The sequence below is a fragment of the Streptomyces sp. NPDC047014 genome, from assembly GCF_040644195.1.
Taxonomy (GTDB): Bacteria; Actinomycetota; Actinomycetes; order Streptomycetales; family Streptomycetaceae; genus Streptomyces.
The window spans coordinates 1-57130 of sequence record NZ_JBEYVX010000028.1; the positions used below are offsets into that span (position 1 = coordinate 1).

The following is a 57130-nucleotide window of genomic DNA, read 5'->3' on the forward strand; positions in this document are numbered from 1 at the left end:
ACGAGACGGGGAAGTTCTACGGGGTCACCTGAGCCGGTGCCCGGGCCCCTTCTCCGGGGCCGTGCCTACGCGAGGCCCAGGGCGGGCATCGCGTACCGGAGCCGCACCGGGGGGTCCGCCGGTCCGCGCCGGCCCGTCTTCCCGGCCGCGGACCCGGTAGCCGGGGGAACGCCCCGGCCACCGAACGGTCTTCGCGGTGCCCGCCCCACCGGCTGGGTCCGGACCGCCCGCTTCCCTCGAACGGGGGAATCCGCCGTCCCGCGGCCGACCGGGTACCGTCCCATCCGCACGCGCGTCCGCTACGAAGAACGCTCAGAGGCAACAGCCCGCGCCCCAAGGATCTGCGGCCGGACCGTCCCGGGAGACGGCCCGGCCCCGCTCTACCGACAAGGACCACCATGCGATGGACACCCAGCCCCCCGACGGCCGCGCCAGGCCGCCCCTTCGCCTGGTCGGCACGGCCGGAGCCCGGCCGGTGAACCAACCCATCCCCTTCGGCACCGGTCATACCGGCCGCCCACGCCCCGGTGACCTCGCCGAGGTCATGCAGCAGGTCGCCCACGGCGACAAGCAGGCGTTCACCGTCCTCTACGACGCCCTCGCGCCCATGGTCTTCGGCATCGTCGTCAAGGTCGTCCGCGACCGGGCGCAGTCCGAGGAGGTCGCCCAGGAGGTCATGATCGACCTGTGGCGGCAGGCCGCCCGCTACCGCGCCGACGCCGGCAGCGTCAGCACCTGGGCCGCCACCATCGCCCACCGCCGGGCCGTGGACCGGGTCCGCTCCGCCCAGGCGGCCGCCGACCGCGAGCAGGCCCAGGCCGCCCGCGAGCACCGCACCGCCTTCGACGAGGTCGCCGAACAGGTCGAGACCCGCCTGGAGAGCGAGCAGGTACGCCGCTGCATGCGCGGCCTGACCGAGCTCCAGAGGCAGGCCGTGACCCTGGCCTACTACCGGGGGCTGACCTACCGTGAAGTCGCGGAGGCCCTGCGCACACCGCTTCCGACCATCAAGACACGCATGCGCGACGGACTCATCCGGCTCCGCGACTGCATGGGGGTGACCACATGAAGCAGCACCACACCGATGTCCACTCCCTCGCCGCCGCGTACGCCCTGGGCGCCCTGGACCCCGCCGAACAGGAGGCGTTCACGGCCCATCTGCCGTACTGCGAGGAGTGCCTGCGCGAGGCCGCCGAGTTCGAGGCGACCACCGCACGGCTCGCGGCCGCCGCGTCCCAGCCCCCGCCGCCCGAGATGCGGGAGCGGACCCTGGCCGCGATCGACGGGGTGCGGCAGCTGCCCCCGAGGCTCCCCGCGACCGCCTCCACCACCACCCTCGGCGGCATCCTGCGGCGCCGGGCCCTGCCCCTCGCGCTGGCCGCCAGCCTGGTCGCCGCCGCCTCCTTCGCGGGGCTCGCCGCCTGGCAGCACCAGCAGGCCGGCGACGAGCAGCAGCGGGCCCGCCGGGCCGAGCAGCGCCTCGACACCGTCAGCACGGTCCTGGCCGCGCCCGACGCCCGTACCGTCCACGGGCGGGCCGGGAACGGGGCCCTGACCACCGTCGTGTCCTCCGACCGGCAGAACAAGGCCGTGTTCTCGGCGAGCGGACTGCCCGCGCCCGCCGCGGGGATGACGTACCAGCTCTGGCTGGACCACGACGGCACCATGGTGCCCGCCGGGCTCATCGACCGGGACGGCACCGTCCTCATGGACGGGAACCCGGCCGACGCCGGAGCCGTCGGGCTCACCCTGGAACCGGCCGGCGGATCGCCCAGTCCCACCAGCGCCCCGCTGCTGCTGATGCGGCTGCCCGCCTGACCGGCGGCGGTCCCGGATCCGCTGCCACCGCCCGGCCCGGGGCGGCGGCAGCGGATCCCTCACGCCCCATCCGTAATTTCCTGCCCCGTTCACCCATCCGGACGTCGCTCCGCGGCGAAGTACGGGTGAACAGCGCCGCAGCCGCGGCGTGCCGGAGGGTGGGAGCTCGTGGTGGAACAGCGCAAGGCGGCCGTCGTGGGGGCCGGGGTGGCGGGTCTGACGGCCGCGTACATCCTGGCGTCCTCGTACGAGGTGACCCTGTACGAGGCGGACGACCGGCTCGGCGGGCACGCCCACACCCATGAGACGGCGGGGCCGGGCGGCCGCCCCCTCTCCGTGGACTCGGGGTTCATCGTCCACAACGAGCGCACCTACCCCACCCTCCTGAGGCTGTTCCGGGAGCTGGGCATCGGCACCCAGGACGCCGAGATGAGCATGTCCGTACGGTGCGACGGCTGCGGCCTGGAGTACGCGGGCGCCCGTGGCCCCGCCGCCCTGTTCGCCTCACCGGCCGCCCGGCGGGGCCGCCACCTGCGGCTCCTGGCCGAGGTGCCGCGCTTCCACCGCAGCGCCCGGCGCCTCCTCGCCCGCGAACCGTCCCCGCACCTCACCCTGGGGGACTTCCTGCGCGCGGGCCGCTTCTCGCCCTACTTCGTCAGCCACTTCGCGCTGCCGCTGGTCTCGGCCGTCTGGTCCTGCCCCGCGCGCACCGCGCTGTCCTACCCGGCGGCCTACCTCTTCGCCTTCCTCGACCACCACGGCCTGCTGTCCGTCACCGGCTCCCCGCAGTGGAAGACCGTCACCGGAGGCTCCGCCGCCTACGTGGCCGCCGCGGCCAAGCACGTGCAGCGCGTCCACACCTCCAGCCCCGTCGAAGCCGTCCGGCGCACCGCCGACGGAGTCCTGGTCACCACCGCGGAGGGCCGCACCGACACCCACGACGCCGTGGTGATCGCCACCCACCCCGACCAGGCACTGCGCCTGCTCGCCGACCCCACCGAGGACGAGAAGCGGCTCCTGGGCGCCTTCACCTACTCCCGGAACCCCACCGTGCTCCACACCGACACCCGCGTCCTGCCGCGCTCACCGCACGCCCGCGCCTCCTGGAACTACCGGATGACCGGCTGCGACCCCACCACCGAACCGGTGCGCGTCAGCTACGACATGCAGCGCCTCCAGCGGCTGCCCGAAGGCGCCGACCACGTGGTCACCCTCGGCGGGGAGGACGGCATCGACCCCGGCAGCGTCGTGGCGCGCATGGTCTACGAACACCCTGTCTACACCCCCGACTCGGTCGCCGCGCAGCGCCAACTGCCCCGCCTGCACACGGGCGTGACCGCCTACGCAGGTGCCTGGCACGGCTGGGGATTCCACGAGGACGGCTGCCGCTCCGGCGCGGACGCCGCCCGGTCCCTGGGGGTCCGCTGGTGACCGGCGCCGAAGGAACGGCCGCCCTCTACGAGTGCGTGGTCGCGCACGCCCGCACCACCCCGCTGCGGCACTCCTTCCGGCACCGCACCTACCTGTGGTGCGTGGACCTGGACCGGCTGCCCGTACTGCCCCGGCCGATGCGCCCGCTCGCCCGGTTCGACGCCCGCGACCACTTCACCGGCACCTCCGGCACCATCCGCGCCGGACTCGACGCCTACCTCGCCACCCACGGCATCGACCTGGACGGCGGGAGCGTCACGATGCTCGCGCACGCCCGGGTGTTCGGCTTCGTCTTCAACCCGCTCAGCGTGTACTGGTGCCACGACCGCTCCGGCGCCCTCGTCTGCGTCGTGGCCGAGGTCCACAACACCTACGGGCAGCGCCACTGCTACCTGCTGCGCACCGACGAGGCCGACGAGGCGGAGACCGACAAGGAGTTCTACGTCTCGCCCTTCTTCGCGGTCGAGGGCCGCTACCGGATGCGGCTGCCGCTGCCCGGGGACCGGCTGCGCCTCGCCGTCCACCTCGACCACGCGGAGGGCCGGGCGTTCACCGCCGTCGTCCGGGGCCGCCGGCGTCCCGCCACCGTCCCCGCCCTGCTGTCCGCCGCCGTCCGCAGACCGTGGTCCACCGCCGCCGTCTGGGCCGGTATCCGCCGCCACGGCATCGCCCTGCTGCTGCGCGGTCTGCCCGTACACCCCCGTCCCCGGTCCACCCCGCAGGAAGGCACGCCGTCGTGACCCAGCCCGCCACCACGTCCCCCGGCCGTATCCGGCCGTCCGGCCGCGCCGTCGGGATCCCCCCGCAGACCGAGCCCCGCCGGGGGGCGGCCCGCGCCGCCGGGACCGCCGCGCCCGCGGGGCGCCGTACCGAGGTGGACGCGGAGCGCTGGCCCGACGTGGCCCGGCCGCCGTCCGCCGGAGCCGCCCGGACCGCCGTCGCCCGCCGGCTCGTGGGCCGCGCCCTGGACCGGCTGGAGCTGACCACGCCCGGCGCGGAGGGCCCGCTGCTCACGCTCCACGACCCCGACGCCTTCCACCGGCGCATCGGACGCGACGGCCTCATCGGCTTCGGCGAGTCCTACATGGCCGGGGAATGGGACAGCGAGGACCTGGCCGGCGTACTGACCGTGCTCGCACGGCATGTCGACGAGCTGGTGCCCGCCCCGCTGCGGCGGCTGCGCGGGCTGTGGGTGTCCGCCCGGCCCGCCGCCGACCGCAACACCCGCGCCGGGGCCCGCGAGAACATCCAGCGCCACTACGACCTGTCGAACGACCTGTTCTCCGCCTTCCTCGACCCGACCCTCTCCTACTCCTCCGCCGTCTTCACCGGCTTCCCCGCCCGCTCCGCCGACCTCCCCGAGGCCCAGCACCGCAAGATCGACCGCCTCCTGGACCTCGCCCGGGTCGGCGACGGCACCCGGCTGCTGGAGATCGGCACCGGCTGGGGCGAACTCGCCCTGCGGGCCGCCGCCCGGGGCGCCCGGGTCACCACCCTGACCCTCTCCGCCGAACAGGCCGACCTGGCCCGCGCCCGCATCGCCGCCGCCGGACTCTCCGACCGGGTGGACGTGCAACTGCGCGACTACCGCGACGCCGAGGGCCGCTACGACGCCGTGGTCAGCGTCGAGATGATCGAGGCCGTCGGCGCCGAGTTCTGGCAGTCCTACTTCACCGCACTGCGCCGCGCCCTCGCCCCCGGCGGCCGGATCGCCCTGCAGTCCATCACCATGGGCCACCAGCAGATGCTGCACACCGCCGCCACCCACACCTGGATCAGCAAGTACGTCTTCCCCGGCGGCCTGATCCCCTCCCGCCGGGCCATCACCGAGCACTCCGCCGCCGCCGGTCTGACCGTCGCCGCCGACCACGGCTACGGAGAGCACTACGCGGAGACCCTGCGCCTGTGGCGGGAGCGGTTCACCGCCGCCCGGCCCACCGTCACCGCCCTCGGCTTCGACACCGTCTTCCAGCGCATGTGGGAGTTCTACCTGGCCTACTCGGAAGCCGGATTCCGCTCCGGCTACCTCGACGTGCGCCAGCTGCTCCTCACCGAAGGGACCCACCGATGAGGCCCGCCGCCGACACACTCGCCCAGCTCCTCGGCCACCTCCTCCCGGGGCCCCTCCCCGTACGCGTCCGCGCCTGGGACGGCAGCCAGTCCGGCCCCGCGGACGCCCCCCTGGTCACACTCCGCTCACCGGCCGCCCTGCGGCGCGTGCTCTGGCAGCCGGGCGAACTCGGCCTCGCCGAGGCGTACGTCACCGGCGACCTCGACGTGGACGGAGACCTCGCCGAGGCCCTGTCCCGGGCCGGCCGGACCGTCCGCGACCGGCCCGCCTCCCGCCCCCGGCCCGCCGGCATGGCGGCGGCCGCGGCACTCGCCGTACGCCTCGGCGCCGCCGGTCCGCCCCCGCCGCGCCCCGACGGGCGGGCCCGGCTGAGCGGCCCCCTGCACAGCGCCTCCCGGGACCGGGCCGCGATCAGCCACCACTACGACCTCTCGAACGAGTTCTACGCCCTCCTCCTCGACCCCTCCATGGCGTACTCCTGCGCCTACTGGACCCGGCCCGACGACCCCGCGTACACCCTCGCCGACGCCCAGCGCGACAAGCTCGAACTGATCTGCCGCAAACTCGGGCTGCGCGCCGGGGACCGGCTGCTCGACGTGGGCTGCGGCTGGGGCTCCCTCACCGTGCACGCCGCCCGCGAGCACAAGGCGCGCGTCACCGCCGTCACCCTCTCCCGCGCCCAGCGCGACTTCGTCGCCGAGCGGGCCGCACGCGAGGGCGTGGCCGACCTGGTCGACGTCACCCTCCGGCACTGGCGGCACATCGACGGCGGAGGCTACGACGCGGCCGCCGCCGTGGAGATGGGCGAACACGTCGGAGACGCCGAATACCCCGCCTTCAGCAAAAAACTGCACGACGCGCTGCGCCCCGAGGGCCGGCTGCTGATCCAGCAGATGTCGCGCGGCGCCCACGCCCCCGGCGGCGGGGCCTTCATCGAGACGTACATCGCCCCCGACATGCACATGCGCCCCGTCGGCCGGACCGTGGACCTGCTGGAGGACGCGGGCCTGGAGGTGCGCTCCACCGAAGCCCTCCGCGAGCACTACACCACCACTATCGACGCCTGGCGCACCACCCTGGAAGAGCGCTGGGAGGAGGTCCGCGCCCTGGTCGGGGAGACCACAGGCCGGGTGTGGCGCCTCTACCTGGCCGGCGCCTCGCTCGCCTTCGCCGAACGCCGTATGGGCGTGGACCAGATCCTCGCCGTACGCCCCACCCGTGAAGGGAGCTCCGCCATGCCGGCCACCCCCGCCACCTGGTACACGGAGAGCCCGGCATGACCGGCACCGACTGGGGGGCCCTCGGCCTCAACCTCGCCGTCACCGCCGGCGCGGCGGGGGCGGTACTCCTCGCCACCTTCGCCGTGGCCGTGCGGCGCGGGCTGCACCGCATCGTCGACATCGCGTGGGGTCTCGCCTTCGCCGCCGTCGCCCTCGCCACCTGGCTGCTCTCCGCCGGGCACGGCGACGACTGGCGGCGGCTGCTCGTCGCCGCGGCCACCGCCGTCTGGGGGCTGCGGCTCTCCGCGCACATCGCCTGGCGCTCGCGCGGCCACGGCGAGGACCCGCGCTACACCGCCCTCCTGGACAAGGCCCGCGGCAACCGGACCCTGTACGCCCTGCGCACCGTCTACCTCGCGCAGGCGGCCCTGGTCTGGCTGATCTCCCTGCCCGTGCAGGCCGCCTCCTACAGCTCCGTACCCCTGGGCCTCCTGGCCTTCTGCGGGATCGCGGTCTGGGCCCTCGGGATCGGCTTCGAGGCCGTCGGCGACCATCAGCTGGCACGCTTCAAGCAGGACCCCGCCCACCGCGGACGCATCATGGACCAGGGCCTGTGGGCCTGGACCCGGCACCCCAACTACTTCGGGGACAGCCTCGTCTGGTGGGGGCTGTACCTGCTGGCCTGCACCGCCTGGCAGCCGGCCCTCGCCGTCCTGGTCTCCCCGGTGCTGATGACCCTGCTGCTGACCGTCGGCAGCGGCAAACGCCTCCTGGAGAAGCACATGGCGGACCGCCCCGGCTACGCCGAGTACGCCGCCCGCACCAGCGGCTTCTTCCCGCTGCCACCGGGCCGGGGCGGCGCGGCACACGGAGGCCGTGCATGAGCGGCGCTCCGGAAACCGGGGGAGCGGCGGCCGTCCCGGCCCTGCTGCCCGTGTCCGGCGGGCCGCCGCCGGGCACGGCGAAGGCCGCCGTCCTGCTGCTGCACGGCGGCCGCGCGGACGCCCTGGAGCCCCCCACCTGGCTGAACCTGCCGGCCCGGCGCATGCGGCCCTTCGAGGCGGCCGTCGTCCGGGCCACCGCGGAGGAGGCGGTGCTCGTCGCCCGGGTCCGCTACCGCTACCGGGGCTGGAACGGCCCCCACGCCCACCCCGTCGCCGATGTGCACCGCGCCCTGGACGAGCTGCGCGCCCTGGCCGGGCCCGTGCCCGTCGTCCTCGTCGGGCATTCCCTCGGCGGCCGGGCCGCGCTCCGCGCCGCGGCGGAGCCCCAGGTCACCGGCGTGGTCGCGCTCGCGCCCTGGTGCCCGCCCGGGGAGCCCACCGCCCACCTGCGCGGCCGTACCGTCGTCGCCCTCCACGACGAGGCCGACCGCGTCACGAGCGCGGCCGACACCTGGGCCTGCCTGGGCCGCGCCCACCACGACGGCGCCCGCGTCCTGGGCATCCGGATGCCGGCGGGCGGCCACGCCATGGTCCGCCGGGCGGGGCTCTGGCACCGGATCACCGCCGAGGCCACGGCGGACCTGCTCGGCCTCGCCCCCGGCCCGTCCCTCCTCGACGGGGACCCCGGCTGGAGCGGGCGCCCGAGGCCCGCCGGATCCCTGTCGCGGGAGGGCTCAGTCCGACGGTGACCAGAGCGCTGCCAGGCGCCCCGCGCCCGGGGTGAGGGCGTCCCAGCCGCCCGGCAGGTCCACCACCACGACGCCCGAGGTGGGGAACCGCGCCCGCAGCCGCTCCAGCTCCTCCGCCTCGCCGCTCCCGCACAGGGCCGAAGCCAGCTCGTGGATGCCGGTGTTGTGCCCGACCAGCGCCACGCAGCCGAGGCCCGCGCCGCGCTCCGCCAGTACCGTGACCAGGGTGTTCGGGGCCGCGTCGTACAGCCTGTCGTCGTACACGGCCGGCGGCGGCGAGGGCAGCGCCGGGACGGCCAGCTGCCAGGTCTGCCGGGTCCGGCGGGCCGGGGAGCACAGCGCCAGATCGGGCAGGTGACCGGAGCGGGCCAGCCACTCACCGGTGCGCGGGGCGTCGGCCCGGCCGCGATCGCTCAGGGCGCGCTCGAAATCGTCGGCGGGATCCCCTTTGGGCACCGCCTTGGCGTGCCGCACCAGCAGCAGCCGGCTCCCGGCCGCCGCACCGTCGGAGTGCGAGGACATGCCCTCTCCGTTTCTACGGGTCTACGGGTCCACGGGTCTACGGTCATGGTGCGGCCCCGGCGACGGGCCCGCACCCTCATGGCAGGTAGGACTCCAGCGTGCCCCGGCGCCGCACGTCCAGCGTGGCGCAGTGGAAGGAGCCCCCGAACGGGGCGTAGTGCTGGAGGTCGCAGGGGACCGGCTCGAAGCCCCACGCCTCCAGGGCCCGCAGCATGCCGGTCTGCTTGCGCTCCGCGATGACGCGTCCGTCACCGATCGAGAGCACGTTCATGCTGAGCCACTTCCCGCACATCGAGGTGATGCCCAGCAGGCGCTCGTCCACCGGCTCGGGCTCCGGGGCCACCAGCACCTCCCAGGAGTCCAGCACTGCCGGCAGCCGGCCGATGTCGATGTACTCGGGATTGACCAGCACCCGGCCGGGCGCCAGCGGCAGGAAGGTCGTGTCGATGTGCATGGGGGCCGGGCAGCGGCTCTCGATCTCGTGGATGCGGTAGCCGGGCCCCAGATGCCGGCGCAGCCACTCGATGCCCATGCGGTTGGTGACATTGCTCCGGGTCACGAAGAGGTCCCGCCCCGCCCGGACGAAATCGGCGGCGTCGAAGACCGGCTCGAACTCGGTGAGGATGTAGCGCGCGGGCGGGCCCGTCCGCGGAGCGCGGTAGTCCGGCTCGTACAGCGCCTCCGTGAGCTGCGGTCGCGGCGCCGCCGTCCAGCGCGCGCCGCGCCGGAAGTAGTCCTTGAGCAGGGTGCGGTAGGCGTGGCTCTCGAAGTACCGGCAGGGCCACGCCATCGGCGTCTCGATGATCTCCTCGCCGACCACCAGCAGGCAGTCGCGGGGGCAGCTCGTGCAGAATCCGCGCGAGGACCAGTCGGGTGTGGCGAACCGCCGCGTGTGGTCGACCGGGTCCGGGCGCGTCACCGTGATCCCCAGGGACCGCAGCAGGGCGATGAACCGGTCCAGCTCGTGCTGCGCCGTCTCCACCAGGATCCGCGGATAGCGCCGGCCCGCCGCCATCCCTTGCAGATGCGCCGCCCAGGGCGGGATGTTGCAGGCCACGACCGGATGCCGGGAGGGGAACGTCGCATGGTCGAGCCGCCCCACGACGACCTCCTCCAGCGGATCCCACTCGTTGTGCGAGCTCACCGCCGGCCCGTCCGGTCGCTGTACTGCCGCCATCTGGACCGCCTTCCCTGTACGGGGTCGGGACCTCCCACTCTCCGGCGCCGCCGGAGGCCGCGCGACACGGCGTACGACAGCCGGGTGCGCCCGTCCGGGTGGTCCCTCCCGATCCGGCGGGGGCCGCACTAGGCTCCGCAGGATGGAACGCGCAGAAGTGCTCAAGCGAGTGATCGCCATCCTCACCGACGCCCAGGACATCCGCCGCGCCGCCGAGGCGGGCGAGTACACCGACACCCCGGACGGCACGGAGGAGCAGGGCGACACCGCGGGGGTGGCCACCCTGCTCCTCAACGAGATGCTGCCCTCGATCAGGGTCCCGGCCGACGCGACCCCGCAGCAGGTGGCGTCCCTGGTCGCGGAGGCGCTCGGCCCGGCCCTGCACACGATGGTCTCCGGATTCAGCCTGGCCTTCACCAGCCTCGCGATGGTGCACGACAGCGGGCGCACCGACATGACCTCCGTCGAGGTCCTCCAGGAACTCGCCCTGGAGATCGAGGCGGGCACCTACGACGAAGGCGCGTAGGGCCCGCCTCCGCACCGGCTCACTCCGCGTCGTCACCGTCCTCGTGGGCCATCTTCCGTTCCTGCCGCATCCTCAGCTCCTCCGGGGTCTTCCCGGCGACCGGCTTGCTGGCCTCCGGGTGGACCGGGTCCGGACCGGGGTGCTCCTGGGCCTGCTCCTCACGGCCCTTCCCCGGCGTCTGACGCTTCTGCTCCGCACCCTCCATGGCTACCGCTCCCTCGCAGATGTGGTCTACAGGTATCCGGACACCCCGCCTACCCGCGGATCGCCCGGCCACCCTCCTCGTAGGTCCATCCTGGTGCGATCCGACCCGCGCGGCCACGCCACGCGTCATTCGGCCCACCTGCGGGAAGGCGCCCCGACATGCCCGAAACGATCACTACGCTCGCCACCCGTTTCGCCCGGCGGCGCCGGGAGCCCGTCGCCGTACAGGCCCTGCGCTCCACCGCCGCGGCCGTCATCAGTTATGTCGTCGCCCTGCGCCTCAGCAGCGAACCGCTTCCCCTGACCGCCCCCCTCACCGCCCTGCTCGTCGTCCAGGTCACCCTTTACTCCACCCTCACCACCAGCGTCCGCCGGGTGAACTCGGTGGTCGTCGGCGTGCTCATCGCCATCGGGTTCAGTGCCCTCGTCGGCCTGACCTGGTGGAGCCTCGGCCTGCTGATCCTGGCCTCCCTCGTCGTCGGCCACCTGGTCCGCGTGGACGAGTTCGTGCCCGAGGTCGCCATCAGCGCCATGCTCGTCCTCGGCGTCACCCAGGTCACCGACACCGCCTGGGACCGCGTACTGGAAACGATCATCGGCGCGGTGGTGGGCCTCCTCGTCAACCTGCTGCTCGCCCCGCCCCTGTGGGTCGGCCCGGCGGGCGCCGCGATCACCGACCTGGCCGGACGCATGAGCCGGCTGCTCGACCACCTCGGCGAGGAACCCCTCGGCCCCGCCAAGGTCGAACAGGCCGCCGCCCGGCTCCACGAGGCACGCCGGCTCGACAACGACATCGCCCTGGTCGACGCCGCCCTCCGGCAGGCCGAGGACAGCCTCCGGCTCAACCCCAGGGTCAAGGAGGGCCTGCTCTTCCGGCTGGTGCTGCGCACCGGGCTCGACACCCTGGAGATCTGCGCCGTCGTCCTCCGCGTCGCCTGCCGGACCCTCACCGACCTGGCCAAGGCCCACCCCGACGGCCCGCTCTTCGAGCCCCGCACCGCCGACGCACTGCGGGAGGTACTGCGGCACACCGCCGTCGCCGTGGACAGCTTCGCCCTGCTGATCACCGCGCAGGTCAGCGCCAACGCCGAGGAGGCCGAGGCCGTGCTCACCGCCGAGCTCGCCGTGGCCCGTACACACCGCGACCGGCTCGCCGGGCTGCTGCTCACCGCCGCCCGCGAGGACCCGGCGCACTGGCAGCTGCGCGGGGCGCTGCTCAGCGAGATCGACCGGGTCCTCGACGAACTGGGCGTGGACAAGCGCTCCCAGCGCCTGCTGGAGGAACTGGACCGGCACACCCGCACCCGGCACACCGGCCGCTTCGGCCGCCTGCTCACCAAGCGCCCTCGGCTGCGCCTGCCCCGCCGCGCACGCGGTGCGGCCCGCGAGGAGGGGTAGGCGCCCCCGGAGGAGTCCGCATCCGAGCCGGGGAGGCCCCCATGAACGCCACGAGGACGACAACGGCCCGCCGGATACTCGACGAGTACGGCGAGACCTACGCCCACGAGGCCGGCATCCGGCTCCGCGACACCCCTGCGCCGCTCTACCAGGTCCTCGTCCTGAGCGTCCTGCTCTCGGCGCCGATCCGGGCCGGCACCGCCGTCGCGGCGGCCCGCGAGCTGTTCGCGGACGGCCTGCGCACCCCGCGCCGCATGGCCGACGCCACCTGGCAGCGGCGCGTCGACGCCCTCGGCCGCGCGCACTACCGCCGGTACGACGAGTCCACCTCCACCGCCCTCGGCGACGGGGCCCGGCTCCTGCTCGACCGCCACCACGGCGACCTGCGGGAACTGCGCGAGGAAGCCGGCGGGGACCCGGACCGCCTCCGCGCACTGCTCCAGGAGATCCCGCGCATCGGCCCCACGGGCGCCGACATCTTCTGCCGCGAGGTCCAGACCCTCTGGCCGGAGCTGCGCCCGTACGCCGACCGGCGGGTCCGCGAGGCCGCCTCGGGCGCGGGCCTGCCCCGCACCCCGAAGGCCCTGGCCCGGCTCGTCGCACCCGGCGAGTTCACCCGCCTCGCGGACGGCCTGGTCCGGATGAGCCTCACCCCGGGCGCCGCCGGGAAGCCGCGCGGCGCGTGACACGGCCGCACCGGGATCCCCGAAGCGGCCCCGGCCGGGCCCCGGGTGCGCGACAGTAGGGGCATGGTGCACGTACTCGGCAGCAGGATCCTGCTGCGCCCCACGGACCCCGACCGCTCGCGCGCCTTCTACGGGGACACCCTCGGGCTCGCCGTCCACCGCGAGTTCGGCACCGGCCCCGAACGCGGCACCGTCTACTTCCTCGGCGGCGGCTTCCTGGAGGTCTCCGGGCGCGCCGACGAGCCGCCCGCCCCGGGCATGCGGCTGTGGCTCCAGGTCGCGGACGCGGCAGCGGCGTACGAGGAACTGCGCGCGCGGGGCGCCGAGATCCTGCGGCCCCCCGTACGCGAGCCCTGGGGGCTGATCGAGATGTGGATCGCGGACCCCGACGGGGTGCGGATCGCGGTGGTGGAGGTCCCCGAGGACCATCCGCTGCGCTACCGCCCCTGACCCGGCCGCGGGTGCTCAGACGGGGCGCAGATGGCCCCGGCGCCGCCACTCCCGCGCCAGCAGGCCGTAGGAGCGCACCCGGGCCGCGTGGTCGTGCGTGATCGTCGTGATCAGCAGCTCGTCCGCCCCCGTGGCCTCCCGCAGCACCTCCAGCCGGTCGGCCACCGCGGCCGCCGATCCCACGAACCGGGTCTCCGTACGGTCGGCCACCAGCGCCTCGTCGGCCGCGGACCAGGGCAGGGCGCGCGCCTCGGCCGGAGCGGGGTAGGGGATGGCGCCCTCCCCGCTGCGGATGCTCCTTACCCAGGCGGCGTACCCGGTGGCCAGCTCGGCGGCCGCCGTGGCGTCCTCGGCCACGACCACATCGGCGGACACCGTCAGATACGGCCGGTCCAGCTCCGCCGACGGCTTGAAGGCCGCCCGGTACCCTTCGGCGGCCTCCAGGACCGTCGCCGGGCTGACGTGGTAGTTCGCCGCGAAGCGCAGGCCGTTGCGGCCCGCCGTCTCCGCGCTGATCCCACCGCTGCTGCCCAGGATCCACACCTGTACGTCGGCCCCCTCGCCCGGCACCGCGTGCGCCTCCACCCCGTCCGGGCCGCGGTAGTCGCCGCGCAGCAGCGCGAGCACGTCGTCGATCTGCTCGGCGTACTCCTGGGGCCGCGCCCCGGGCAGGTGGAGCAGCCTCTGCCGGAGGGCCACGCGGGGATGGGCCAGCAGTGGGGCGAAGGAGAAGCGCTCCGGGATGCGCAGCCCGTTCGGCGTGTACCCGGGCCGGGTGCGCGCGGGCTCCTCGCCCGGCGGCTGCGGCTGCGGGTGCGGCTGTGGCCTTCCGGCGGAACGGCCCAGTCCGAGGTCCAGGCGGCCCGGATGCAGCGCGTCGACCAGGCCGAACTCCTCCACGGTGGACAGCGCGGTGCGGTGGCCGAGCTGCACGGCGCCGGAGCCGAGCCGGATGGTGTGCGTCGCGGAGGCGGTCAGGGCCAGCACCACGGCCGGGGAGGTCCCGGCGACGCCCGGGTTGAGGTGGTGCTCGGCGAACCAGTGGCGGGCGTACCCGAACGCCTCGGCGCGGCGGGCCAGATCGATGCTGTTGCGCAGGGCGCGGGCGGCGGTGGCGCCGGAGGGGATCGGGACGAGGTCGAGGACCCCGAGGGGGATACCGGACACGGCCTGGCTCCTTGGCGGTCGGGGGCGGGCTTCGGGCACGGATCAGGAGGCGTTGGGCACGGCCAGGCCGAGGTGGTCGCGGAGGGTGGTGCCCTCGTACGCGGTACGGAAGACGCCGCGCTCCTGGAGCAGCGGCACCACGGTGTCGGCGAACACGTCCAGGCCACCCGGGGTGAGGTGGGGGACGAGGATGAAACCGTCGGCCGCGTCCGCCTGCACCAGCGCGTTCAGGGACTCCGCGACGGTGGCGGGGGAGCCGACGAAGGTCTGGTCGGAGGTGGTGGCGATGACCAGCTCGCGGATCGACAGGTTCTTGGCCTCGGCCAGCGCCCGCCACTGCCGGGCGGTCTCCAGCGGGTCGCGGAACTGCCGTACGCTCGCCCGCCCGAGGGCGATGGTGTTCTCGCCGGTCAGCGGATCGATCTCGGGCAGCGGGCCGTCCGGGTCGTAGCCGGAGAGGTCACGGTTCCAGACGTGCTCCAGGAACTTGATCGCGGTCTGCCCGCTGACCTGGAGGCGCCGCACCTCGTGGGCGGCCTCGTGCGCCTCTGCATCGGTGTCCCCGAGTACGAAGGTGGCCGCGGGCAGGATCTTCAACTCGTCCCGGCCACGGCCGTAGGCGGCCAGCCGGCGCTTGACGTCGGCGTAGAAGGCGCGGCCCTCGTCCAGGGTGCCGTAGCGGCCGAAGACGGCATCGGCGGATGCGGCCGCGAACTCCCGGCCCTCCTCGGAATCGCCCGCCTGGAAGATCACCGGCCGGCCCTGCGGGCTGCGCGGCACATTGAACCGGCCCTCGATGTCGAAGTGCCGGCCGCGATGCGCGAAGGCACCGGCCCGGGGGTCCCGCAGGAAGGTCCCCGACCCGGCGTCGGCGGTCACCGCGCCGGCACTCCAGGAGTCGAACAGCTCCGTCGCCGTCGACAGGAACTCCTGGGCGCGGCTGTAGCGGTCCTCGCGCGGCAGGAAGCCGCCGCGCCGGAAGTTCTCCCCGGTGAAGGCGTCCCAGGAGGTGACCACGTTCCAGGCGGCCCGGCCCTCGGAGAGATGGTCCAGGGAGGCGAACTGCCGGGCCACCTCGTAGGGCTCGTTGAAGGTGGAGTTGATGGTGCCGGTCAGCCCGAGACGGTCGGTCACGGCGGCCAGCGCGGCCAGCACGGTGAAGGTGTCCGGGCGCCCGACCACGTCCAAGTCGTAGATCTGCCCGCCCTGTTCACGCAGCCGCAGACCTTCGGCGAGGAAGAGGAAGTCGAACTTGGCGCGCTCGGCGGTGCGGGCGAAGTGGACGAAGGAGTCGAAGTCGATATGGCTGCCCGCCGCCGGATCGCTCCACACGGTGGTGTTGTTCACGCCGGGGAAGTGGGCCGCGAGGTGGATGCGCTTGAGCGGCTTGCTGCTCATCTCGGTCCTTTCCGGAGCTCAGGCGGCGGGGTGCGCGGCCGGGGCGTAGCGGTTGGCGGGGCGTTCCAGCCCCAGCAGCCCGCGCAGGGTGTCCGCCTCGTACTCCCGGCGGAACAGGCCGCGCCGCTGGAGCTCGGGCACCAGCCCGCGGGTGACGGCGGGCAGGTCGTGCGCGAGGACGCCGGGCCGGAGCCGGAAGCCGGACAGTCCCGCCTCGCGGTGCAGGGCGTGCAGCAGGTCCGCGAGCTGCACGGGTGTCCCCGCGAAGACCGGGGCGTCCGCGTCGTACGGTTCCCCCGCCTGCTCGTCGAGCCGGGCGCGGCGGGCCGCCGCGGCCCCGGGCGCCTCGTCCAGGAACACGGTCAGCTCCCCGAAGAGGTGCAGGGGCCGCGCCGCGAGCCCGGCGGCCGCGCGGACCTGCCGTACGGCGGCGACGGCTTCCCGCGCCGCGGTGGTGTCGCGTGCCGCGAGGTAGCCGATGTCCGCGGAGCGGGCGATCAGGCCGTAGCCGGCGCTGTCCGCCGCGCGGGCGGTGACCAGGGGCTGGCCCTGGGGCGGGCGCGGGGTGATGGAGGGCCCGCGGACGTCGAAGAAGCGGCCGCGGAAGTCGACGTAGTGCAGCTTCTCCCGGTCGACGAACCGGCCCGTGGCCACATCGCGGATCTCGGCGTCGTCCTCCCAGCTGTCCCACAGCCGCCGGACGACCTCCACATGGTCGACGGCCTCCTCGTGCAGCGCGTCCTCCGCGAGCGGGGCGGCCCGGCGGCCGAAGTGCCTTTCCTCGTACGGCAGTCCGGACACCTGGATGTGCAGTCCGGCGCGGCCGCGGCTGACGTGGTCGAGGGTGGCGACGGCCTTGGAGATGTGGAAGGGCTCGGTGTGGGTGGCGGTGACCGCCGGTACCAGGCCGATCCGGCGGGTGAGCGGCGCGACGCGGGCCGCCGTGAGCACCGCGTCCAGGCGGCCGCGGATCCGGTCGGTCCGCTCGTCGGCGCCGTTCGGTGAGGAGGACTGGAGGGCGAGGGCGTCCTCGAAGGTGACGAAGTCCAGGAGCCCGGCTTCCGCCTCCGCGACCAGGGCGGCCCAGTAGCGGGCGGTGAACAGCTCGCCGGGCCGGGCACCCGGCTCCCGCCAGGCGGCGGGGTGGGCGCCGGCGCCGTCGAGGGAGACGGCGAGGTGCAGCGGGGCGGGGGCGGGGGCGTCGGGGGAGGCGGTATCGGAAACGGGCACGTCGGTGACGCCTTCCTGGTCGGCGTGCGGGAAGGAAACCGAAGCGGGCCGGGGAAAGCCTCCCCGACCCGCCTCGGACTCCTTCGAAAACGCTACGTCCGGCCGCATCCGCCTTCAATGCCGGGCGTATGAAGAGAACTTGGCGGATATGTTGCAGGACCGCCGGGGCCTTCGGGGCGGGCAGGATCCGCCGTCGTCACAGCCAGGGCAGCTCCTCGGCCGCATGCCGCGAGGCGCGGAAGACCGAGTTCTGGGCGCCGGCCGAGGACTCCAGACCCACCCCGCCCCCGAAGGAACGGAACTCCGGGACCACGAACTCCCACACCACCCGCCGGTCCGGGGTCACCTCGAAGAGGCGCCCGAAGGACCCCTCCGCGATGAAGGTGTTGCCGTTGGGCAGCCGCTGCGCGCTCGACATGTACGGGCTGTAGAAGTTCTGCGGCGGATTGTCCTCGTAGGACCACAACTCCTCGCCCGTACGGGGGTCCAGTTCCAGCACCCGCGAGTACGGCACCGAAGTGCTGTCCCGGTAGGTGCCGTTGTCGAAGACGAGGATGCTGCCGCCGGCCAGCTCGTGCGGATGGTGCTGCTGGGCCAGGACGTCGGGGCCGATGCTCCACTGTACGGAGCCGTCGGCGCGGTCGATCGACACGGTGGTGGAGGCGCTGCGGAAGCCCACCACCACCGAGCCGTCGGCGCGCTCGTTCACGGTGTTGGCCATCGGCCAGTGGTTGCGGGCGAAGTGCCGGTTCATCACCACCTCTTCGGGGTCAAGGTGGTCGATGGCGGCCCAGCGCCACACCTCCTCGCCCTCCCAGGTCAGTTCGAGCACCACGTCCGCGTGGATCAGCCCGCCGGGGGCCTCGGAGCCGGGGATCCCGCCCCGGATCCGGGCCGCGTCCGCCGGGGTCAGGGGCTCGACGGTGGTGATGAGGAGGTTGCCGTTGCGCAGGACGGTCGCATCGTGGTGGTGGAAGGGGTGCCTGAGCTCGCGGAGCACCGTGGAATCGGGAGCCAGCTCCTGGAAGATGCCGCCGTGGTAGACGTCCCAGATGGGGAAGAGGGTCGGGCCGGAGGTGTCCTTGGCCGCGTAGAAGAGGTTGCCGTTCGGCAGCAGCTGCGCCTGACGGCCGGGCGGATGGGGGGAGTTCCAGGTGTGCGCGGGGCGGCCGTCGATGTCGACGAGGTGGATCGTGCCGGCGCTGGTGATCGGGGTGTAGAGGGTGTAGCCGCCCCAGCTGAGCGCGGGGTCGTGGGCGATCAGGCCGACGCCGCGGCGGCGCAGGGTGTTCTGGTCGACGGTCATGGGGATCTCCGGTGGGGTGAGGGCGGTCGGCGGTCGGCGGTCAGTGGTCGGTGGTCGGTGGTCAGCGGATGGTGACGGCGGCCGGGTCGACGGCCGCCAGGGGCGCGGTGTGCAGATGCTTCGACAGGGAGTCCCGGTCGGCGGAACCCGGCAGTTTCTGGGCCGACTTGGCCCAGGCGGCCTCCTCCACCAGCTGCGCGAGCAGTTCGGGGGAGAGGGTCGCGCCGTAGGTGTAGCGGGGCTGGAACGCCTCGACGTAGCCGGCCTGGAGGGCGCCCTTCGCCTGCGCGAGCACGGACCGGCGCGCGGCGGGCGGGTCGGCGGCGATGGCGCGCTGCGCGGCGAGCAGCGCGCGGAGCACGGCGGCGGTGTCCGCCTCGGAGGCGGCGGGGCCCGCGACGAGCAGGGTGCGTGCGGTGTATCCGGCGAAGGGGAGCTCCGCGTACCGCTCGCCGAGGGTGGTGCGGGCGGAGTCGTAGAAGCTGGGGAAGGTGAGGCCGGCGTCGATGTCGCCGCGGGCGAGGGCGGCGGTCACCTGGTTCGGGGCGAGGTTGACGAGGTTGACGTCGGCGGCGGACAGCCCGGCGGAGGCCAGCATCCGCGACAGCGCGTACTCGGTGTTGGTCCCCTGGGGCACACCCACCTTCCGCCCCTTCAACGCGGCGAAGCCGGTGATCTGCCGGTCGGTACGGGTGAGCAGGCGCCAGTCGGTGAACCGGGACAGGTCCGCGACGATCCGCACCTCCCGCCCGCCGAGCGCGGCGGTGACGGCGGGCAGATCACCCACCACCCCGAACTGCGCCTGCCCCCCGAGCACGGCATTGAGCGCATCCCGCCCGGTGGGCTGGGTGGCCACGTCGACCTCAATCCCCTCACCGCCCCAAAGCCCCAGCTCCTCGGCCAGGTACACGGGCGCCCCGCCGAGGTGATCACTGGCCGCAATGCTGACGGCGGCCGGCCCGGCGCCGGGCCGACCGCCGGAGCAGCCGGCAACAACCGCCGAAACCAGGGCCGCCAGAAGCACGGCGACCAGCATCCGGCCTCCGCGCCCCGCGCGGGGTCTGAGGGCAAGACGGTCTTTGAACATGGCAAACGTTTCCCTTCGGGAGAGCATGATCGGGCGCGGCCCCGCCGGAGCCGACAGGTCCGCGGGCGGCGGCGGGGGCGACTGGTCTGTCCGCCGGCTGCCGCCTGCCGGGCCCGACGGGGACAGCCGGTGCGCCGGGGCGGCGGGCGCCGGGGACGGAGGTGGGGGCCACAGGTCAGGCGGAGGCGCCGGGTCAGGGGGTGGCGAGGTGTTGGGATATGGAGGTGCGCAGGGCCGGGTCCGGGGGGCCCGGGGGGATGGGGTGGTCGGCCAGGATGCGGGCGGGGGTGCCGCCCAGGATGACGACGCGTTGCGCCAGGGTCAGGGCCTCGTCGATGTCGTGCGTCACGAAGAGCACCGTCGTGCCGCGGCGCTGCCACAGTTCGCGCAGCAGGGCCTGCATGCGGGTCCGGGTCAGGACGTCCAGTGCGCCGAACGGCTCGTCCATGAGGAGGACTTCCGGTTCGGCGGCGAGCGCACGGGCCAGCGCCACCCGCTGCTGCATCCCGCCCGAGAGCTGCGCCGGGTACTTCTCCGCGCCCTCCGCGAGGCCGACCTCCGCCAGGGCCGCGAGGGCGCGCCGCCGCCTCTCGGCGCGGGGGAGCCCGAGCCGTTTCAGGGCGAACTCGACGTTCCCGCGGGCCGTCCGCCAGGGGAACAGGGCGTAGTGCTGGAAGACCACCCCGCGGTCCGGCCCCGGCCCCCGCACCGGGGCCGCGCCCACGCTGACCCCGCCCGAGAGGGGGCGTACAAAACCGGCGACCGTCCCCAGCACGGTGGACTTGCCGCACCCGCTCGGCCCCAGCAGCGCGGTGAAGGACCCCGCCGGGAAGTCCAGGTCGGTGCGCTCCAGCACGGGGGCGCCCCCGTAGCCCACCGACAGCCCCTCCAGTCGCACGCTTCGGCTCATGACGCCCCCCAGTGCACGAACCGGCGGCCGATCCCGGCCAGGACAAGGTCCACGGCCACGCCGAGCAGCCCGAGGACGAGCAGCCCCGCGAACATCCGGTCCACGCGCAGGAACTGCCCGTCCACCTGGAGGCGGTACGCCAATCCGCTGTCGGCACCGCCCAGTTCGGCCGCGACCAGGGCGAGCAGCGCCACCGAGGCGCCGTAGCGCAGCGCGGCGAGCACGGCCGGGGCGGCGGCGGGCAGCAGGACCTCGGTGAAGCGGCGGTGCAGGGGCGCGCCGAGGGAGCGGGCGGCCCGCAGGTGCGAGGCGGGCACGCGGGAGACGCCGTCGTGGACGTACAGCCAGACCGCGAGGAGGACGGCGTAGGCGATCAGCAGCCGCTTGGCGCCCTCGCCGATGCCGAACCAGGCGGTGGCGAGCGGCACCAGCGCGATCGCCGGGATCGGCCGCAGGAAGGAGACGACCGGGGTCACGGCCGCCGAGAGCCGCGGCAGATAACCGGTGGCGAAGCCGAGCGCCCCGCCCACGAGGGCGCCGAGCGCGAAGCCCTGCCCGGCGCGGGAGAGGCTGGCGGCGAGGTCGGAGGCGAGCAGTCCGCTGCGGGCGCCGTCGACCAGCGCGGCGGCGGTCTCGGCGGGGGTGGGCAGCAGCCCGGGAGCCACCGCGCCGGACCAGGCGAGCAGCGACCACGCCGCGAGCACGGCGAGGGCCGCGCCCACGGCCGGGACCAGCGTGGGGCCGATGGACGGGCCGGGGGACGGGCCGGGCCGGCCGGGGGTCCGGCCCGGGGGTGGGGAGGGTGTGGAGAGCACGGGGTGGCTCCTCGTTCGGAGGTCCTTCATAAGTGAGGTCAATAATTGACCACGCTTATGAAGGCAGTGTTGCGGCAGTGCAAAACCTCCCCGGGCCGCCCGGGCCCCCGTCCGCCATGCGGTACGTTCGCAAGCGTGTCTCGCCCCGAACCCACGCCCGAAGCGATCGAGGTCGGACGGGTGATCCGCGGCTGTCGCAAGCAGCGCGGCGTCTCCATGGCCGCGCTCGCCACCCGCTCGGGCCTCTCGCAGCCCTTCCTCAGCCAGCTGGAACGTGGCCTCGCCACCCCCAGCCTCAGCTCGATCTACAAGATCGCCGAGGCGCTGGACGTCACCCCGGGCACCTTCCTCAGGCCGCCGGGCCGCCCCGGAGCGGTCAGTCACGAGAGCGACCCGCAGGTGATCCGCGTGAACGAGGCCGCCGGGCAGGTCGCCCGCGTATTGATCCCCGGCGGCAGCAGCGGCCTGATGGAGGCGTACGAGCACCACTTCGAGCCCGGCCAGGGGGAGCGCGGCTGGTTCGAGCACCCCGGTGAGGACTTCCTCCATGTCCTGGCGGGGGAGGTCCTGTTGGAGGTGGAGGGCGAGGAACCGCTCGTCCTGCGTGCCGGGCAGAGCGCCCACCACCGCGGCGAACTCCCGCACCGCTGCCGCCTGTCGGGCCCGGAGCCGGCCCGCACCCTCCTGGTCGTCGCCCACGCCCCCTGACGCCCCTTGACGCCGAAGCTGCCCCGTAACACCCCCACTCCCGGCCGGAATTGCTTAGGTAAGCCTTGCCTAAAATGGTCTAGGGTGTGCGCATGAACAAGATCATCCGCATGCTGGCGGCCGTGACCGCCGGCTTAGTGCTGGCCGCCCCCGGCGCCCTCGCCACCCCCGCGGCCGCCCAGGCCGCACCGGGCGCGGGCGCCGCCACCCGGCTGGAACTCCCGCGCCCCACCGGCGACTTCGCCGTCGGCCGGGACACCCTCCACCTGGTTGACCGGGACCGCAAGGACCCCTGGGTGCCCGACCGGGATCGCGAGCTGCTGCTCTCGCTGTACTACCCGGCCCTCGCCCACACCGGGACCCCCGCTCCCTATATGACCGTCCCCGAGGCCAAGGCGTTCCTCACCGACCGCGGCACGCTCGGCGAGCACGTCACGCCGGAGCGGCTGGCGGCCACCCGTACGCACTCCCGGACCGCGGCCCTTCCCCGGCCGTCCGCGCAGCGGTACCCGCTGGTCGTGCTCTCGCCGGGCTTCACCATGCCGCGCAGCTCGCTGACCACGCTGGCCGAGGACCTGGCCAGCCGCGGCTATGTGGTGGCCGCGGTGGACCATGCGTACGAGTCCGACGGCACGACCTTCCCCGGCGGCCGGCTGCTGACCTGCACCGCCTGCGAGCAGGTCTTCCCCGACCAGTCGCTGCACCGCGTCTCGGACGGCCGGGCGCGCGATGTCCCGTTCGTCCTGGACCGCCTCACGGGCCCGCACCCCGCCTGGCGGTACTCGCGGATCATCGACGAGCGGCGCATCGGCATGGCCGGGCACTCCATCGGCGGCGCGGCGGCCTCGGCCACCATGGCCGCGGACCCGCGCGTCGACGCCGGGGTGAACATGGACGGGACCTTCTTCACCCCCGTCCCGCAGCAGGGCCTGGGCGGCCGCCCGTTCCTGATGCTCGCCGGGGACCCGGCGCTGCTGCCGCCCGACTTCCCGGACACCTCCTGGGAGGACACCTGGCCGCGGCTGGACGGCTGGAAGCGCTGGCTGACGATCACCGGAGCCGGTCACCCCGCCTTCACGGACTGGCCCGTACTCGGTGACCAGGTGGGCTACGACCACCCGGAGACCCCGCTCTCCGGCACCCGGTCGCAGCAGATCACCCGCGGCTACGTCGGCGCCTTCTTCGACCTCCAGCTGCGCGGCATACCCGCACCCCGCCTGGAGGGGCCGACGGCGGCCGACCCGGAGGTGGTCTTCCACCGACGCTGACCCGCGCCGGAGGCGCGGGGCCTGAGACGCGGGGCCTGAGGACTGGGGGCGGGCTGTCAGGACCCGCCGCCTCAGGACCCGCCGCCCCCGAACGCCCAGGACTCGATGTCGCGGTAGTGGATCGGCCCCGGGCCGCGGCCCTGGTTGCTGCCGACCAGGTGCAGGCGCTCGGAGTGCCAGCGGCGCCCGGAGAACCCCTCCAGCCCGGCGGCCGCTTCCACCACGCAGGCCGGATCGCTGCGCCGGGTCCGGGCCAGGGTGAGATGGGGGCGCAGCACCCGTTCCTCGAAGGCGATCCCGCACTCCTTGACCAGGGCGCGCACGTCCGAGGCCAGCAGGTGCAGGGCTTCCAGGTCCCCCTCGATCCCGCTCCACAGCACCCGCTCGTCGAAGTGCCCGCCCCCGCGCAGCGCCAGCTCCACGGGCTCCCGGGCGGCCGCGAGGGCCGCGAGCGGCGGCCGCAGCAGCGGGACGGCGGAGACCGGCAGCTCGCCGAGGAAGGCCAGGGTGATGTGCCAGTCCTCGATACGGTTCCACCGCATGCGGGGGTAGGCCCCGTAGGCGGGCCCCAGGGCGTGTTCGAGCTCGGCCTTGGCCTCGTCGGGCGGGGCGAGGGCTATGAACACCCGGACGGTCGCGGGCGGGGTCTTTTCCTTCACAGGGGTCTTCGTACCTCACCGGTGGCCGTCGGGTCATCTCCGGGGGCGGGGCGGGGGCCGGCGCGGGGGATGGCCCGAGGCCGCCGCCCCGCCCGCGCCCGCCCCTCGTACCGCTCAGTCCACGAGCACCCCCGGGTTCAGGATGCCCCGCGGGTCCAGTGCCCCCTTCGCCGCCCGCAGCGCCAGGGCGAAGGGCTCGGGGCGCTGGAGGTCGTAGCCCGGGCGGTGGTCGCGGCCGACCGCGTGGTGGTGGGTGATCGTCGCCCGGTGGCGGTGCAGGACCTCGCCCGCCACGGCCTTGAGCTCGTCCCAGAAGGCGACCTCGTCCCCCGGGCGGCCCCCGGCCAGCACGGTGAAGTACGGCGCCGCTCCGTCCGGATAGACGTGCGTGAGGCGGCAGTTGACGGTCGCCGGATGGCCGGACGCCTTGAGGGCCGCCGCGCCGACCTCCTCGCGTACGGCCTGGACGAGCGCCGGGATCCGGTCCCAGGTCGCCGCCGTCTCGAAGGTCTCCGCGACGGCCCCCATGCGGGCCAGCCCGTCGCGCAGGTACGGCATCCGCAGGAAGGCCGAGCGCCAGGCGCCGACCGCCGCGTCGGCGGGCGCGCCCTCCTCCGCATGCGCGGCGCCGTCGCGCCGCCCACCGTGGGAGCGGGCCAGTTCGACGGCCCGCGCGAGCCGGTCCGTGACCGGGCCGTCCGCGGACTCGAACCCCAGCACGAGCACGGCCGAGCCGTCCTGCGAGGCCCCCGACAGGGCCGCCTCGCCCGCGTCCAGCAGCCGGCAGTTCGCGGGCGCCAGGTCCGACTGCGCGAGGGCCCGCACCGCTTCCAGCGCGGCGCCGAAGCGGGCGAAGGAGAGCGCGGCCGACGCCTTGTGCGCCGGGCGCGGCTGGAGCCGTACCCACGCCTCGGTGATCACCCCGAGGGCGCCCTCCGAGCCGAGGAACAGCCGGTCGGGGGAGGGGCCCGCGCCGGACGCGGGAAGCCGCCACGACTCACTCGTACCGGCCGGGGTGACCACGCGCAGGGACTGGACGAAGTCGTCGATGTGCGTGCGGCCGGTGGCGTAGTGGCCTCCGGCGCGGGTGGCGAGCCAGCCGCCGAGCGTGGAGAACTCGAAGCTCTGCGGGAAGTGCCGCAGCGTCAGCCCGTGGGGCCGCAGCTGGTCCTCCAGGCTCGGGCCGAGGGTGCCCGCCTGGATGCGGGCGGCCCGGCCGGGGACGTCGACCTCCAGGACCCGGCCCATGGCGGTCAGGTCGAGGGAGAGCACGGCGCGGTGCGCGTCGCCGCGGTACTCCACGCCCCCCGACACCGAGGAGCCGCCGCCGTAGGGGACCACCGCGACCCGCCGCTCCCCGGCCCAGTCCAGCAGGTCGGCCACCTCCCGCTCGTCCGTGGGCCGGGCCACGAGATCGGGTATCCGGCCGGGGCGCCCGCGCAGGGCCCGCGCGATATCGCGGTACGCCTTCCCCATCGCATGCGCGGCGCGCTGCTCGGGGCCGGTGTCCACCAGGTGCGCGAGGCTCGCCGGGGGCTCGACGGCGGGCGGCGCGATGCGGAGGTCGCGGACGCGGGGCACGGGGAGCGGGCGGGCGAGGGTGCCGGGGATCAGGCTGCCCATGGCCGCGCACTCGGCGTCGTCGGGGTGGGCGTCGGCCCAGCCCCAGCCCCACCAGGAACGGGTGCGGGTGGGCGGGGTGGACTGCGTGGGGCCGGACATGGGTGCGCTCCAGAGCTCGCGGGAACGGAACTTACCTTGCGGTAAATTACTTACTGTTAATATCGCCGCATGGCAACCCCACGCTCGAAAGCCGGCACCAAGGGCGTCCCGCGGCAGCACCGCCGGGAGCAGATCCTGACCGAGGCCACCCAGGAGTTCGGCACGCGCGGCTACGCCGGTGCCTCGCTCGCGGCGATCGCGGAGCGGGTGGGGGTAACGAAGACCCTCCTGCACCAGTACTTCGGCACGAAGGAGCAGCTGTACCTGGCCTGCCTGGTGCCGGTGGGGGACCGGCTGCTGGACACCATCCGCACGGCGATGGGTCCGGACGGGACCGCCCCGCACACCCCGCTGCGCGTCCTGCGCAGCATCTTCACCGCCCTGGAGGGGCGGCGGGAGGCGTGGTTCGTCCTGTACGACACCTCGCTGCCGGCCGGTGGCGAGGCCGCGCGGCGGGCGGCGGAGTACTGGGCGGCCATCGACCGGCTGGCGGCGGGCGGCACGGCCGATCTGCTGCGGGCGGCGGGGTCGGACGACCCGCTGGACGCGGACGTACTGACGTACGTCTGGCGGGACCTGGTCGCGACGGTGGTCCGCTGGTGGGTCAAGCACCCGGAGGAGTCGCCGGAGGCGATGACGTCCCGCTGCGCCCGCCTGTTCGCGGCGGCGGCTTTCCTCGGGCCGGACGATGACGGCGACGGCGACGGCGACGGCGACGACGATGACGGCGACGGCGGCCTTGCCTGACCTATCGATTCTCGATAGATTTCCATCGCAACTCGATGGAAGGATGTGTCATGGGGAAATGGACCGTGCGGGCGCTGCGCGCCGTGCTCGCGGTGGTGCTCACGGGCACCGTGCTGGTGCAGGTGGGGATGGTCTGGGCGTTGGCCGGGGGAGACCCGGAGGACGGGTCGATGCCGCTGACCCCGATGCGCCTGCTCACGATCCTGGGGATGGTGTCGGCGCAGGTCGCGCTGGTGTCGGTGTGGCGGCTGGTGACGATGGTGCGGCGCGGAACCGTCTTCTCCGACGCCGCCTTCCGCTCCGTGGACACGGTGATCGGCGCGATCGTGGGCGCGGCCCTGGTGTGGTTCGCGGTCACGGCCTTCAACGCCCCGGGGCAGCGCGAGGATCCGGGCGTCACCGTCATCATGGCCGGGGTGGGCGTGGCCATCCTGGGGGTGGCCCTCATCGTCCTGGTCCTGCGGATGCTGCTGGTGCAGGCCGTCGCGCGGGACGGCGAGGCGACGCGGATGCGGGCCGAGCTGGACGAGGTGATCTGATGCCGATCGAGGTCGACATCGACGTGATGCTGGCCCGGCGGAAGATGTCCGTGGGCGAACTCGCGGAACGCGTGGGAATCACCCCCGCGAACCTGGCGGTCCTCAAGAACGGCCGCGCGAAGGCAGTCCGTTTCGCCACCCTGGCGGCCCTCTGCGAAGCCCTGGACTGCCAACCGGGCGACCTCCTCCGCTGGCACCCGGCCCCGACGGACCCGACGGAGGCCCTGGAACCGGCCGCACAGGACTGACGGGCCGCCCGCCGGGGCGGGCGGGGCGGCCGACGCCTCGGCCAAGGGGACCGACGCCCCCCCCGGCGGCCGGGTCAGAGTTCCGGATCCGGGGTGAGGGTCCGCTCATCCTGCGCGAGGTCTTCCGGTTCCCGCATTTCCTCCGGCTCCTTGCCGAACGAGCTGGCAGAGGAGACATGCTGTGTCCGCCACTGGGCGTTGTTGTAGCGGGTCCTGGAGGTTTGGGCCACCTCCTTCTCGCCGCCATAGTCGGGACCCTCCTGCAGGTACCTGTTCTTGTGGCTTACGAAGCGGAGCGTGTCGCCCGCCCGGAGCACCCGATTTCCTCCGGCGTTGATATTGCCGTTGGCGGTGAGATTGTCGGTGATGGTGACACTGTTGCCGGGCAGGACGTTGACGTGACTGTTGATCTTGAGGGGTTCGCCGTACGGCCCGCGGAGGTCGGCGATCCGGACGACCTTCCCGGTCCCGACAGCGGTGACCGAGCCGTTGGCAGTCACGTCGCCGTTGAAGGTGCTCGTCCCGGTGACGTTCAGGGCCGCGTCGACCTTCAGGCCCGCGTTCTGGCTGACCCTCAAGGGGTTGCCGCCCGCGCCGCGCACCGATCCGGCGACCGTCAGGTCCTTGGCGGTGTTGCTGAGGCTGACGCTGTCGGCGAATGTGGCCGGGCCCTGGACGGTGAGGTTCCTGACGACGAGGTCAGGAATGCGTACGGTGACGGCCGTGGTCAGGGTGTGGGTGAGGGTGACGCCGCCGGCTGTGACTTCGGCGCGGAGCATGAAGCCGGTGACGGTGGTCAGGCCGCGCGGGGTGGACCAGACGCGTTCCTTGTCGACAGAGACGCCGGCGGGGGTGTCGCCCCAGTGCATCGTGTACTTCGCGTCCGAGCCCTCCCAGCGGAGCACGGCGACCTCACCGTTCTCCACCATGATCTTCTCGGGCGCGAAATTCCGGAACACGAACCCGGCCGGGAACTTGTCCACCTCGACCGCGGCGTTCTTGTTGGTGAAGCTCCCGTTCGTCGTCGACGAACTTTCGATGATCTCGATGGAGACCTGACCCGCCGTGCGGTTGACCGCGATGTTGGACAGGGTGAGGGTGACGATCTGTCCGGTGAACTGCACCGCGCGGGCCGGGGTGAAGGTGATGACCGCGAAGCCGCCGGAGATGGTGGGGGGAGACGGTGTCCAGCCGGTGCTGGCACCGGTCCTGATGCCGGCGCCTTCGGTGGTGAGGTGCTCGGCTCCCGCGCCGACCGGTACCCGGATGGTGATCTTGTTGCACCAGGCCGAGGTGGTGATCCCGCTGCCGACATTGATGTTGACGGAGCCGTGTTCGGTTTCCTCGGCGGAGCTCACCCGCAGCGGCTTCGGGTCGGTCGACGGTTCGTACGGCAGCAGGTTGGTGGTGTTCACCATGACAACGCTCATGCAACAGCCCTTCTGAAAAGGAGGTTCAGGACGTCTCGGTCGCGTCGAGCAGCAGGTATCCGCACCGGGCCGCTGCCTGCGGATCCCCGAAGTGCGCCGTGGAATCGGCCGGAACGATCGGTAGCTCCACCCACTCGGTCTCCGACCCGCGCGGCTCGGCCCAACTCCACGCTCCGTGCCACGACGCGGGCTGCGGCAGCACCACACCTGCCTCCGTCGGCTCCTCTCCCGCCCGCGTCCGCCGGGCTTCCCCGGCCTTGTCGACCCGCTCGGCCGCGAGCAGTGGACCGAGCCGGAAGGACGCCCGGATCCGCCGCATCGCCTCGGACACCAGGTCGTCGGGCAGCTGGACCTTGGTCACCGGGAGGATGTCCGTGGTGGCGTGCACCGCCGCGTTCGGATCCATCAGCAGCGTCAGGTGGTGCGTCACCGGCTGGTCCGGGGTGCGCGCGGGCACGGCCAGGCCGTGGCCTTTGTCGATCGGGGTGAGATAGCCCCCGCCGCCCTGCGGCATGACCGCGTGGAAGATTTCGTACGAGGTCTCCTGGTCGGGCCCGGTCGCCCCGGCGAAGTATCCGATGAGGCCGTCGCCGAGCCGCTTCTCGTTGCCGAGGCGGACCGGCCAGCGGTAGCCGTCGTACTCCTCCTGCGACTCTCCGAGGACCTGGTCCCAGCTCGGGTTGCTCAGCAGCGGCCCTTCGAGCTCGACGCCCAGATCGGCGCGCACCAGTGCGAGCGGGCGGCCGATGAGCCGCAGCGCGGAGCCGTCCTCCTGGGCCGCCTCGTCGAGGATGGTGTCGAGGGTCCGGTCGATGGTGTCGAGCAGACCGCTGAGTGCGGCGGCGGGTTTGTCCTTGAGGGTGCGGACGAACCGGGCCAGGTGCGGCATGGCGTCCTCGAACTCCCGGGCGTCGACATCGGGGTGGGGCGACCCGGGGAGCGGTAGCCACACGCTGTCGTCCGCGCCGTCGATGTCCTTGACGACGCGGAGTTCGCCGAGACAGACGCCGTCGGGTCCGTGGACGACGAGCGTCTGGTCGAGGTGGTTGAGCAGCAGCCAGCCGGCCAGGGGGTTCTCAGCCGTGGCGGCGCGGGCCATCGGCGAGAGCCGCTGCCCGTCCACGGCGCGTACGGTCTCCAGCCGCACGCGGGCGCCCTGGAGGAGACGCGGGCCGAGCTGGACGAAGCGGGCCGTGCCGATGAGGTCCTCGTGCAGGACGCTGTCGGGGGCAACGCTCTCCGCGAGGGTGAGGGAGACCTGTTCGTGGTTGCCGCTGTTGACGATGTCGTAGGTGCGGCCGAAGCGGTCGACGATGCGCAGGTCGTGAAAGGTGAACTGGCCGGCGCGGACGGGCTGGAACGGTGTTCCGGGGTCGTCGGCGGGCGGTTCGAGCGGGCCGCCTTCCGGGACGCTCTGGATGTCGCCGACGAGGCCGGCGACGGCCTCGGGGACGTGCGCGGTGGTCCTGGCGGCGCCGTCCTGCTGGACGAGCCAGTCGTGGAAGCCGTCGAGGCGCTGGGAGAGCGTTCCCGGGTCGCCGAGTTCCTCGCGCAGGGCGAGCAGGCCATCGGTGGGAGCGCCGGAGTAGGTGTCGAGGTAGTGGTCGATCTGCTTCTGCAGGACGAACGGCGTGCTCGGGGTGAGGAACGCCCGGTTCTTGAAGGTGAGCCACCGCAGGTCGGCTTCGCCACCGCCGGGCTGGGCTCCCCGGCCGGACCATTCGTAGCGGCTGCCGTTGAAGGTCCAGTAGGTGGTGCCGTCGGCCTGGAAGGGCGTGGGGCAGTACTTCAGTTCGTATTCGAGGTGCATGGGCAGCCAGGGCTGCCGCCAGGGCGCGGTGTGCTCGGGGACGGGCCCGGTGACGGCGCCGGGGTCCTGGAGAGCCGCGTCGAGAGCGCCGGGGACCCGGGCCACCTGGTCCAGGAGGGCGAACTCGGCGAGCAGCGGGGTGCAGGCGTCGGGGAGACCGGCCAGTCCGGGGCTGGGCGGAGCGGTGGGCCGGTCGTAGGTCGTGCCGCCGACGGTGATCCGGGTGATCAGGGCCTCGGGAAGGCGGCAGGGCAGCGGGGTGTCCCGGGTCAGGGGTTCCTTGGCACCGGTGTCCTTGATGAGCACGACCGGGTCGGCGGGGCGGTAGTAGGACTCGCGGGCCGTGCGCTCCAGCTGGTAGCGCGGGTCGAGTCCGCGTTCGGTCGCGTACCTCGCGATGTCGGCCGCGAGTTCCTCCGGGGTGGCTCCGGTGGGCAGTTGCCTTGACAGCGCGAACTGTTCGTCGAGCAAAGCCTTGGTCCGTCCGGCCAGACTCGTGGCATCGCTCTCGCTGAGCTGGACATCGGCTGCGGCGTCGAAACCTGCGGGGTGCTCAGGGGTGAACGGGGGAACCGGCTTGTTGCGCAGCCACCAGATGTTCCACAGGCGCTGCTGGGAGCGGCGGAGCCTGGGCGCGAGGTCGTCGTACTGCCCTTGGACATCGTTGAGTTCGGTCAGCCATCCGGGTTCCGGCGGCGCGGGCGGCAGCTCGTCGTCGCCTTCGACGGGGCGCGCGGTCACCTTCCAGACATGGCCGCCGTCGGAGCCGGAGAACCAGGAGTGATGGGTGAGGGTATCGAGGTCCTCTTCGCCGTCGGCGGTGTCGAGTGTTTCGAGGGTGCCGTGGAAGAGGGAGCGTACGAGGTCCCCGGTGCGCGCGGACCGGGTCTGGCGGGCGGCCAGCCGGCCGAGGGCTTCGGCACTGCTGCTGCCCAGCGTGAGGATCTCGCTGAGTTCGATGTTGCTCGGTTTGTCGGACTCGCAGGTGGCGCCTTCACGCTGCCAGTCGACTCCCAGCGCCGAGCCGCTGTAGAGGGTGCGGTCCAGGGCGTCGGCGGCGGTGCCGTCGGGGATGTTCCAGCCGAGGGCTTCGAGGAGGTCAGCCGTTCCGCTCGCGTCCGGCGGGAGCAGACCGGGCACGGACGCGGCGCGGTTGAGGTAGTCGAGTGCGTCGTCGCTGTACCAGCCGACGACGAAGTAGCTCAGCGTCGCGTCGGGCGGGTAATTGTCCAGGTCGCCTTTCAGGTCCTCAAGGGTGTCGTGGATCGAGAACACGTCCTTGTTGTACGGCTGGTAGGCCGCGAAGCCGGGCAGTCCGGGCCCGGCCGCGGTCAGGTGCGGCTTCTGGGCAGGTGGTTCGGTCCACGGCGCCCGCGTGAGGTCGTGGCGGCGGCCGAGGAAGGTCAGCTCCAGCGGAGCGCCCTCCGGCGAATCGGGGTTCGGGTGCTTGTTGGTGCCGTAGACGTCGTTGCCGTCGGCGTCCTGGACCGGGCGGCTCTCCAGGTAGTCGCTCTGCACGATCCACCCGACGGCCTTGCGGTCCGCCTCCGCCGCTGTGGTGCTGTAGCGCACGACCAGCCAGCGGTTGGGCACGAACGGAAAGGTCGTCTCCCCCGTCGCCTGGTCGTAGTGTCCGTTGGCCAGCGCCTCGGGCAGCTGCCACTGGACATAGACGCCTTCGCTGTCCGGGCCCATGGTCTCGGTGCCGACGCCGGGGGGAGGCTCCGCGCCCGCGCCCTCCTCGATCATGGCGTCGAAGTTCGGCGTCCACCGGTTGAACGTCTCGGCGGTGCGGGTCAGCCGGTTGACGACAAGGGCGTGCACCTTGACGGGGACGATCAGGTCCGTGGCGCTCATCAGGCGGTCTCCGTCCGGGCAGCGGTGCCGGTGGGGCTGAGGATTTCCTGTTCCAGCGGGGCGTTGACGAGTTCCAGGGCCAGTTGTCCGGGATCCAGGTCGGGGAGTCCGAACTCCCGGGCCAGGGCGGGCACCAGGCCGTCGGTGCCGAACATCCGGAGCACAGCGGGTCCGGTGTCCGGGTCGGAGCGCAGGTGGAGGTCGAAGAGGCTGCCGGTGGCCGGGTAGTAGGTCTCCAGCGGGGTGCCGATCGGCGGGTCCGCGGCCAGGCTGCGCAGGCCGAGGCGGTTCCCGGCGTCGATGCCGTAGTGGATGCCCTGTCCCGGTTCGCGGATGACGACCTTGTCGGGAACGCCGTCCCAGAGGACGAGCAGGATCCTCTTGTCCGGTGTGGCGCGGCGCAGTTCGGTGAGGACGGTTCCGTCCTCACGGTAGGCGTTGACCTTGATGTCCGGCCAGGCGGGGACGAGTGCGGAGTGGATGAGCAGCCCGCCGGCGGCCCGCTTCGCGCTGCCCGACCGTGCGGTGGCCCGGTTGAGTTCGGGGGCGAGGCGGCTGTCGACGGAGGTGTGCACACCGACGTCGGCGGCTCCGGCGACGAGCGCGTCCAGCCAGCCCTGGTCGAGGCGGAACATCCGGAGGGATTCCAGGGGCAGCATGCGCGGGTCGGGCACGAGGTGGTGGAACGGCACGCCCTGGAGCAGGCCGAGGCGGGCCTGCCAGGCGGCGATGGCCCCGGCGCTGCGTTCCGCGGTGGTCCGCAGCAGGGAGACGGCGCGTTCTTCCGCGAGCACGGACCTCGACCGTGTACGTGTCACTCTCGGCTGCGGCGTCCTGCGTCCGGCGTCGTCCGGGAGCTGGGGGCCCCTGAGCCCGGTGCCGAGCCGCTCGCGGAAGCCTGCGGAGGCGAGTTCGCGCAGCGCGCCGAGGGCGGGCGGGGCATCCGGGTCGACCGAGGCGCGCGCCGGATCTCCGGCCAGCGCCATCAGCGTCGTCGCCCGGTTGGCGAGTTCCCGGCGGGCCCGTTGGACGGCGGTGGTGTATTCGGGGTCGGCCAGGCCGATGGTGCGACCGAGAGTCCAGGCGACGGCGTAGCTGACGTCGAAGACGCCGTGCTCGGGCTCGTAGACGAGCGCGTGGTCGGAGGTGGTGTGCGGGCCGGGGCTGTGCTCGGTGGGCACGTCGAAAGCGGTGACCGGGGTGGCCGGGCCGCGGTACCAGGCGAAGGTGCGTTCGCCGGAGAGGGTCAGGTGAGGGACGGCGGTGTAGCCGAGTGCGAGGCGCTCGCGGACGTAGTCGTCCTCGGGGTCGTCGGTGATCGGTGCGGTAACCGGCAGGCGCAGGGCGAGCTCTTCGGGCTCCTCGGCGCCGGGGGCGACAAGGTTCTCCAGCAGAGTTCCGGGGTCTGCGGCGGGCCCTTTGCTGCTGGTGAAGCTCCAGCTGTGCAGCGAGCACAGGCGGACGGCCGTGGTGCCGCCGGGCAGGGTGCCGGACAGCCGCCCCTCGAAGCCTTCGAGGGAGACGAGGTGGACGGCGTAGTTACCGGGGGTGTGGGGGAAGCGGTTGGCGTTGACGACCGCGTACTCCCCTTCTTCGAGGACTTCGCCGTCGGCCCGGGTCCTGTTCGCGTCGACGACCTTGCGGACGTGGGCGAGGTAGTACATCTCGTCGTCGCGCGGGGCGACCGCGTTGAAGAGGTCCGCCGGGACGTCGATGGTCCGGCACTTGCTCCGGGCCTCGGCCTCGTCGACGCCGCCGGGCGGCAGCTTCGGGCCCTCGACCCCCTCCTCGGCAGGGTTGCGGAGCTTCTCGACGGTGCGCAGCACGGTGTCCCCGGACGCGGCGGGGTCGTCGGGCAGTTCGTTCTCGCCGAAGACGAGCAGGGCGAGCCAGGGCGGGCGGGCCGGGGGCTGCTCGGCGAGGGTTCCGGCGAGGTTGCGTTCCCAGGGCAGGACCGACCGGCTGAGGGTGATGTGCGGCAGGGTCCTGGTGTAGGCGCCGGTGCTCTCGCGCGGCGGGTAGTAGGCGTGGACGGACGCTTCGCCGAGTACGAAGCGGACGGCCTTGATCTCGAAGGTCTCCTCGGACGGGAGCAGCTTGTCCTGGGCGTCCAGTGCGCCGTCGGAGTCGCTGAGGGTGTTCTTGACCACGACCCGGTAGTCGCCGGGGGTGGCCCGCGGGATCAGGTGGTCGAGGAAGTGGATGCGCAGATCCGGTTCAGCGGTCACGGCCGGTCACCTCGTCGCGGTGGTGGTCAGGGGCGGGGTGGTCAGGCTGCGGCCGGCGAGTGCGGCGTAGCCGGTGAGCGGACTGTCGAGGCCGGCGCCGGGGCCGGCGCCGAGCCGGGCGAGGGCGCTGAGCGCGGCGGTGCGGCGGTCCTTGACGGTGGGAGCGGCGACGGTGTCGACGATGGTCCGGATGCTCTGGCCGTCGGCCCGCGGCTCGGGCCCGGCGGGGTCGGACACGCGCAGGGGCATGCGGCCGTCCGGGAGTCCTTCGTACGAGAGCGCCTGTGAGGTGACGGGCCCGGTGTCGGTGCCGTAGTCCGGCCTGGGGAGGGTGATCCTCAGTCCGGTGAGGCGGTTTTCGAGCAGTTGGTCGCCCTGAAGCGCATCACCGGGTTTGGCCAGGGGCTTGCCCCACAGGCCGGGGGCGACCGTGCCGGTGACCGGCTTGACCACCCAGTGATGGTCGGTGGGGTGGAAGGTCGTGCCGTCCTTGGTGATGGTGACCCGGTGGGCTGAGGTGACACCCGTCTTCCGCATGGGGCGGATGTCGACCGTCCCCTCGTCGGACTGCTTGATCAGCCGTTCGTTGACGTACAGGTGTGAGGCGGGGATGCCGGCTTCGGTGGTGAAGGTGAATCCGGCCGAGGAGACGAGGGTCGGCTCCTTGGCGGCCGCACGCCGGGTGATCTCGCCCTGGTCGGTGTCGGCGAGCAGGCCCTCGTTGGGGATGACCCGGGCCGGTGCGGGGATCTGGGTGCGGAACTCGGGCCAGTCCACGGCGGGGGTGCTGTCGCGGGAGGAGCCGAAGCCGAAGCTGAAGGAGATGAACCAGAGTTTGACGGTGGCCCGGCCCCCGAAGGGCGGCAGCCACAAGTGGAGGTCGATGCCGACCTCGACGGAGATGCGGACCCGGACGAACCAGACTTTGATGGTGGCCGCGACGCCGATGCTGATGCCGAGCCGGACGTCGACGTAGAAGGGCTTCCACTGGGCCAGCACGTCGAGGTGTGCGGTGAACCACGCGGAGAAGACGCCCTTGTCGTAGACGGCGGCCAGGCGTCCGCCGAACATGCACGCGGCGGGGGTGATCGCGGCGTAGGCATCGGCCCGCACGGTGACGTCGGCGGCCGGGGACCACACGAACCCGAGTCGTTTGGGCCGGGGGTAGTGTGCGGGGACGTTGTAGTCGGGGTGGTATCCGCCGAGGCTGATGGCGAAGTCACCGGCGCGGCCTCCGCCGGTCCAGACGTAGACGGCGATGCCACCGGTGAGTTCGATGGACGGGTCGAGCACGTAGCTGCCGGGGAGCAGAGCCACGTCCATGGACAGGCAGTGCTCGGCGGAGCTGAAACCGAGGCTCAGGCCGATGTTCACCCTGGCGATGGCCCGGGCGTTCGGCTTGAGGGTGCGCGGCAGGCTGACGGAGGTGCGGCCGAGCAGCATGGCCTTGACGGAGTCGCCGAGTTCGATGACGGCGAGGGCTTTGGTCTCGATGAAGCCGAAGCTGGTGAATTTCACTCCGGCGGCGATCCAGTACTGGCCCTCGGCGGGGCGGATCCAGCCGGTGGGTCCGGTGAGGGCCTTGAGCGCGTCCTCGGGGGTGTACGGCGTCGGGGCCGGCATGCCGGGCAGGGCCTGGGACGCGTCCAGTCGTGCCACCAGGGGGAATTCGGCGATCTCGGCGCCGGTGGGGACCTTCTTGAAGGAGCTGTTGATCCCGAATCCGGCGGAGAAGCCGGTGACCGTGAAGGGTGGCGGGCCGAAGACCGAGGCGCCGCCGAGGAGGGAGAGCTCGCCGTAGATGAAGACCGAGTGCCATCCTTCGACGCTGCGTGCCCACACGGCCTGGGCGCCGAGTTCGACCGCCATCGCCTGGACGAGGATCAGCCCGGCGAGTTCGAAGTCGAGGGTGGGGTCGTCGGGTGTCTTGTTGAGCAGTCCGCCCTTGAGGCCGATGAGTCCGTCGGCGGCGGTGGCTTCGATGTTCATGCCGTGCAGGAAGGGCAGCAGCGGGAAGCCGCCGCTCAGCCCGACGTAGAAGCCGAGTCCGGCCACCTGCCAGGTGAGAGAACCGATCGTGACCTGGCCCTGGAGCTCGATGAGCAGGCCCTTTTTGACGTCGTGGCGGAATACGATCGACGAGAGGTAGACCGGCCCGAACTGCTTGCCGATCACGAACTCGTATTCGAGCTTCGGCTTCTCCGGACTCTCCGGAGCCGGTCCGAACTTCGGCGGGACGGTGATCACCAGTGCCGGGGTCGGATGGCCCATGACCGCGAGGTGGACCGCCGCACTCACGTTCTTGCCCAGCGGGACCCCAGCCGCCGCGTTCACCACCGGCAACTGCTGGAGCGGGCCGAGGCCGTACTCCGTGACGACTCGGTTGATCTTGATGACGTCCTCGGAGCTGAGGTTCTCGGAGACGTACATGATCTGGAGCGCGGGCAGGGACAGCAGCCCGTTGCCGATCATGGGTCCGACCACCGGCAGCCCGGAACCGTCCCAGTCCGTGCGGGCCCGGACCATGGCGACGGTGGTGGCCTTGGGTTTGCCGTTCTGGCCGGTGCGGCCGAGCACCGTGGTCCGCAGCACCAGCACTTCCACCGGGTTCGCGCCGGTGCCGTGGTCCACCGGCGCTTCGGCGGTGACCATCAGGTTGTCCATCTTGCCCGCCGGGTGCTGGTGCAGCTGGACCCGCTCCAGCCAGTCGACCAGCGGTCCGGGCAGGTCGACGCCGTGCTCGCCGAGGGCTTCGAGCAGCGGGGTGATCAACAGCGGCGGTCCGTCGAGGGGCTGAGCCGCGCCGATGGACTCCTTGTGCAGTTCGGCGCGGAACTCCAGCGGGTCGGCGACCGCCCCGCCGAGTTCGAAGCCCACCCAGGGCCCGGTGCCGGGGCACCGTCCGGCCGCGGCCGCGGCCTGTCCGGCGGCCAGCAGGACCCGCAGTGACCGGCCACCAGACAGCCCGGACAGGTCGACGTGGGCGACGGCGGTCTGGAGCAGCCAGGTCGCCGGGCTCGCCTCGAAGAGAAGCGCGTCGACCGCCGTGCCAGTGGCGAAGAACCGGGCGCTGGCCGGCATCGCCTCACCGGCCAGAGTGACGGTGCCGGTCACGGTCAGAGCGGCACGGTCGGCAGTCGCCTCACTGAGGGTCAGAATGCCGTCGGGCAAGTGCTCCAAGGACCCGGCCTCGCCGGTCAGCCCGAGCCGCCCGGTGTCGAGCTCGAACGTACCGGCACCTCCCGCCGGGAACAGTCCAACCAGTTCGTCGACCGTCAGCGCCATGGGTGACCCCTGCCTGTGGACACGGTTGAGTGAGGCGCCCGCGGAAATGCGGGGCCTCTGTGCCGGTATGTTCCGTTACGGAAAAGAAAATAGGGGAGGGGCACGGAAACATCAATGCGGAGCATGCGGGCGGCGCAACTGTCCGGCCCGATACGTCTGAAAAACATCGGCCAGGAACCTGGAAATGGCCACCTCTTTTCCGCCAGATGTCTTTTGCGTGAGGGGATCTATTGCGTATGACCGTTCGGAGAATCGATTCAGTCGGCGCATTTGAAGACGAGCCGGTCCGCTCATCGCTCTACTTCGCTATCCGCCGTCCCGAATGAATTGCCGAATCGCGGAATTCGGCCATGTTCCCCTGGGGTGGCGTCAAAGTCAGTTGATCAGGCAGCAAGGCGGTCCGGACCGACAAGCGGAGGATGCTCCGCGCGGGGAGCCGGGGGCTCGGGGGCCGGCGCGGCGGCGGCATCGCTCGGCGTGGCGGAAATCAGTGGGGGCTGGTGTCTGGATACCGGCCGGTCGGGTTCTTAAACGCCTCCTCGGGCAAGATCACCGGTTCGAGGTAACCGCCCGGCATCTGGTGGGAGGGGCGGCGTTTAGGCCGTTAGTGTCTCTTCCGGATCCAGAGGGATTGCCCGGGTATTCACCCTATTTTTCTTCTTTCACCGGTGAGGCGCACACCCGTGCGCCCTTCACTGCCCGCACGAAGGAGAGCCTGCCGCGATGACCGTGGACACCAGCCCAGAGGCGCAGCTGGAACAGCCCCAGCAGACCAGCCTGGGCACGGCGGCCGCCCGTAACCTCGCCACCACGACCAAGTCCGCCCCGCAGATGCAGGAGATCACCTCCCGCTGGCTGCTGAGGATGCTCCCCTGGGTGGAGACGAAGGGCGGCACCTACCGGGTGAACCGCCGGCTGACCTACACCGTCGGCGACGGCCGCATCGAGTTCGTCCAGGACGGCTCCCGCGTCAGGGTGATCCCCCGCGAGCTCGGTGAACTCGCCATGCTGCGCGGCTTCGACGACGAAGAGGTGCTGTCCACCCTCGCCGAGCGCTGCGTACAGCGCGACTTCCGCGCCGGCGAGGTACTGGTCGAGCGCGGCACCCCCGCCGAGGCCATCCACCTGATCGCCCACGGCCGCGTCAGCCAGACCACGGTCGGCAAGTACGGTGACGAGGTCGGCGTCGCCGTCCTCGCCGACGGCGACCGCTTCGGCGAGAACGCCCTCCTCGACGCCGACGCGGTGTCGGACTACACCGCCACCGCCGACACCTCCGGCGTCCTGCTCACCCTGTCCCGCGCCGACTTCGCCGCCGTCATGGCCGCCGCCCCGCAACTCCAGGCCCACATCCGGGAGTTCGGGTCCATCCCGCACCAGCGGCAGAACAAGCACGGCGAGGCCGAGATCGCCATGTCGGCGGGCCACACCGGCGAGCACGAACTCCCCACCGCCTTCGTCGACTACGAGCTCAAGCCGCGCGAGTACGAACTCTCCATCGCGCAGACCGTCCTGCGGGTCCACACCCGCGTGGCGGACCTCTACAACGAGCCGATGAACCAGACCGAGGAGCAGCTGCGGCTCACGATCGAGGCGCTGCGCGAGCGCCAGGAACACGAGCTGATCAACAATCGTGAGTTCGGCCTGCTCCACAACGCCGCCTTCAACCAGCGGATCCAGACCCACTCCGGCCCGCCCACCCCGGACGACCTGGACGAACTGCTCTGCCGCCGCCGCGGCTCCAAGTTCTTCCTCGCGCACCCGAAGACCATCGCGGCGATCGGCCGCGAGTTCAACGCCCGCGGCCTGTACCCGGACCACGTCGACCTCGGCGGACAGCAGGTCCCGGCCTGGCGCGGGGTGCCGATCCTGCCGTGCAGCAAGATCCCGATCAGCAAGGAGAACACCAGCTCCATCCTGGTGATGCGTACCGGGGCGGACAACCAGGGCGTCATCGGCCTGCACCAGACTGGGCTGCCGGAGGAGTACGAACCGGGCCTGTCGGTCCGCTTCATGGGCATCGACGAGCGGTCGATCATCTCCTACCTGGTCACCACCTACTACTCCGCCGCCATCCTGGTGCCCGACGCGCTCGGTGTGCTGGAGAACGTGCAGATCGCCCGCCGGAACGCCTGAGCGGCACCGGCCGGCAGTCCGCGCAGGCCCTCCGGGCGCACCACGTACCCCCGGAGGGCCTGTTCCGCGGGCCACGACAGCCCCACCACCCCCTCAAGGAGCCACGGATGCCCGACCCCGGGCCTTCCCCTCTGCGGTCGAGCCTGCCCGGCCCGCCGGCCCGCATCGGAGCCCCCGGCCACGCCCGCGGCGGCGACGCCGCCGCCGTCGAAGCCCGGCCCGCACCACCGTCCGTACCCGCGCTGCCGTCCGTACCCGCACCACCGTCCGTACCCGCACCACCGTCCGTACCCGCGCTGCCCTCCGTACCGGTCCTCCACCGGACACCGGCGCCCACACCGACTGCCCCCACACCGACCGCCCCCGCACCCCGCCCCGCCCTGGAGCGGATCCTCGGCGGCCCCAGCGGGCTGGGGACGGCCGGGCTGCACCCGGCCCGCCGCCCCGCGCGGCCGGCGCTGCCCGAGCCGGAGGGGGCGGCGGCGGTGCCCGCCGCGGCGGGGGGCCGCCCCGTACCGGGCCTCTACCACCACCCCGTGCCCGAGCCCGACCCCGTCCGGGTGGCGGAGGTCAGCCGCCGGATCAAGCGCTGGGCGGTGGACGAGGTCCAGGCGTACCCGCCGGAGTGGGAGGACCAGTTCGACGGGTTCTCCGTCGGCCGGTACATGGTGGCCTGCCACCCGGACGCGCCGAGCGTCGAGCACCTGATGATCGCCACCCGGCTGATGGTCGCCGAGAACGTCGTCGACGACTGCTACTGCGAGGACCACGGCGGCTCACCCGTCGGCCTCGGCGGCCGGCTGCTGCTCGCCCACACCGCCCTGGACCCCCTGCACACCACGCGGGAGTACCAGCCGGCCTGGGCGGAGTCCCTGCTCGCGGACCCGGCCCGGCGCTCCTACGGCTCCGCCATGGGGTACTTCCTCCAGGCCGCCACCCCCGCCCAGGCCGACCGCTACCGGCACGACATGGCCCGGCTGCACCTGGGCTATCTCGCGGAGGCCGCCTGGACGCAGACGGAGTACACCCCCGAGGTGTGGGAGTACCTGTCGATGCGTCAGTTCAACAACTTCCGTCCCTGTCCTACGATCACGGACACGGTCGGCGGCTATGAACTGCCGGCGGACCTGCACGCGCTGCCCGCCATGCAGCGGGTCATCGCGCTCGCGGGCAACGCCACCACCCTTGCCAACGACCTGTACTCCTACACCAAGGAGCTCAAGGCCCCCGGCAAGCACATGAACCTGCCCGTGGTGATCGCCGAGAAGGAGGGCATCTCCGACAAGGAGGGCTACCTCAAGGCGGTCGAGGTCCACAACGAGCTCATGCACGCCTTCGAGGCCGAATCCGCCGCCCTCGCAACAGCCGTACCCGATCCGCGAGTTCTGCGGTTCCTCAAGGGTGTGGCCGCATGGGTCGACGGAAACCACTACTGGCACATGAGCAACACTTACCGCTACAGCCTTCCCGACTTCTGGTAAGAGGAATGGATTCATCTGTGACCACTGAGATCACCCCCACCGTCGGCACCTCCCCCTTCATCCCGGCTCCCGCGACCCCCTACCAGGGGGACATCGCGCGCTACTGGAACGAAGAGGCGCGGCCGGTGAACCTGCGTCTCGGCGATGTCGACGGGCTCTACCACCACCACTACGGCATCGGTGACATCGACGCGGAGGCCCTGGGGGACCCGGCCGACAGCGCGTACGAGAAGCGGCTGGTGGCCGAGCTGCACCGGCTGGAGTCGGCCCAGACCGATGTGCTCCTGGACCACCTGGGTGTGATCGGCCGCGACGACCTCCTCGTGGACGCCGGCTGCGGCCGCGGCGGCTCCATGGTCATGGCCCACCAGCGCTTCGGCTGCAAGGTCGAGGGAGTCACCCTCTCCAGCAAGCAGGCCGACTTCGGCAACCAGCGCGTGACCGAGCTGGGCATCCAGGACTCCGTCCGCTCCCGGGTCTGCAACATGCTCGGCATGCCCTTCGAGACGGGCTCCGTCTCCGGCTCGTGGAACAACGAGTCCAGCATGTACGTCGACCTCGAAGACCTGATGGCGGAGCACTCCCGCATGCTCAAGGTCGGCGGCCGCTACGTGACCATCACCGGCTGCTGGAACCCCCGTTACGGCCAGCCCTCGAAGTGGGTCTCCCAGATCAACGCGCACTTCGAGTGCAACATCCACTCCCGCCGCGAATACCTGCGGGCCATGGCCGACAACCGCCTCGTCCCGCAGGCCGTCATCGACCTGACCCCGGAGACCCTGCCGTACTGGGAGCTGCGGGCCACCTCCTCCCTGGTCACCGGTATCGAGGAAGCGTTCATCAACTCCTACAAGGACGGCTCCTTCCAGTACGTCCTGATCGCCGCCGACCGCGTCTGATCCGCGCTCAGCACCAGGCAGCCGGGTCCGTCACCGACGGGCCCGGCTCGTCCGCATACAAGCGGAAGGTGCCCTCCCGTTCGGTTGTCCGGATCCGGATCACCGGACAAGAGGTCAATCCACTGCCGCGCTAGGGTGCGCGCGTGAGTTCACAAGTCGTCATCGGATTCGGCCCCGCGGGGGCCGCCACCGCCCGCCTCCTGGCCCAGCAGGGCCATTCCGTCACCGTCGTCACCAGATCGGGCGGAAGTCCCGAACCGGGCATCGAACACCGCACGTTCGACGCGAAGGACAGCTCCGCGCTGGCCGAGGCCGCCCGTGGTGCCGAGGCCATCCACCACTGCGCCGCCCCGCCCTACCACCGCTGGACGGAGGAATGGCCCGCCCTCGTCGCCTCGGCCTGCACCGCCGCCGAGGCCACCGGGGCCGTGCTCGTCCTGCTGGGCAACCTCTACGGCTACGGCCCCGTGGACGGCCCCCTCACCGAGGACCTGCCGCTCGCCGCGACCGGCCCCAAGGGGCGGGTGCGCGCCGCCGCCTGGCAGCAGGCGAAGGCCCTGCACGAGCAGGGCCGTATCCGCGCCGTGGAGGTACGCGCCTCCGACTTCTTCGGACCCGGCGTCACCGAAGGCGGCCACCTCGCCACCCGGGTGGTCCCCGCCGTGCTGCGCGGCCGCCCCGTCGCCACCCTCGGGGACCCGGACGCCCCGCACAGCTGGACCTACCTCCCCGACGTGGCCAGGGCCCTGGCCGAGGTCGCGGGGGAGGAGCGGGCCTGGGGCCGCGCCTGGCACGTACCGACCGAACCACCCCAGTCCGTACGGGAGATGGTCGGGCTACTGGCCGCGCAGGCGGGGACCGGACCGGTCCCGGTGCGCGGGATCCCCTCCGCCGCACTGTCCGTGGCCGGGCTGTTCTCGCCGCTGCTGCGGGAACTGAAGGAGATCCGCTACCAGTTCGACCGCCCCTTCGTCGTCGACACGAGCGCCTACGAGGCCGCCTTCACCACACGCGCCACACCCCTCGACGCGCAGATCACGGCCACCCTGGACTGGTGGCGCGCCCACCTGCCGGCCGGCAGGTGACCGCGTGACCGGGACGGACACACGGGGCCGGGAGGGAGCGGGGCACGAGGACATAGCCGTCGTCGGCATGGCCTGCCGCTTCCCCGGCGCCCGGAACGTGAACGAGTACTGGCGGCTCCTCACCGCCCCGCGGGCACAGTTCTCCACCGTCCCGGACACGCGCTGGCGCGGCGCCGCCTTCCTGAGCGACGACTTCCGTGACACCGCGTCGACCTATACCGACACCATGGCCCTGCTGCCCGGCGTGGAGCTCTTCGACGCCGCCCACTACGGCATCCCGCCGCGCCGGGCCGCCGCCATGGACCCGCAGCACCGGCTGCTGATCGACCTCGCCCGCGAGGCGGTCCAGGACGCGGGATGGGAGGCCGACGGCTTCGACCGCGAGGAGACCTCGGTGATCACCGCGCTCACCGAGAGCGGCTACCGCTCGCTCAGCACCCTGCGGATCCGCATGCGGCAGCTGGCCGGGGGCGAGTTCGGGCAGCCGCCCGCCGGCTCCGGCTGGCAGGACGCCGTACGCGCCGTCGACGGGCTGCACGGCACCTCCGTGGCCGGACTGCTGCTCAACATGGGCCCGAACACGATCAGTTCGGTCCTCGACCTGCACGGCGAGAGCTACGCCCTGGACTCGGCCTGCTCCGGCGGGCTGATGGCCGTCGCCAACGCCGTGCACGCGCTGCGCGCCGGCCGGACCCGTATCGCGCTCGCCGGCGGCGCCCAGCTGATCCTCGCCCCCGACCTGCTGGTGGGCCTCTGCCGGATCGGCGCCATCTCGCGCAGCGGCCGCTGCCTGCCCTTCGGCTCGGAGGCGGACGGTTTTGTCCTGGGCGAGGGCGCGGGGGTCCTCGTCCTGCGGCCCCTGTCCGACGCCCTGGCCGCGGGCGACCGGGTCTACGCCGTCATCCGCGGGGTGGGCACGGCCAACGACGGGACCGTGCAGGGCGGCCTGCACCCCCGGGCGGGCGGACAGCTCCGGGCCCTGCGCCGCGCCTACCGGGACGCGGGCCTGGCCCCGGACGCGGTGGGCTATCTGGAGGCACACGGCACCGGCACCACGGTCGGTGACCCGGTCGAGATCGGCGTCCTGGGCGCACTGCGCGGTGAAGGCGCGGCCCCCGCCTACCTCGGGGCGGTCAAGGCGGTCGTCGGGCACTCCCTCAACTCCGCCGGTCTGGCCGGACTGATCAAGACGGTACTGGCCGTGCAGCGGGGGGTGATCCCGCCGCAGCCGGAGTTCGCCCTCGCCGACGGCGGGGCGCTCGCCGCCGCCCGGCTGGCCGTCGCGACCGAGCCGACCCCGTGGCCGGAGGGCGGAGGGCCGCGCCGGGCGGGGGTGAGCGCCTTCGGCTTCGGCGGGACGGGGGTTCACCTGGTGGTGGAGGAGGGCCCGCGGCCCCCGGTGTCCCCGGCACCGGAGGCGGGGCCGCGGATGCTCGTCCTTTCCGCCCGGGACCGGGCCGGGCTGGCCGGGTACGCACGGGACGTGGCCCAGGTCCTGGCCGAGGAGCTGCCGCCGCTGGACCGGGTGGCGGACACCCTCGCCCGCCGGTCCCCGCTCGCGCAACGGCTCTCCGTGGTGGCCCGGGACGCCGGGGACGCGGCCGCCCGCCTGACGGAGGCGGCCGAGGCCCTGGCCTCGGGCCGGGCCCCCGAGTCCGCCCCCGGCCCGCAGCGGCCGACGCCGGCGCGCAGGCCGCCGTACACCCTCCCGCCGAGCCCGCTCGCCCCGCGCCGGCACTGGGTCGTGGACGAGACCAGGCGCGGGACGGCCGGGCCGGCGCCGGAGCCGGAGCCAGTGCCGGTGCCAGTGCCCGTGCCGGAGAAGGCACCCACCGCCGTACCCACCCCCGTGCGGCCCACGGAGACCACGGCCGCCGGCCTCGTCCTGCGGGCGGTGTCGCGCACCGGCGTATTCCCCCTCGCCGACCTCGGCGGGAGCATGCGCCTGGTCACGGACCTCGGCTTCGACTCCCTCATGCTCCAGGAACTGGCCGTCACCCTCGGCGAACGGATGCCCGGCTTCCCCACCGAGGAGCTGTTCGCCCCCGGCCTGACCGTCGCGCAGGTGATCGGCCTCGTCGACCCGGACGCCGCCCTGCCCGCCGCACCGGAGGCGGAACCACCGAAACCCGGCACCCCGGCCGAAGCCGACGAGGGCACCGCACGCGTGGAGGACTTCCCCGAGGTGGAGCGCTTCGAGGGGCGGCTGGACTCCCTCACCGCCTCCGCCGCCGCCTTCCCGTACTTCCGTGTCCACGAGGGCGTCATCCGCGAGACCACGGTCATCGGGGGCCGCCCGTACCTCTCCTTCGGCAGCTACAACTACCTGGGCATCTCCGGCCACCCGGCGGTCAACGAGGCCGTGCACCGGGCGGTCGAGCGCTACGGCACCTCGGTGTCCGCGAGCCGCGTGCTCTCCGGGGAACGCGAGGTGACGGTCCGGCTGGAGCGGGCCCTGAGCGCCTTCCTCGGCGTCGCGGACTGCCTCACGCTCGTCAGCGGCCACGCCACCAATGTGACGGCCATCGGGCATCTGGTGGGCGCCGGGGACCTCGTGCTGCACGACGCGCTCGCCCACGACAGCATCCTCCAGGGCTGCGCGCTGTCCGGGGCGGCCCGGCGGCCCTTCGCGCACAACGACACGGCCATGCTGGAGCACCTGCTGCGGCTCAACCGGTCCCGCTTCCGGCGGGTGCTGATTGCCGTGGAGGGCGCCTACAGCATGGACGGAGACCTGGTCGACCTGCCCGCCGTGATCGCACTGAAAAATCGATACGGCGCCCTGCTCATGGTCGACGAGGCGCACAGCATCGGCACCGTCGGCGCCCGCGGGCGCGGGGTCGGTGAGCACTTCGGCGCCGACCGCTCCGACGTGGACCTGTGGATGGGCACCCTGTCCAAGTCCTTCGCCAGCTGCGGGGGTTACCTCGGGGGCTCGGCGCGGGTGGTGCGCTGGCTGCGCCACACCCTCCCCGGCTTCGTCTACAGCGTGGGGCTGACCCCGGCCAACGCGGCCGCGGCGCTGGCCGCCACCGAGCTGATCACCGCCGAACCAGAGCGCGTACGCCGGCTGCGGCGCAACGCGGAGCTGTTCCTCGGCCTGGCCTCCGCGGCGGGCCTGGACACCGGCCTCAGCTCCGGCACCCCGATCGTGCCCTGCCTGCTCGGGGACTCGGCGCGGACCCTGCGCGTCGCGGACCGGCTGTACGCGCGGGGGATCGTCGCGGACCCGATCTTCCACCCGGCGGTGGAGGAGGGGCTGTCCAGGCTGCGGTTCTTCCTCACCAGCGAGCACGGCGAGGAGGAGATCCGGCGGGCCGTCGCCATCCTGGCCGAGGAGGTGGCGGCCGCCGGGTGAGGGGGCTCCGGCCGGGGCGTCGGCGGCCCGGCTCAGATCAGGGTCCGCTCGATCCGGCTGAGCATCGCGCTCTTCCCCGGGTCCGCGGAGGCCGCGGGGTCCCCGGCCGCGGCGGCGGTCTCCCGGCCCTCCGCGCCGCCCATCCGCTGGGAGAGCAGATAGGCGATGATCTCCGCCTCCTGCTCCTGGACGTCGTCGTAGGTCGCGCGCAGGAGCATGTCGCGCACGAGCTGCGGGTCGAGGTTCGGGAAGAGCAGGCGGGCGGCGGCCTCGTCCAGCCCGCCCGCACCGCGGTGGCAGCAGATGATGTGGCCCAGCTCGTGCAAGATGATGTGCTCCTGATGGGCGCCGGTGGTGTTGGCGTCGTAGAAGATGAGGTCCTCGTCGCGCGCGGCCACCCACATGCCGCACGGATGCGAGGCGGGCATCTGCATCGGGACCAGCAGGATCGGGCGGCCGCGTGCCTCACCGAGGTGCCGGCACAGCTCGGCCACGTCCGTGGCCTCCGGCAGGCCGAGTTCGGCGAGCCGCCGCGCGCCCGCCTTGCGGAGCTGCTTGAGCCGGCTGCGGCGGTCCTGGTCCGCCGAGCGGTCCTTGCGGGGGCCCCTCATCCGGCGTCCGCGGGATCGGCGGAGTCCTTCACCGGCGGCAGGCCCTGCAACTGCCGGTACTGGTCCATGATGGCGGTGATGGCCTGGAGGTTCTCCTTCTTCATCCCGGCCGCGCGCATTGCCACCGCGCGCACCCCGGACTGGCGCAGCGCCTCCACGGCCGCGAGCTCGCTCAGCACCGAGCGGGCCACCTCCTCGTCGAAGAAGTAGGCCACCGAGACGCCGAAGAACCGGGCCAGGGCGGCGAGCAGGTCGGGCGAGGGATTGGAGCGCTTGCCCGTGCGCAGCTGCGACAAGTACACACCCCCGACCTTGAGTTCGGGACTGGCCCGTTTCAGCTCCTCCGCCACCTCGGCGTTGGTCCAGTGCCTGCCCTTGGGGCGCACCGTCCTGAACAGGTCGTCGAGCCGCACCGCGAGCAGGGGCCGTTCATCGGCCTCGGTCTCGGTTTCCGTCATGGTGAACCTTCCTCCCGTCACCTCCCTGGTATAGCCAGTGGCTATACGGCAGTTTCACAGAATAGCGGTCAGTTGACAATTGGCCCTGACTCCGCCAACGTTGGGTCTCGCCGATAGCTGCCAGCTAACGCGACTCACGGGGGAAGGACGAGTCGGGTGGCGGCGGACATCGGACTGGCCCGGCCCTCGGGGGATGGGCCGGGCCAGTCCGGGCGGGAGCCACTCGTCCGGCCCGACGGAAAACGGGGGACGGGGGTGTCCCGCCCGGTTTGACGGGGGATGCAAACCGGGCGGGAGCTCTCAACTCGCCTTACCGAGCTTACTGTAGGCCGCCGCGACCTGGGTGAGCCAGGCAACTTCCGCCCCGAAGTTGTCCGTGTCACGGTCGTCGAAATCGCCCGCGTCCTTGTTGTCGTGCGGCACGGTCCCGGCCGCCTTGGCGCTCAACGCCCGTTTGATCTGCGCCGCTTCGGCATACGCCTGCCGCAGCTCCTCGCTCGACTCCTTCACCGGCCGCCCCGGAAGGTCCCTCCCGGGCCCCGCACGGTCGATATAGGGGCGCAGATCGCGCCATCCGTCGCGGATCTCCACCACCCGCCGGTGCAGGCGGTAGTCGAGGTCGGACACCGAGGCGCCCGGCGGCTCCAGCGCGATGTCGGGGGAGGACTCGTACAGGTCCCGCCAGAGCGGGTACAGCGCCCGGTAGGAGCGGTAGGCGCCCGCCCACTCCAGCAGCCGGGAGGCGGAAGGCCCCCAGGAGGAGTTCGTCAGGCTCAGCGAGAGCAGGACGATGCCCAGCGCGCTGAACACGTTGGAGGCGAGCTTCCACAGGCCGATGTCGACCCCGGCGGCCGCCGTGAGGATGTTGACCGTCCGGGCCGTGCAGTACAGGAAGAGCACCACGGCGGCGACGGACAGCAGCCGCAGCGCCTGCCGCAGCGAGGCGTTGTCGGTCATCCGGGCGTACGGGCCGCACTGGCGGTAGATCGTCACGCACGGCACCGCCTGGGAGACGATGAACACCAGCAGGTACGTGAGGACCAGCGGGCGGCCGCTGCCGGTGTCGAAGTCCGTCGCCGGACGGCCCGGCCCGTCGGCGAGCAGGAAGAGCGCCACCAGGAGCACGTTCAGCGCGATGCCGGTGCCGAGCCAGTAGCGCGACCGGCGCTGCGTCTCCGCGTCTGCGGCCGCCCACCGCAGCAGGATGATCTGCGCGCTGACGCAGAAGGCCACCGCCGACAGGTGCATGAGGAGGATCGCGAGGTTCCCCACGCCCAGGAAGCTCCCGCCCCCCATGGCTACGGCGCCCATGGTGAAGGTCAGGCACTGGAGGACCAGCGTGGTGATCAGCGTGCGGTAGGCGCTGTCCCGCCAGCTGCGCCGCGCCTGGCACAGGCGGTAGACGAGCGCGGCGTACGAGGACAGTGCCGCGATGACGAAGCAGAGGGTTCTGGTGGTGTTCACGTCCCGGATTCCTGCGAGGGCCGTGGGCCGGCGGATGGGTCGGGCGGTGCGGAAACGTTCATGCGGGGCACCGTACCCGCCGCCCCGCGCCGGACGGGGGCCCGGCCGCCGAACTCCCTTTCCCCGCAACACTATTCAGCCACCCGGGACGGGGCCCCGAGGGAAAGACTCCTCGGGGCCCCGCGCCGGGCCTCAGGACACCGTCAGGAACCGGGCCACGCTCGGCACCCCCTGCGCGTCCAGGGCGAAGAGCAGGTAGTTCCCCGGCAGCACCACACCGGTGTCCGCCGGGATCGCCACGCTGTGGACCCCGGCGGCCGTGGGCGTGGACACCAGCGGGATCCGCCGCTGGTCGTTGTCCGTGGAGTGGGTGGCCGCCGCCGCCCGCATCAGGACGAAGGAGGCCACGGCGCCCTCGGTGCCGACCGTCAGCGTGCTGCCGGGAGTCGTCCTGGGCGGCACGCCCACAATGATGGCGGGCCGCGGCTTCGGCGTACCGTCCGCGTTGAGCAGGTACGGAGGCGTGAACACGGCCCCGTCGGCGTGGTTGGTGGCGCAGTCCCCGCACAGCCCGCCGCCACCGGAGAAGATCCGCCCGTCCGGCAGCAGGTTCGCGACGCTGTGGTAGTTGCGCGGTACGGCCATCGTCGCCAGCGGGGTGAAGCGCCCGGTGGCCGGATCCCACAGCTCCGGGGTCAGGACGGAGGTGGCGTCGCTGAACGGCACCGGATACGCCTGCCCGCCGAAGACGGCCACCTTCCCGTCCGGCAGGACCACGCTGTTGCTGAACGCGCGGGCGTGCTCCATGTCCCCGGTCCGGGCCGCCTGTACCTGGCTGCCCGAGATGCCCACCGTGTACGCGCGCTGCGTGGCGGGGGAGTCCTGGTAGGCGGGGGAGCCGCCGAGGGTGACCAGCTTGCCGATGTCGTAGGCGACGGCGTTGCCGGTCATCGCGTCCTGGCTGTCGGCCCGGTTCCCGGCGGGGGTGATGCCGCCCTGCCCGCCGGTGGTGATCCAGTTCATCTGGCGGCTCGGGCCCAGTTGCAGCACCTTGCCGCCCGAAGTGGCGTGCAGCCACATGTGGTTGTCGGCGCGGTAGGCCCCGCCGGATCGGCCGTCAGCGCCGGGGCGGCCGTCACGCCCGGCAGCTTGCGCCAGGTGCGGGTGTCCGGGGACCAGACCTCGCCGCCCTTGTCGGTGGCCGCGTTGCCGCTCCAGGACCCGCCGAGGACAAAAGCCTCGCCCGTGGAGAGCAGCGTCATCGCCTGGTAGCCGCGGGCGATGTTCATGCTGCTGGTCGCCGACCAGGCATCGGTGGCGGGGTCGTAGATGCTCGCCTTCTCCGCGTTGCTGCCGCCGGTGACCAGCACCCGGCCGTCGGCCAGCATCACGATGCCCGGACAGAACATGTCGTGGCCGGTGTTGTCGATGCGCCGCTGGGTGACCTTGCCCGTCTTGAGGTCCAGGATCGCGGTCTGCGTATAGCCGTTGCTGCCGCCGAAGCGGTCCAGTGCGTACGCCGACCAGGCCAGCAGCTTGTCACCGGGAAGGGCGGCCGTCGCCACCGGCACCAGCGGGAACCCGATGATCCGGCCCCAGGACCCGTGGACGGCCGGACTGGCCGGACCGCTCAGCCGGATCTCCGCCGCCGAGGTCCAGGGCCCGCGGCCACCGGCCTCGCTGGTCACCGTCAGCCGGACGAAGCGGGCACTCTCGGCGCGGGTGAAGGTGGCGGTCTTGACGGTGTCGTCGTCCCGCCAGCTGCCCGCCGCCACCGGGGCGCCGAAGGTGGTGCCGTCGGTGCTGGTCGCGATGGTGTAGGCGCCCGCGCGGCCGTTGGCGCCGCCGGTGCGCGGGTGGTAGGCCAGCGCGGAGACCGTCGTGGTGCGGTGCATGTCGATGGTCAGGCTGTGCGGCAGGGGAGTGGCGGTGCCGGACCACTTGCTGTGCCAGAGGGTGCTGTCGCTGCCGTCGAGGACATTGGCGGCGCGTCCGTTCTCACCGCTGGTCTCCTCGTCGCTCGCCGTCGCCGTCCACCCGGTGCGGGGCAGGTCGACGGTGGCCGCCGGGGTGCCCGGGTCGCCCAGCAGGTTGATCTCGGCGGCCGAGGTCCAGGGTCCGCGGCCACCGGCCTCGGTGAGCGCCGTCAGCCGGACGAAGCGGGCGCCCTGCGGGGCGAAGCCGAGGGTCTTGGCGCTGGCGTCGTCCGCGACGGTACCGGTGGCGACCGGGGTCCCCCAGTTCACCCCGTCCGCGCTCACGCTGATGCTGTACTCGCCCGGGCGGCCGTTGGACCCGTTCGTGCGGGGCTGGTACACGAGCGCCGACACCACGGCCGTGCGGTGCATGTCGATCGTCAGCGTATGCGGCAGCGGCGCCGGTGTACCGGTCCATTTGCTGTGCCAGAGGGTGGCGTTGCTCCCGTCGAGGACGTTGGCGGCGCGTCCGTTCTCACCGCTGGTCTCCTCGTCGCTCGCCGTCGCCGTCCACCCGGCCCGGTCGAGGAGCGGGGCCGCGGGCTCCATGGCGTTCGCCGGCGCGATCCCGTGGTGCGGCGACTGCTGCGCCTTCTGGTCCAACGGCATGGGCACTGGGCGCGGCACGGGCTGCCCGGTGGCCGCGGTACTGCTGACCCCCAGCCAGGGGGTCAGGCCGATCAGCAGCGAGCCGAGGGCGAAGGCTATGAGCAGGTAGGAGCGGCGTAACAGCCGCGTTGAGGCGAGGGAGCGCCTGGACTGCAATCTGACCTCCTGGGGCGAACGGACACGCCCGAAGAAGATAGTCAGCGGCAGGCGCAACTCGCCCGGAAAGAGCCAGAGTTGGCGGGAAACCTCAGGGAGCGTAGGGAGCCCGGGCGGTCTCGGCAGCCGTCCCGAACAGCTTCGGAGCCGGCCGGGCCCAGAAGCCGAGCCGGTGCTCCCGCGCGTAGTCCACCGTGTACGGCCGCCCCGCGGGGAGGGCCGTACGGTACGGCGGCCACTGCGGCAACCCCGGCCCGCGCGGGATGCCCGTACGGCCGAAGGCCGCCCAGTACCCAACCATCACCGCCGAAAGCCGGCGCTGCGCCCCCGCGAACCGGTGCTCCAAGAGACAGGGGATGTCACCGGCATGGCAGGCCCCGAACTCGAAGCCGCCGGGCAGCAGCAGGAACACCGGCGCCTCCCGGTCCGCGAACTCGTAGGCGCATACGGGGACATGCGCGGCGCGGCGGCGTCCATCGGTGTGCTCCCGCCGGGGCGGCCGCGTCCGTGCGTACGGTCTCCCCGGCCGCCGTACCCGGCGCGCACCCGAGCGGCACCGCCAGCGCGAGGGCTGAGGCCGCAGCGGCGGCGGGTGCGCCGCCGGGAGCGCGTCAGGCGCCGACGTACGCGGCCAGATGCTCGCCGGTCAGCGTGGAGCGGGCGGCGACCAGCTCGGCGGGCGTCCCCTCGAAGACGATCCGGCCGCCGTCGTGGCCCGCGCCGGGGCCGAGGTCGACGATCCAGTCGGCGTGCGCCATGACCGCCTGGTGGTGCTCGATGACGATGACCGACTTCCCCGAGTCCACGAGCCGGTCGAGCAGCCCGAGGAGCTGTTCGACATCGGCCAGGTGCAGGCCCGTCGTCGGCTCGTCGAGCACGTACACCCCGCCCTTGTCCGCCATGTGCGTGGCCAGTTTCAGCCGCTGCCGTTCGCCGCCGGACAGGGTGGTGAGCGGCTGGCCGAGGCTGACGTAGCCCAGCCCGACGTCGGTGAGCCGCTCCAGGATGCGGTGCGCCGCCGGGGTGGCCGCCTCGCCCGAGGCGAAGAACTCCGCCGCCTCCGTCACCGGCATGGCCAGCACCTCGCTGATGTCCCGTCCGCCGAGCCGGTACTCCAGCACCGACGGCTGGAAGCGCTTGCCCTCGCAGTCCTCGCACGGCGTGGCCACCCCGGCCATCATCGCCAGGTCCGTGTAGATCACCCCGGCCCCGTTGCAGGTGGGGCAGGCCCCCTCGGAGTTGGCGCTGAACAACGCCGGCTTGACCCCGTGGGCCTTCGCGAACGCCTTGCGGATCGGCTCCAGCAGGCCCGTGTATGTGGCCGGATTGCTGCGCCGCGAACCGCGGATCGCGCCCTGGTCCACCGAGACCACGCCCTCGCCCTTCGGGACCGAACCGTGGATCAGCGAGCTCTTGCCCGAGCCCGCCACCCCGGTGACGACCGTGAGCACCCCGAGCGGGATGTCCACGTCCACATCGCGCAGGTTGTGGGTGGAGGCGCCGCGGATCGCGAGCTTCCCCGTCGGCGTGCGCACCGTCTCCTTGAGGGCCGCCCGGTCGTCGAAGTGCCGCCCGGTGATGGTCCCGGCGGCCCGCAGCCCCTCCACCGGCCCCTCGAAGCACACCGTGCCGCCCGCCGTGCCCGCGCCGGGGCCCAGGTCGACCACGTGGTCGGCGATGACGATCGTCTCCGGCTTGTGCTCGACGACCAGCACCGTGTTGCCCTTGTCGCGCAGCCGCAGCAGCAGCCCGTTCATCCGCTGGATGTCGTGCGGGTGCAGCCCGGTGGTGGGCTCGTCGAAGACGTACGTGGTGTCCGTGAGCGAGGAACCGAGGTGCCGGATCATCTTGACGCGCTGCGCCTCACCGCCGGAGAGCGTGCCGGACGGGCGCTCCAGCGACAGATAGCCGAGCCCGATCTCCACGAAGGAGTCGAGGGTGTGGCGGAGCGAGGCGAGCAGCGGGGCCACCGACGGCTCGTCGAGGGAGCCGACCCAGGCGGCGAGATCGCTGATCTGCATCGCGCAGGCGTCCGCGATGGAGATCTTCTTGATCTTCGAGGACCGGGCCCCCTCGGTGAGCCGGGTGCCCTCGCAGTCCGGACAGGTGGTGAAGGTGACCGCCCGGTCCACGAACTCCCGGATGTGCGGCTGCATCGACTCGCGGTCCTTGGACAGCATCGACTTCTGGATCCGGGGGACCAGGCCCTCGTAGGTCATGTTGATGCCGGCGATCTTCATCCGGACCGGCTCGCGGTACAGGAAGTCCTGCAGCTGCTTCTTGGTGAAGGCGGAGATCGGCTTGTCCGCCGGGTAGAGGCCCGACTCGCTGTACAGGCGGTAGCTCCAGCCGCCCGGCTTGTAGCCCGGCACGGTCAGGGCCCCCTCGTCGAGGGACTTCGTACGGTCGTACAGCTCGCCGAGATCGAGGTCCGTGACGGAGCCCCGCCCCTCGCAGCGCGGGCACATACCGCCCGTGATGCTGAACGAGCGGCGCTCCTTCACCTTCTGCCCGCCGCGTTCCATGGTCACCGCGCCCGCCCCGCTGATCGAGGCGACGTTGAAGGAGAACGCCTTGGGCGAGCCGATGTACGGCTTGCCCAGGCGGCTGAACAGGATGCGCAGCATCGCGTTGGCATCGGTGGCGGTGCCCACCGTGGAACGGGGGTCACCGCCCATCCGCTGCTGGTCGACGATGATCGCGGTGGTCAGACCGTCGAGCACGTCGACCTCGGGCCGCGCCAGGGTCGGCATGAAGCCCTGGACGAAGGCGCTGTAGGTCTCGTTGATCAGCCGCTGGGACTCGGCGGCGATCGTGTCGAAGACCAGCGAGCTCTTGCCGGAGCCCGAGACCCCGGTGAACACCGTCAGACGGCGCTTCGGGATCTCGATGCTCACGTCCTTGAGGTTGTTCACGCGGGCGCCGTGCACGCGGATCAGATCGTGGCTGTCGGCAGCGTGCCGGGCGGGCGGCTGCGTGTTCTTCCTCGTGGCCATGCTGGTTCTTCTCCTACGGCTGCTCTGCGGGGTGCGGTGCTACTGCTTGCGGGGCTGGTTGAAGCGGAGCATGTTGCCCGCCGGGTCGCGGAAGGCGCAGTCCCGCACACCGTACGGCTGGTCGATCGGCTCCTGCATGACCTCACCGCCCGCCGCCCGGATGCGTTCGAAGGTGGCGTCGACATCGTCGGTCGTGAAGATCACGCCGCGCAGCAGGCCCTTGGCCAGCAGCTCCGCCATCGTCTGCCGGTCGGCGGGGGAGGCGCCGGGGTCGGCGAGCGGCGGTTCGAGCACGATCTCCACGTCGGGCTGCGCGGGGGAGCCGACGGTCACCCACCGCATGCCCTCGAAGCCCACGTCGTTGCGTACTTCCAGGCCGAGGACGTCGCGGTAGAAGGCGAGCGCCTTGTCGTGGTCGTCGACGGCGATGAAACACTGGGAGAGGTTGATGTTCATGGCTCCGACGCTACGAGGCGGGCGCGGGTTTCGCTTCTCCATTCCTGACCGGATTCCCGGGCGCATTCCTGACCGGGTCACCGACGGGGCTCCCGGCCGGCTCGCCGCCGCGCAGCGGACGTGTCATGTACTTGGCGACGCACGCGGGGATCGACTCGCCCGCCTCGTGATCGCGGGCCCGGTAGGCGCTGGGACTCTCCCCGACCAGCTCGGTGAAACGGGAGCTGAACGACCCCAGCGAGGTGGAGCCGACCGCGAAGCAGACCTCGGTGACGCTCAGGTCCCCCCGCCGCAGCAGCGCCTTCGCCCGCTCCACGCGGCGGGTCATCAGATAGCTGTACGGGGTCTCCCCGAAGGCGGCGCGGAAGCTGCGGGAGAAGTGCCCGGCCGACATCAGGGCCACCTGCGCCAGCGCCGGGACGTCCAGTGGCCGCGCGTAGTCGCGGTCGATCGTGTCCCGCGCGCGGCGCAGCCGCACCAGATCCTCCAGGGTCATGCGTCCCAGGATCGCACGGCGCCCGGAGGCCGTCCCGGCTTCGGCCGCGCGGCCCTCAGCCGGTGGCCGGCTCCCCGATGACCAGGTCCCGTACGGCCGGCATCCCGCCCTTCGCCAGCGCGCGCCGCTGCCGGTCGGCGGGGGTCCCCTCCTGGAGCAGCCGGTGTACGAGGGACCCGACCTCGCGGGCGTCCCCCGACTCCTCCAGGGCCGGGGCGACATGCGCGAGCAGCGCGGCCAGTACGTCGCCGCTGCTGCGGTTGCGGCCCGAGGGATCGACCAGGGTGGTGTTCAGGCCGTGCCGGGCGGCGTGCCAGTTGGCCGCCTGGAGCAGTTCCGGCGCGCACCGGGAGGCCGGGACCCCGGCCGCGATCTCGTTCAGGGCGACGGCCACCAGCGCGCGGACCAGACCCGCCAGCATGACCGCGTCGTCGGCGTAGAGCTGGACGTCCAGGCAACGGACCTCGATGGTCGGGTAGCGGTCGGACAGCCGCGCCTGCCAGTACAGCTGGCCCCGGTCCGCGATCACGCCCGAGCCGAGGAGGGCGTCGATCCGCGCCTCGTAGTCGGCGAGCCCGTCGAAGTGCGGGGGCGGGCCGCTGACCGGCCAGCGGCCGAAGACGATGGTGCGCCAGCTGGCGAAGCCGGTGTCCCGGCCGTCCCACAGGGGCGAGTTCGCGGACATGGCCAGCAGGGTCGGCAGCCAGACCCGGATGCGGTTCAGTACCTCCACACCGGTCTCCGGATCGGGTACGCCCACGTGCACGTGCATGCCGTTGATCAGCTGCTCGTCGACGAGCTGGCGGGCCTGGCCCTCCATCCGCAGATAGCGCGGCCGGGGGGTGACGGGGACGCCGGCCGCGTCCCGGACGGGCGCGGCGGCCGTCATCGCGACGCGGCAGCCGTGCTCCTCGGCGGCGGAGACCACCGCGTGCCGCAGCCGCAGCAGGTGGCCGCCGACCTCCTCCAGCCGCGAGCAGACCGGCGTGGCGACCTCGACCTGTGCCTGCAGCAGCTCGTCCTGGACCTCGTCGTCCTCGGCGATCGCGCCGATCCCGGCCGCGCGGCGGACGTACTCCGAACCCGGGACGGGGAGCCCCGTCACCGGATCGACCAGCAGGTACTCCTCTTCGACGCCAAATGTGATCACCCTGTGCGGTTACCCCGGAACGGCGTGATCATCCTGTGCGTGCGCCCGTCCGGAGTAGGGGGGCGGGCGGGGGCGCGGGGGCCGCTGCCTCAGAGGTTGAGGGTGATGGCGTAGGCGAGGAAGAAGAGCGCGACCAGGAGCGCGACGACGCAGATGATGATGAGCGGTCCCTTGCCCCAGCCCTTGGTCAGCGGCCGGTAGGGACCCGCTCCGGTCCCGGTGCTGGACTCGGCCGGAGGTGTCTCCTCC

At 72.9% G+C, this 57130-nt stretch carries 49 protein-coding genes (1 of these 49 cut by a window edge); 22 read left to right on the top strand and 27 right to left on the bottom strand.

From position 1 onward, the window contains the following. Positions 1-475: 475 nt before the first annotated feature. From sigK to ABZ873_RS17730, 8 genes are all read left to right on the top strand, one after another. Entirely contained in the window at positions 476-1069 is a 594-nt protein-coding gene (gene sigK / locus ABZ873_RS17695; RefSeq protein WP_360872213.1) for an ECF RNA polymerase sigma factor SigK, read from the top strand. Further along, positions 1066-1818, top strand: coding sequence for an anti-sigma factor (locus ABZ873_RS17700; protein ID WP_360872216.1), 753 nt, complete (start codon positions 1066-1068; stop codon positions 1816-1818). Before sigK ends, ABZ873_RS17700 begins: the two co-directional genes overlap by 4 nt. A gap of 171 nt (positions 1819-1989) precedes the next feature. Further along, positions 1990-3249, top strand: a complete 1260-nt coding sequence (locus ABZ873_RS17705) for an FAD-dependent oxidoreductase (protein WP_360872219.1) — start codon at positions 1990-1992, stop codon at positions 3247-3249. After that, a complete protein-coding gene (locus ABZ873_RS17710; protein ID WP_360872221.1) occupies positions 3246-3989 on the top strand; it encodes a DUF1365 domain-containing protein in 744 nt (247 codons plus the stop codon). The genes ABZ873_RS17705 and ABZ873_RS17710 overlap by 4 nt, the downstream gene beginning before the upstream one ends. A gap of 134 nt (positions 3990-4123) precedes the next feature. Continuing rightward, entirely contained in the window at positions 4124-5320 is a 1197-nt protein-coding gene (locus tag ABZ873_RS17715; protein ID WP_360872396.1) for a cyclopropane-fatty-acyl-phospholipid synthase family protein, read from the top strand. Beyond that, positions 5317-6600 carry a cyclopropane-fatty-acyl-phospholipid synthase family protein gene (locus ABZ873_RS17720; RefSeq protein WP_360872224.1) on the top strand — a complete coding sequence of 428 codons (1284 nt, stop codon included), beginning with the start codon at positions 5317-5319 and terminating at the stop codon, positions 6598-6600. Before ABZ873_RS17715 ends, ABZ873_RS17720 begins: the two co-directional genes overlap by 4 nt. Continuing rightward, positions 6597-7424 carry a DUF1295 domain-containing protein gene (locus tag ABZ873_RS17725; protein ID WP_360872227.1) on the top strand — a complete coding sequence of 276 codons (828 nt, stop codon included), beginning with the start codon at positions 6597-6599 and terminating at the stop codon, positions 7422-7424. Before ABZ873_RS17720 ends, ABZ873_RS17725 begins: the two co-directional genes overlap by 4 nt. After that, positions 7421-8173: an alpha/beta fold hydrolase gene (locus ABZ873_RS17730; protein ID WP_360872229.1), complete on the top strand. Its 753-nt coding sequence runs from the start codon at positions 7421-7423 to the stop codon at positions 8171-8173. The genes ABZ873_RS17725 and ABZ873_RS17730 overlap by 4 nt, the downstream gene beginning before the upstream one ends. Here the strand turns inward: ABZ873_RS17730 and ABZ873_RS17735 are convergent. Then, a complete protein-coding gene (locus ABZ873_RS17735) occupies positions 8159-8695 on the bottom strand; it encodes a histidine phosphatase family protein (protein ID WP_360872232.1) in 537 nt (178 codons plus the stop codon). The genes ABZ873_RS17730 and ABZ873_RS17735 overlap by 15 nt on opposite strands. A gap of 76 nt (positions 8696-8771) precedes the next feature. Next, positions 8772-9872 (bottom strand): amidinotransferase, encoded by a 1101-nt coding sequence (locus ABZ873_RS17740; protein WP_360872234.1) that lies wholly within the window; start codon positions 9870-9872, stop codon positions 8772-8774. A gap of 142 nt (positions 9873-10014) precedes the next feature. Here ABZ873_RS17740 and ABZ873_RS17745 point away from each other — a divergent pair, with 142 nt between their 5' ends. After that, entirely contained in the window at positions 10015-10398 is a 384-nt protein-coding gene (locus ABZ873_RS17745; protein WP_360872235.1) for a hypothetical protein, read from the top strand. 19 nt (positions 10399-10417) lie between these two features. On the opposite strand, the gene ABZ873_RS17750 is transcribed toward ABZ873_RS17745, so the two are convergent. Further along, positions 10418-10603: a hypothetical protein gene (locus tag ABZ873_RS17750; protein ID WP_360872237.1), complete on the bottom strand. Its 186-nt coding sequence runs from the start codon at positions 10601-10603 to the stop codon at positions 10418-10420. Between the two features lie 158 nt (positions 10604-10761). Between ABZ873_RS17750 and ABZ873_RS17755 the strand changes: the two genes are divergently transcribed. From ABZ873_RS17755 to ABZ873_RS17765, 3 genes are all read left to right on the top strand, one after another. Next, complete coding sequence (locus ABZ873_RS17755; RefSeq protein WP_360872240.1) at positions 10762-12000, top strand: aromatic acid exporter family protein; 1239 nt, start codon at positions 10762-10764, stop codon at positions 11998-12000. Between the two features lie 41 nt (positions 12001-12041). Next, the gene (locus tag ABZ873_RS17760; protein ID WP_360872243.1) at positions 12042-12686 is read left to right on the top strand and encodes an endonuclease; all 645 of its coding nucleotides are present in this window, start codon (positions 12042-12044) and stop codon (positions 12684-12686) included. A gap of 63 nt (positions 12687-12749) precedes the next feature. Continuing rightward, positions 12750-13136 carry a VOC family protein gene (locus tag ABZ873_RS17765; protein WP_360872245.1) on the top strand — a complete coding sequence of 129 codons (387 nt, stop codon included), beginning with the start codon at positions 12750-12752 and terminating at the stop codon, positions 13134-13136. A gap of 15 nt (positions 13137-13151) precedes the next feature. Here the strand turns inward: ABZ873_RS17765 and ABZ873_RS17770 are convergent, their stop codons facing one another. From ABZ873_RS17770 to ABZ873_RS17800, 7 genes are all read right to left on the bottom strand, one after another. Continuing rightward, positions 13152-14303 carry an LLM class flavin-dependent oxidoreductase gene (locus tag ABZ873_RS17770; RefSeq protein WP_360872248.1) on the bottom strand — a complete coding sequence of 384 codons (1152 nt, stop codon included), beginning with the start codon at positions 14301-14303 and terminating at the stop codon, positions 13152-13154. A 42-nt stretch (positions 14304-14345) separates the two neighbouring features. Continuing rightward, positions 14346-15701 carry an NtaA/DmoA family FMN-dependent monooxygenase gene (locus ABZ873_RS17775; RefSeq protein WP_360872250.1) on the bottom strand — a complete coding sequence of 452 codons (1356 nt, stop codon included), beginning with the start codon at positions 15699-15701 and terminating at the stop codon, positions 14346-14348. Positions 15702-15719: 18 nt separating this feature from the next. Beyond that, complete coding sequence (locus tag ABZ873_RS17780) at positions 15720-16931, bottom strand: LLM class flavin-dependent oxidoreductase (RefSeq protein ID WP_360872253.1); 1212 nt, start codon at positions 16929-16931, stop codon at positions 15720-15722. Between the two features lie 196 nt (positions 16932-17127). Next, a complete protein-coding gene (locus tag ABZ873_RS17785; RefSeq protein WP_360872256.1) occupies positions 17128-18237 on the bottom strand; it encodes an aryl-sulfate sulfotransferase in 1110 nt (369 codons plus the stop codon). A gap of 61 nt (positions 18238-18298) precedes the next feature. Then, positions 18299-19273 (bottom strand): NrtA/SsuA/CpmA family ABC transporter substrate-binding protein, encoded by a 975-nt coding sequence (locus tag ABZ873_RS17790; RefSeq protein WP_360872260.1) that lies wholly within the window; start codon positions 19271-19273, stop codon positions 18299-18301. Between the two features lie 244 nt (positions 19274-19517). Beyond that, positions 19518-20234, bottom strand: a complete 717-nt coding sequence (locus tag ABZ873_RS17795; protein ID WP_360872263.1) for an ABC transporter ATP-binding protein — start codon at positions 20232-20234, stop codon at positions 19518-19520. Further along, positions 20231-21049: an ABC transporter permease subunit gene (locus tag ABZ873_RS17800; RefSeq protein ID WP_360872267.1), complete on the bottom strand. Its 819-nt coding sequence runs from the start codon at positions 21047-21049 to the stop codon at positions 20231-20233. The genes ABZ873_RS17795 and ABZ873_RS17800 overlap by 4 nt, the downstream gene beginning before the upstream one ends. A 135-nt stretch (positions 21050-21184) precedes the next feature. On the opposite strand from ABZ873_RS17800, the gene ABZ873_RS17805 reads away from it, so the two are divergent. Together ABZ873_RS17805 and ABZ873_RS17810 are read left to right on the top strand one after the other, a co-directional pair. Continuing rightward, a complete protein-coding gene (locus tag ABZ873_RS17805) occupies positions 21185-21757 on the top strand; it encodes an XRE family transcriptional regulator (protein WP_360872270.1) in 573 nt (190 codons plus the stop codon). Positions 21758-21849: 92 nt separating this feature from the next. Beyond that, positions 21850-23025 carry an alpha/beta hydrolase gene (locus ABZ873_RS17810; protein ID WP_360872273.1) on the top strand — a complete coding sequence of 392 codons (1176 nt, stop codon included), beginning with the start codon at positions 21850-21852 and terminating at the stop codon, positions 23023-23025. 71 nt (positions 23026-23096) lie between these two features. On the opposite strand, the gene thpR is transcribed toward ABZ873_RS17810, so the two are convergent. Both thpR and ABZ873_RS17820 read right to left on the bottom strand, forming a co-directional pair. Next, on the bottom strand, positions 23097-23684 hold the full coding sequence (gene thpR / locus ABZ873_RS17815; RefSeq protein ID WP_360872276.1) for an RNA 2',3'-cyclic phosphodiesterase: 588 nt from the start codon (positions 23682-23684) through the stop codon (positions 23097-23099). Positions 23685-23798: 114 nt separating this feature from the next. Next, positions 23799-25406, bottom strand: coding sequence for an FAD-binding oxidoreductase (locus ABZ873_RS17820; protein WP_360872279.1), 1608 nt, complete (start codon positions 25404-25406; stop codon positions 23799-23801). Positions 25407-25475: 69 nt separating this feature from the next. Between ABZ873_RS17820 and ABZ873_RS17825 the strand changes: the two genes are divergently transcribed. The 3 genes from ABZ873_RS17825 to ABZ873_RS17835 are packed head-to-tail and all read left to right on the top strand — an operon-like array spanning position 25476 to position 26940. Continuing rightward, positions 25476-26153, top strand: coding sequence for a TetR/AcrR family transcriptional regulator (locus ABZ873_RS17825; RefSeq protein WP_360872282.1), 678 nt, complete (start codon positions 25476-25478; stop codon positions 26151-26153). 50 nt (positions 26154-26203) lie between these two features. Then, positions 26204-26692: a DUF2975 domain-containing protein gene (locus ABZ873_RS17830; RefSeq protein ID WP_360872284.1), complete on the top strand. Its 489-nt coding sequence runs from the start codon at positions 26204-26206 to the stop codon at positions 26690-26692. Further along, positions 26692-26940: a helix-turn-helix transcriptional regulator gene (locus ABZ873_RS17835; protein WP_360872287.1), complete on the top strand. Its 249-nt coding sequence runs from the start codon at positions 26692-26694 to the stop codon at positions 26938-26940. Before ABZ873_RS17830 ends, ABZ873_RS17835 begins: the two co-directional genes overlap by 1 nt. Before the next feature lie 74 nt (positions 26941-27014). Here the strand turns inward: ABZ873_RS17835 and ABZ873_RS17840 are convergent, their stop codons facing one another. Genes ABZ873_RS17840 through ABZ873_RS17855 form a run of 4 tightly spaced genes read right to left on the bottom strand, consistent with a single transcriptional unit; the run spans position 27015 to position 37550 of the window. Next, positions 27015-28370: a hypothetical protein gene (locus ABZ873_RS17840; protein ID WP_360872290.1), complete on the bottom strand. Its 1356-nt coding sequence runs from the start codon at positions 28368-28370 to the stop codon at positions 27015-27017. Between the two features lie 25 nt (positions 28371-28395). Beyond that, entirely contained in the window at positions 28396-32037 is a 3642-nt protein-coding gene (locus ABZ873_RS17845; protein WP_360872293.1) for a hypothetical protein, read from the bottom strand. After that, positions 32037-34265 carry a hypothetical protein gene (locus ABZ873_RS17850; protein ID WP_360872295.1) on the bottom strand — a complete coding sequence of 743 codons (2229 nt, stop codon included), beginning with the start codon at positions 34263-34265 and terminating at the stop codon, positions 32037-32039. The genes ABZ873_RS17845 and ABZ873_RS17850 overlap by 1 nt, the downstream gene beginning before the upstream one ends. Before the next feature lie 6 nt (positions 34266-34271). Then, a complete protein-coding gene (locus tag ABZ873_RS17855) occupies positions 34272-37550 on the bottom strand; it encodes a DUF6603 domain-containing protein (RefSeq protein ID WP_360872298.1) in 3279 nt (1092 codons plus the stop codon). Positions 37551-38273: 723 nt separating this feature from the next. Here ABZ873_RS17855 and ABZ873_RS17860 point away from each other — a divergent pair. From ABZ873_RS17860 to ABZ873_RS17880, 5 genes are all read left to right on the top strand, one after another. Then, a complete protein-coding gene (locus ABZ873_RS17860) occupies positions 38274-39686 on the top strand; it encodes a family 2B encapsulin nanocompartment shell protein (protein WP_360872301.1) in 1413 nt (470 codons plus the stop codon). A gap of 107 nt (positions 39687-39793) precedes the next feature. Next, the gene (locus ABZ873_RS17865) at positions 39794-41167 is read left to right on the top strand and encodes a family 2 encapsulin nanocompartment cargo protein terpene cyclase (protein ID WP_360872304.1); all 1374 of its coding nucleotides are present in this window, start codon (positions 39794-39796) and stop codon (positions 41165-41167) included. Between the two features lie 17 nt (positions 41168-41184). Further along, positions 41185-42066 carry a geranyl diphosphate 2-C-methyltransferase gene (locus tag ABZ873_RS17870; protein ID WP_360872306.1) on the top strand — a complete coding sequence of 294 codons (882 nt, stop codon included), beginning with the start codon at positions 41185-41187 and terminating at the stop codon, positions 42064-42066. A 143-nt stretch (positions 42067-42209) separates the two neighbouring features. Next, on the top strand, positions 42210-43151 hold the full coding sequence (locus tag ABZ873_RS17875; protein ID WP_360872308.1) for an NAD-dependent epimerase/dehydratase family protein: 942 nt from the start codon (positions 42210-42212) through the stop codon (positions 43149-43151). Positions 43152-43155: 4 nt separating this feature from the next. Beyond that, positions 43156-46509 (top strand): aminotransferase class I/II-fold pyridoxal phosphate-dependent enzyme, encoded by a 3354-nt coding sequence (locus ABZ873_RS17880; RefSeq protein ID WP_360872311.1) that lies wholly within the window; start codon positions 43156-43158, stop codon positions 46507-46509. Positions 46510-46541: 32 nt separating this feature from the next. On the opposite strand, the gene ABZ873_RS17885 is transcribed toward ABZ873_RS17880, so the two are convergent. The 11 genes from ABZ873_RS17885 to ABZ873_RS17935 all read right to left on the bottom strand — a co-directional run. Next, positions 46542-47120, bottom strand: coding sequence for a toxin (locus tag ABZ873_RS17885; RefSeq protein WP_360872314.1), 579 nt, complete (start codon positions 47118-47120; stop codon positions 46542-46544). After that, positions 47117-47578, bottom strand: a complete 462-nt coding sequence (locus tag ABZ873_RS17890) for a helix-turn-helix transcriptional regulator (RefSeq protein WP_360872316.1) — start codon at positions 47576-47578, stop codon at positions 47117-47119. Before ABZ873_RS17890 ends, ABZ873_RS17885 begins: the two co-directional genes overlap by 4 nt. 300 nt (positions 47579-47878) lie before the next feature. Next, complete coding sequence (locus tag ABZ873_RS17895) at positions 47879-49042, bottom strand: MAB_1171c family putative transporter (RefSeq protein ID WP_360872319.1); 1164 nt, start codon at positions 49040-49042, stop codon at positions 47879-47881. A gap of 192 nt (positions 49043-49234) precedes the next feature. Continuing rightward, positions 49235-50122 (bottom strand): galactose oxidase-like domain-containing protein, encoded by an 888-nt coding sequence (locus ABZ873_RS17900; RefSeq protein WP_360872322.1) that lies wholly within the window; start codon positions 50120-50122, stop codon positions 49235-49237. After that, the gene (locus ABZ873_RS17905) at positions 50062-51783 is read right to left on the bottom strand and encodes a discoidin domain-containing protein (RefSeq protein WP_360872325.1); all 1722 of its coding nucleotides are present in this window, start codon (positions 51781-51783) and stop codon (positions 50062-50064) included. Before ABZ873_RS17905 ends, ABZ873_RS17900 begins: the two co-directional genes overlap by 61 nt. A gap of 91 nt (positions 51784-51874) precedes the next feature. Continuing rightward, a complete protein-coding gene (locus ABZ873_RS17910; RefSeq protein WP_360872399.1) occupies positions 51875-52420 on the bottom strand; it encodes a carboxylesterase family protein in 546 nt (181 codons plus the stop codon). Continuing rightward, on the bottom strand, positions 52395-54779 hold the full coding sequence (locus ABZ873_RS17915) for an excinuclease ABC subunit UvrA (protein ID WP_360872327.1): 2385 nt from the start codon (positions 54777-54779) through the stop codon (positions 52395-52397). The genes ABZ873_RS17910 and ABZ873_RS17915 overlap by 26 nt, the downstream gene beginning before the upstream one ends. 39 nt (positions 54780-54818) lie before the next feature. Next, positions 54819-55235 carry a VOC family protein gene (locus ABZ873_RS17920; RefSeq protein WP_360872330.1) on the bottom strand — a complete coding sequence of 139 codons (417 nt, stop codon included), beginning with the start codon at positions 55233-55235 and terminating at the stop codon, positions 54819-54821. Positions 55236-55245: 10 nt separating this feature from the next. Then, a complete protein-coding gene (locus ABZ873_RS17925; protein ID WP_360872333.1) occupies positions 55246-55731 on the bottom strand; it encodes an AraC family transcriptional regulator in 486 nt (161 codons plus the stop codon). 55 nt (positions 55732-55786) lie between these two features. Continuing rightward, the gene (locus tag ABZ873_RS17930) at positions 55787-56881 is read right to left on the bottom strand and encodes a glutamate--cysteine ligase (RefSeq protein ID WP_360872336.1); all 1095 of its coding nucleotides are present in this window, start codon (positions 56879-56881) and stop codon (positions 55787-55789) included. Positions 56882-56970: 89 nt separating this feature from the next. Continuing rightward, positions 56971-57130, bottom strand: partial view of a DUF6480 family protein gene (locus tag ABZ873_RS17935; protein ID WP_360872339.1) — the 3' portion only. It continues 74 nt past the right edge of the window; the window shows 160 of its 234 coding nt (coding positions 75-234); its start codon lies beyond the right edge, outside the window; its stop codon occupies positions 56971-56973.

Coding starts and splice junctions, on each gene's coding strand:
- ABZ873_RS17920 (WP_360872330.1), bottom strand. CDS start 55,235: ATGAACATCAACCTCTCCCAGTGTTTCATCGCCGTCGACGACCACGAC.
- ABZ873_RS17795 (WP_360872263.1), bottom strand. CDS start 20,234: ATGAGCCGAAGCGTGCGACTGGAGGGGCTGTCGGTGGGCTACGGGGGC.
- ABZ873_RS17755 (WP_360872240.1), top strand. CDS start 10,762: ATGCCCGAAACGATCACTACGCTCGCCACCCGTTTCGCCCGGCGGCGC.
- ABZ873_RS17735 (WP_360872232.1), bottom strand. CDS start 8,695: ATGTCCTCGCACTCCGACGGTGCGGCGGCCGGGAGCCGGCTGCTGCTG.
- ABZ873_RS17860 (WP_360872301.1), top strand. CDS start 38,274: ATGACCGTGGACACCAGCCCAGAGGCGCAGCTGGAACAGCCCCAGCAG.
- ABZ873_RS17830 (WP_360872284.1), top strand. CDS start 26,204: ATGGGGAAATGGACCGTGCGGGCGCTGCGCGCCGTGCTCGCGGTGGTG.
- ABZ873_RS17790 (WP_360872260.1), bottom strand. CDS start 19,273: ATGCTGGTCGCCGTGCTTCTGGCGGCCCTGGTTTCGGCGGTTGTTGCC.
- ABZ873_RS17775 (WP_360872250.1), bottom strand. CDS start 15,701: ATGAGCAGCAAGCCGCTCAAGCGCATCCACCTCGCGGCCCACTTCCCC.
- ABZ873_RS17925 (WP_360872333.1), bottom strand. CDS start 55,731: ATGACCCTGGAGGATCTGGTGCGGCTGCGCCGCGCGCGGGACACGATC.
- ABZ873_RS17745 (WP_360872235.1), top strand. CDS start 10,015: ATGGAACGCGCAGAAGTGCTCAAGCGAGTGATCGCCATCCTCACCGAC.
- ABZ873_RS17785 (WP_360872256.1), bottom strand. CDS start 18,237: ATGACCGTCGACCAGAACACCCTGCGCCGCCGCGGCGTCGGCCTGATC.
- ABZ873_RS17825 (WP_360872282.1), top strand. CDS start 25,476: ATGGCAACCCCACGCTCGAAAGCCGGCACCAAGGGCGTCCCGCGGCAG.
- ABZ873_RS17810 (WP_360872273.1), top strand. CDS start 21,850: ATGAACAAGATCATCCGCATGCTGGCGGCCGTGACCGCCGGCTTAGTG.
- ABZ873_RS17730 (WP_360872229.1), top strand. CDS start 7,421: ATGAGCGGCGCTCCGGAAACCGGGGGAGCGGCGGCCGTCCCGGCCCTG.
- ABZ873_RS17750 (WP_360872237.1), bottom strand. CDS start 10,603: ATGGAGGGTGCGGAGCAGAAGCGTCAGACGCCGGGGAAGGGCCGTGAG.
- ABZ873_RS17740 (WP_360872234.1), bottom strand. CDS start 9,872: ATGGCGGCAGTACAGCGACCGGACGGGCCGGCGGTGAGCTCGCACAAC.
- ABZ873_RS17890 (WP_360872316.1), bottom strand. CDS start 47,578: ATGACGGAAACCGAGACCGAGGCCGATGAACGGCCCCTGCTCGCGGTG.
- ABZ873_RS17845 (WP_360872293.1), bottom strand. CDS start 32,037: ATGAGCGCCACGGACCTGATCGTCCCCGTCAAGGTGCACGCCCTTGTC.
- ABZ873_RS17720 (WP_360872224.1), top strand. CDS start 5,317: ATGAGGCCCGCCGCCGACACACTCGCCCAGCTCCTCGGCCACCTCCTC.
- ABZ873_RS17900 (WP_360872322.1), bottom strand. CDS start 50,122: ATGTGGCTGCACGCCACTTCGGGCGGCAAGGTGCTGCAACTGGGCCCG.
- ABZ873_RS17915 (WP_360872327.1), bottom strand. CDS start 54,779: ATGGCCACGAGGAAGAACACGCAGCCGCCCGCCCGGCACGCTGCCGAC.
- ABZ873_RS17865 (WP_360872304.1), top strand. CDS start 39,794: ATGCCCGACCCCGGGCCTTCCCCTCTGCGGTCGAGCCTGCCCGGCCCG.
- ABZ873_RS17840 (WP_360872290.1), bottom strand. CDS start 28,370: ATGAGCGTTGTCATGGTGAACACCACCAACCTGCTGCCGTACGAACCG.
- ABZ873_RS17725 (WP_360872227.1), top strand. CDS start 6,597: ATGACCGGCACCGACTGGGGGGCCCTCGGCCTCAACCTCGCCGTCACC.
- ABZ873_RS17855 (WP_360872298.1), bottom strand. CDS start 37,550: ATGGCGCTGACGGTCGACGAACTGGTTGGACTGTTCCCGGCGGGAGGT.
- ABZ873_RS17760 (WP_360872243.1), top strand. CDS start 12,042: ATGAACGCCACGAGGACGACAACGGCCCGCCGGATACTCGACGAGTAC.
- ABZ873_RS17835 (WP_360872287.1), top strand. CDS start 26,692: ATGCCGATCGAGGTCGACATCGACGTGATGCTGGCCCGGCGGAAGATG.
- ABZ873_RS17885 (WP_360872314.1), bottom strand. CDS start 47,120: ATGAGGGGCCCCCGCAAGGACCGCTCGGCGGACCAGGACCGCCGCAGC.
- ABZ873_RS17700 (WP_360872216.1), top strand. CDS start 1,066: ATGAAGCAGCACCACACCGATGTCCACTCCCTCGCCGCCGCGTACGCC.
- ABZ873_RS17820 (WP_360872279.1), bottom strand. CDS start 25,406: ATGTCCGGCCCCACGCAGTCCACCCCGCCCACCCGCACCCGTTCCTGG.
- ABZ873_RS17765 (WP_360872245.1), top strand. CDS start 12,750: ATGGTGCACGTACTCGGCAGCAGGATCCTGCTGCGCCCCACGGACCCC.